The sequence below is a fragment of the Massilia sp. LXY-6 genome, from assembly GCF_051233485.1.
In the GTDB taxonomy this organism is placed as follows: Bacteria; Pseudomonadota; Gammaproteobacteria; order Burkholderiales; family Burkholderiaceae_D; genus Telluria.
This window is the reverse complement of record NZ_JBKFGF010000023.1, coordinates 1-56187: the sequence shown is the minus strand read 5'-3', so window position 1 is coordinate 56187 and position 56187 is coordinate 1. Positions and strand designations below refer to the sequence as shown.

Below are 56187 nucleotides of genomic sequence, written 5' to 3'. Positions count from 1 at the left end.
GGCAGGCCCTCGAATCGCTGGCGACTTCGCCCGGACAGTTGGTCGCGGCAGGTCCGCCTGCTGCCGAAGCATCGCGTCCAACGCTGTAAGTGGCGCCCACCGTCAAGCCCTTGAAGGTGCCCATGTAGGCGATGGCATTGTCGCTGCGGGCATTCGGGATGTAGAGGTCGATGCTGCTGATCGAGAAAAGATTCGGCCCGAGCACGTCGCTCTTGATCATGGAATAGAACGTCATGTTTGGCACGCGTCCCAGTTGCAGCGTGCCCCAGTCGCCCTTGAGGCCAACCCAAGCCTGGCGTCCGAACAGGCGTCCACCCTGGCTGGACGTACCGACGTCCACATTGATCCCATCCTCGAGCGCGAAGATCGCGGACAGGCCGTTCCCCAGGTCTTCAGACCCGCGGAAGCCTAGCCGCGACGGGACGCTGCCGGTCAGCGTCGGCATTTTCGTCATCGAATGGCCGGCTGCGTCGACGTTATTCGTATGGGCGAAAGCCGTATCGATGATGCCATACACGGTGACATTGGTTTGGGCGGATGCCGCGCCTGCGCAGAGGCCAGCCGCCAGGGCGGCAGCCGTCATCGCGCTGCGCCGTTTGGCTGCAACGTTGTTCATGTGTGTCTCCTGATTGTTATATGTTGTGCCCGCCACGATGGCGTGACGGGCGGGTGCTTTCGGATCCTTTGCCCCGTTCAGTCCACGTAGTCCGGCTGGTTCTGCGGCGCCGCCTGCACAAAGGCCGGCTGCTTCATGCAATGCTCGTGAACCGCCAGCACACGTGGGAAGCGCGACAGGTCACATCCCATGCGCATGGCGTTGGCCACCTGGGGTATCAGGCAGCAATCGGCCAGCGTCGGCGTATCGCCAACGCAGAAGGCCCCCGCTGGCAGCTTCTCCAGCAGGCGCTCGACCGCCCCCAGGCCCTCATCGACCCAGTGTTTGTACCAGGCCGACTTGTTCTCCTCGTTCACGCCCAGCTTTCCGGTCAGGTACTTCAGCACCCGGATGTTATTGATCGGGTGAATCTCGCAGGCGATGGTCTGGGCGATCTCCAGCACGCGGGCACGCAGCACAAGGTCCTCGGGAACCAGGCGTGGCTCAGGATGACAGTGGTCGAGGTAATCGATGATCGCCAGCGACTGCGTCAGGGTCACGTCGCCATCGACCAGCACCGGCACGATGCCGGCCGGGCTCAGCTCGCGGTAGGTTTCCTTCCCCTGTTCGCCGCCCCGCAGGTTGACGCCAACATAGTCGTAGGGAAGGCCCTTCAGCGCCAGCGCGATGCGGACGCGGAAGGAAGTGGAACTGTTGAAGAAGCTGTAGAGTTTCATGGTATCTCTAAAAGTTCAAAAGATCAGGTCGATGCCGGCGTGGACGCCGGGGCGGATCCGGCATCGCCCGCCGCCGACGCGTTACCGGAACCGGCGCGTGGATAACGGACGAACATCGCGAAGATCGAGATGGATGCCAGCAGCGCCGGGATGGCGAGCAGCAGGATGATGGCCGAGAAGCCCAGGCCAGCACCGAGTAACGCCCCGCCCATCAGCGAACCGAGGATCGCGCCGCAGCGGCCGATGCCCAGCGCCCAACTGACGCCGGTGACCCGATTGCTGGTCGGGTAGAACGCCGCTGCCAGGGCATTTGCGCCGATCTGGGAACCGCTGATGCAGAAGCCGACCCCGGTCACGCCAACAATCAAAAGAGTCAGGTCGGTGTACTGGAATCCGATCAGGGCGATGAAAGCGATGGCGCAAAGATAGGAAAGGCCGAGCACGCGGTAGGGATTGAACCGGTCCATCAGGCGGCCGATGACGATCGCGCCGACCGTACCGCCGACCTGGTACATCGCCGAGACTAGCGCCGCCTTGGCGATCGGGAAGCCGGCGTCCTTGAACAGGGTCGGCAGCCAGTTCGTCAGCAGGTAGACGATCAGGAGGCTCATGAAGAAAGCAGCCCACAGCGCCAGGGTCCCGAAGGCGAGCGGCGATGCGAACAGCTGGGCGACTGGAGAACGGCGCACGGCCGCAGGCGGTTCGGGGATGAAGAAGCTGGCACCGGCGAGTTGTGCGTGGGGCGCGACGCGGCGCAGGGTCGCCTCGATCTGTTTGCTGCCGGGCCTGCGCAGCACCAGGAAGCGCACCGACTCGGGCAGCAGGAAGTAGAACACCACAGCGCAGGCCATCGGCACATAACCGCCGAACAGGAGTACGCTGCGCCAGCCGTACTCCGGAATCATGTGCGCCGCCAGCACGCCGCCCAGGCCCGAGCCCAGGGTAAAGCCGCAGAACATGATGGTGACCACGGTCGACTTGCTGCGCTGGGGCGCATATTCGGAAGTCAGCGTTATCGCGTTCGGCATCGCCCCGCCCAGCCCGAGCCCGGTCAGGAAGCGGAAGATGGTCAGCGTGAGCAGCGAGTCGGTGTAGGCCGATGCCAGGCTCCAGATGCCGAAGAACAGCACCGAGACGACCAGGATCGTCTTCCTGCCGATGCGGTCGCCGAGCGGGCCGGCGAGGAAAGAGCCGAAGGCCAGACCGACGAGGCCGGCGGACAGCAGCGGCGCGAGCTGCTGCGGGCTCAGGTGCCACTCGCCTCGCAGCGAAGGGGCGATAAAGCCGATGATCGCCGTGTCGAATCCGTCGATGGCGATGATGATGAAACAGAGGAATGCGATCAGGAATTGGTAGCGCGTGAAGCGCCCCGAATCGATCAGCTGCTGTACGTCGACTTTCGCGGTACTTGACATGATGTCTCCTATTGATTGTTGTGGACGGCCACGGTCTTGCGCCGCGGTCCATATGCAGGAGTTGGCGGAGGGCCAGCTCCTTAGCCGAGGTCGACGAAGACCCGGCCGTTCTCGATCTTCACCGGATAGCTGCGCACCGCCTCAGTGACGGGTTGGCAGGTCGGGCGGCCATCGCGGATGTCGAATTTGCCTTGATGAAGCGGGCATTCAATTTCGAAACCCTCCAGGAAACCGTCGCACAGGCGGGCATGTCCGTGGGTGCAGATGTTGTCGGTCGCGTAGACCTGTCCTTCGACGTTGTACAGCGCGACGTCCTTACCTGCGGTTTCGACGCCCAGGACGTCTTCCTCAGGCACGTCGTCGAAGGCGCTGACGTCGGTCCAGTTATTTGCCATGTCGGTCACCTATTTATATTGGCTCAGTTCAAATTGGATAAATCAGCGAGTTCGGAATCATTTCGGTGTCGTACACGCACACCCGGGACTCGAACTTCAGTCCTGCCGGCGTGACGCGCACGCGGTCGATGTAACGGCCGACATTGAACACCGTGGTTTCCTGGCTCAGCTTGGTGCGGAACACCGCATAGTTGGCCTCGGCCTCGACCAGGTCGCCCTCGCGGCGCAGGATGCGCGGCAGGCCGACCGTGTGGCGCTGGTAGTACGGGTCGTGGAACAGGGTTTCGCGGATCCCGTAGACCCGGTCCCGCAGCATGCCCTTGCTCAGCAGCGCTAGCGTGGACAGCGGGAAGCCGCGCTCGAAGTTCTCGCGCGGCTGCACCTTGTACTCGCAGTCGTCGACGAAGAACTCCACCCAGCGGTCCCAGTCCGCCGCATCCACGGCGGCCGCGTAGTCCGCGTAGAGCTGGGCCAGGGCCAGATAGGTCTGAACATCATCTTGTGCGCTCATCGATCAGTCCTCCATTACCTTGCGCCAGTACTCGTACATCCCGCGGATCAGCGTTTCCGTGACCATGTGGTCGGTGTTCTCGGCGCCGTAGCCGCCAAGTTCCGCCACCGCGCGATGGAAGGGCTTCTGCTCGAAGCCTTGCTGCGACAGCTCGATCACTTCGCCGTCGTCCGCCGACACGAAGCCGGCCGGTCCGAACAGGTTGGCCTGGATCAGGCGGCGCTGGGTCATCTCCTCGGTGTCGTCCTCGAAGCCGAAGTGAGTCCAGACGAAGTCGAACGAGCCCGTGCCGTCCGGCTGGATGTGGCGCGTCGAGACGCTGTTCACCTGCTGCTGGAAGATCACGCTCGGGAAGATCGTCATCATCACCGCCGTCGGGCCGCCCCACCAGTCTTCGGGCACGATGTCGAGCAGGCGCTTGTCCTCGATCTGCATGCTCTCCTTGAAGCTGGTGACGCCGGCCGTGACTTCGGACTTGGTGCCGCCGGTGCCGCGGGTCGAGATCATCGCCGCATGGCGGTGCTGCTCGTCCATCACCAGCTGCGATTTGTTATCCGCGCGCCACAGGCCATAGGTGACGAACCAGGTGTGCAGCAGGCCCGGATGGTATGGGTCCTTGATGTTCTCCTGCATCAGCTTCCAGTTGCCCGGGATGCGCTGGCGGTTGTAGCCGAGGATCTTCAGCTGGCGGCCGTTGAAGAGGCGGTCGAAGTAGCGCGTGATCTCCGGGCCGAGGTAGTCCTCGAGCGATTCAACCTCGTGGTCGAAGGAGGCGAACACCACGCCACCGCGCGTCGCGACCTTCAGCTTGGTCAGGCCGTGTTCCTCCGGCTTGAATTCCTTGGGCATGCCGCCCTGAATTTTGCCTTCCTGCTTGACGCCGCGGCGGAAAGGCACACCTTGCAGGTCGCCGTTCAGCCGGTAGTTCCACTGGTGGTAGGGGCAGACGAGCTCTTTCTTGTTGCCGTGGCGCTCGCGGCAGAACTGCATGCCGCGGTGCGCGCACACGTTCTCCACCACGTTGACGGCGCCATCCTCGCCGCGGATCATAATCACCGAGCGTTCGCCGATCACGGTGCGCTTGAAGTCGCCCGCATTCGGGATCTCGGCTTCCAGGCCGACGTAGCACCAGTGCCCGCGATAGAAGAGCCGTTCCAGTTCGCGCTTGTAGATTTGCTCGTCGGTGTAGACCGAGAACGGGATCCGGCTGCTGCTCTCTTTCGATTCCCACACCGGACGGATGGGAAATACGACAGGGGTGTCTCCCATGTCTGTCTCCTGTTATTGAAGCTTGTGACTTGCGAATACTTCTTCAGTCAGCGACACGGACGCGGATCTCGCCCAGGCCGGCGATCGAACCGACCATCAGCTCGCCCTGCTTTACCGCGTTCACGCCCTCCGGGGTGCCGGTCATGATGATGTCGCCCGGCTCCAGGGTTTCGTACTCGGACAGGTAGGCGATCGATTCCGCCACCGACCAGATCAACTTGGAGATGTCCGAGCGCTGGCGCGATTCGCCATTCACCGTGACCGCGATCTCGCCTTCGCGCACATGACCGACCTCGCTGGCCTTGTGAATCGGGCCAATCGGCGCCGACTGAGCGAACGACTTGCCGAATTCCCACGGGCGGCCCTTGTCGCGTGCTTCCAGCTGCACGTCGCGGCGCGTCATGTCCAGGCCAACTGCGTAGCCGTAGACGTGTTCCAGTGCCTGTTCGACCTGGATATTCGCGCCACCCTTGGCGATCGCGACCACCAGCTCGATCTCGTGGTGGAAGTTGGCGGTCTTCGGCGGGTACGGGATCGTCACTTCATCGTTGCCGGCGACGACAGTCGCATTCGCGGGCTTCATGAAGAAGAATGGCGGCTCGCGGTCCGGGTCCTTGCCCATCTCGCGCGCGTGCGCCGCGTAGTTGCGGCCGACGCAGAATATGCGGTTGACGGGAAACTGTTCTTCGCTGCCGGCGATCGGCAGGCTGTAGACGGGGGCCGGCGATACTGCGTATTTCATGATGTTCTCCAGGTGATTACTGCATTTTTTCTTCGCGCCACAGGCCGATTGCCTGTTGCATCGGACGGTCCGAGAAGCTGAACAGGATGGTCTTCTCCCTGGCCTGCAGGCGCAGCGGGTGCCAGGACGGGACCACGAAGACATCGTTCGGACCGAAGGTGTAGGTTTCGTCACCGATCTGGGCGCTGCCCTCGCCCTCCAGGCAGACGTACACGGTTGCATCGGTGCTGCGATACGGTGCGGTGGCGAAGCCGGCCGGCAGCAACTGGGCGAAGGCACCGATAGTCGGCATCGGCGATGCCCCGGTGGCCGGGTTCACGTAGCGCAGCTTGTGGCCGAAGTGGGCGTCCGGCGCGGTGCGGGCGATGCCTTCCAGTGCTTCCTTGGTCTGGGCGAAGGGGTAGACGAAGACCTTGGTCGGGTCCGAGGTCTCCTGCTTCAGGTCCATCGGCAGCATGTTGTGGCCGTAGCGCGCCAGCGAATCACCTTCCGGGCGCGAGGTCTGCTGCGATGCCTCGCTGCCATGTTCGGCGAAGCCGGCGTCAAAGAAGCGCAGGGTCGGAATGTCGAGGCCATCGAGCCAGACCACCGGTTCGTTGCCCAGGTTGCCGTGGTCGTGCCAAGTCCAGGACGGGGTGATGATGAAGTCGCCGCGCCGCATCGTGGTGCGTTCACCGTCGACCGCCGTGTAGGCGCCCTCGCCGTCCAGCACCAGGCGCAGCGCCGACTGGCTGTGGCGGTGTGCGGGCGCCACCTCGCCCGGCATGATCAACTGCAGCCCTGCGTACAACGATTGCGTGATCGACGAATTCCCACGCAGAGCAGGGTTTTCCAGGATCAGCACGCGGCGCTCTGCCTCTTCAGCGGTGATCAGGCGGCCCGCTTCCATCACCTGCTCGCGCACCTCGGCGTAACGCCACAGCGCCGGCGCCACCGGGGTTTTCGGCGATTTCGGGACCAATGCACCAAGTACCTCCCACAACGGGGTCAGGTTATGGCCACCGATCCGGCGGTAGAACTCGGCGCGCTTTTCCTTCACGCCATCAGCAGACAGGGTGCCGCTTCCTTGCATGTCCATACGTTTCTCCTCGGGTCAGGCTGCTTTCGCGTAGAACGCGTCGGCGTAGATGTGTTCTGTCTCGATGCCGCGGTCGCGCGCCACCAGCGTTGCCGCGTCCACCATCGGTGGTGCGCCGCACAGATAGGCGCGCCATCCTTCCAGCGAACTCCAGTCCTGGGCCACCGCCTCGGTGACGATGCCGCTTCGCAGTAAGGGGTTATCGTTGCCTTCGGTGACCACGACGTGCACCTTCAGGTTCGGGTAGCACACCGCCAGGCGGGTCAGCACGTCGGTGCAATAGATGTCGCGGGGGCTGCGCACACCGAAGTACACATGGATGTCATTGCGCATCCCGGATTCGAGGGCGCCGCGCACGATCGACAGGACTGGCGCCAGGCCGGTGCCGCCGGCCACGCAAAGCATCGGGCCTTCATGTTTGACGCGCAGGTATGAAGTGCCGAGCGGGCCGCTGACGCGGACCGAGTCGCCGAGCTTCAGGTACCGATCGACGTAGCCGCTTACAAGGCCGTCCTTGACGATGCGGATGTGGAATTCCAGTTCGTCGTCGCCGGAAAGGCCGGCCATCGAGTATGGGCGCACATGCTGCGGTGTGAACTGCAGCGTCGCGTACTGGCCCGGCGAGTATTCGAGCGGCTTGGCGGCGCGTAGCCGCAGGCGCACGATGTCATGGGTCACTCGGTCAAGCGCGGTGACGGTGCCTTTCAGGATCTTGGCCGGGTGGTTGATGACTTCGTCCGGCTCAGGGATCTCGATGGTGCAGTCACCGGTCACGACACTGGTGCAGGCGAGGACGGTCTGGCCACCCTCGGCATCAATGATGTGGCCGGGATTGACCGTGTCGGCCACGTTCCCTTCGATCACCTTGCAGCGGCAGGTGCCGCAACGTCCGGCGGTGCAGCTGTAAGAGATCGGTATTTCGTGCTCGCGCAGGGCTGCCAGAAGGTTGGCGCCCGGGGTGACGTCGATCACCCGGTCGAGCGGCTGGATGCGCAGTTTCATGCTGTCTCCAAAAAACTTATATCTCGTTCTTGGATTTGATTATAGGAAGTCTAGTAAAATAAAAATACAAAATCCCGTGAATCCACACTATAGATTTGGTGAATATAAGATGCTCAACCTGCGTGATATCGACCTCAACCTTCTTGTTGTCTTTCAGCAGTTGTACAAGGAGAGACGAGTTTCGGTGGTGGCGGAGAACCTAGGCCTGACCCAGCCGGCGGTCAGCAATGCGCTCAGCCGGCTGCGCAAAATGATGGGAGACGAACTTTTCCTGCGCACCTCGCGTGGCATGGAGCCGACGCCGTATGCAGTCCAGCTGGCGGAGCCGATCGATTTCGCGCTAACGACGATCCGCGACACGCTCGAACGCCAGTTGGAATTCGATCCTGTGGCAAGCATGCGCAGGTTCACGATTGCCATGACTGACCTCGGCGAGATTCACTTCCTTCCCCGCCTGATGCGCCGGCTGGCCGATATCGCACCCGGCGTGACAATCAGTACTGTCCGAAACGCTGCGGTCAACCTGAGCGATGAACTGGAGGCCGGTCGCGTGGACATAGCGATCGGCCTGCTGCCGCAGCTGAAGGCGGGCTTTTTCCAGCGCCACCTGTTCCGGCAGCGCTATGTATGCATCTTCAGGGAGGGGCATACGCTGGACAAGGATGTCCTGTCGCTGCAGGATTTCGAGGAGGCCCAGCACATCGTCGTGGTGGCGGGGGGCACCGGCCACGCGATCGTCGACGAAATCATCGAGAAGCGCGGCATCAAGCGTAACGTCAAACTACGTGTTCCGCACTTCGTCGCGCTGGGCCACATCCTGTCGAACACGGATCTGATTGCCACTGTGCCCGAGCGCTACGTGCGCGAAGGTATGGCGCCATTCAAGTTGCGTTATCTACCACATCCAGTGCCGTTTCCCGAGTTCGACGTCAACTTGTTCTGGCATGCGAAGTTTCACAAGGAGCCGGGGAACCAGTGGCTCAGGGGTGTGCTCGGCGAGCTGTCGATCGACCAGGGGGGCAATCCAGATGAGGCTTGATGTCGGCGGATTGTTCCAGATTGCTCGACAATGTGTTCCTGGCGAGAGGCTTGATGTCGGTAGATCCAGGCGGCCACACTGCTGCGGCTCATGGTGCCCCATGCACGCATGAATCCGATCCTAGACTACGACAGCACCATGAAGATTTCCCAACTGCCGCCGGCGCAACAGCCTGATTACACCCGCACCCGTATCGCCTTCCGGGTGCTGGTCGCCGTCGCGACTTGTCTGCTGGTCGTGCTGGGCTCCGTCTCGATCCAAAATGGTACGGCTCCCAGCCCCTTGACCTCGGGTGGGGCGCTGCTGGCGGGCGGCTGCGTGTTCGTCCTAGCGGACATTCTGCGTGCATTTCTGGTCGTGGCGATTCCGCCGGGGCTGTTCATCCTTTCGCTGGCCGGCCTGCTGGCAAACTAGTAAACAAGCATGGGCCGCTCCGGTCGTGGACCCTGCTCTCCCGTCACATCGGCAGCTCGGGCGTGAGCTTTATCTTCTGCATCGAGAAATTGGTCTTCACCCTCTACACTCCCTCGGTTCTGGTGAGGTAGTCGATCTGGAACTGGCGATCGTCATCCCGCGCTGCTGGCTACCACGCGGATCAGGAAGTCGCAATTGCCCCAACTAATTGGTAGTCGACGATTTGGGGCGAGTGCCTGGTCGCATCAGTGAAGCGGTTGACCGGATAGCATCCTGCGCATCCCACGCGATTCGGTCGACCATCATTTAATCTGCTGCGCCTGACTTTTGCCGCACCTCCGTAATGGTGTGACGGGAAGCGCCACAACCAATCCAAAGCGATCAGCACCGAAAAGAGTCTTTTTTAAATTACACCCGTCGTTTCGGATCCGCGCGCCACAAGCGGGTGAGTTGCAGTGTAGTTCCATACATCTGTTCATCGTGTCGGTTCTTTTGCGCCATTGTCTGTTGCAGTAGCGATGGATCGATGAGCCCGGATAGTAGATACGTGTATATCGCGATCAGCGAGTCACGCAAATGGATGAAGTCATCGATCATCGCTGGCGCGTGTGGGAACAGACCAAAGCGGGACTCGGGATGCAGCGACTTGATTCGATTGTCATAAAATTCCTCGAAGTACCGCATTTCTGGTGTTTCCTCAAAAAAAGCATCTCGAACGAATTTCGCCGCGTTTTTCGATGTGGGGTTTTTAATCCCGCGTGCTTTCAGTGCCCGCATTATGAGGCTAAACGAAGCCTCCAGCGATATGTAAATCGTGTTGATGGCCTCTTCGGCAAACTGCGCATGTCGCCAGAGCATGATGGCGCGAAGTAACGTAGACAGTCCCCTCATCAGCAGATGGTCTTCGATGTCAATCTGCGAATATAGCACGCGTTGCCAGCTCGGACGGATCGCATTATTCCTGAAGTCATATGACCCGCCGCCAAAAGCTGGTGGGGCGCTCACCCCCCGAAACACGCCATGCTGCCATGAATATCGATCCATGTAATCGAAGATTGCCGCACGTATTTTCCGATGGGTATGCTGACGGTCTAAAGGTTCGGAAACGCGCAAATAGATGGGGTAACGATATGGATATACAGCAAGGTACGATCCCTCGTACCTAGTCGAAAGTAATACCGAAGCATACAAGCGGATTTCGCTTAGAGTAGCCCATTCCATCTCGGAATAAAATCCGAAACTAGCCCGCTCGTAAGGATTGAACGAAGCAACTGAAAAGCTGAGCGTTTTACTGAGGTATAGTAGGCTTTCAAGTCCGGCAATATTTTGCGCTGGGTAGATCCCACTCGGGGACATGATTCGCACAACGTGAGTAGGGTGTTTTCCTCGGGGTGTACGATACAGGGACGGCACAATACTGACTGTCATCTAAAAAAATATAGTTGAAGGGCAGCGAATTGAGAGCCGTGGTGATCGGGCAGATCAAACGGCCTCAAATTTTTATGGGAATGTGTAACGCTTTCAAGTTAAGGTTTCCTGGCACACATGGCGCCGGGGATAAACAAGGATTTATCCGACGAGCACTATGCAGTGCAGCGCAGCGCGTGGCATCCTCCAGCATCTCGCAGTAAATCATCACCGGCATCAGCATGGAGGAAATACCTTTTAGAGCTATTTTGCAAACTTAATTAACGCTAATTCAACCGCCGCAGCGCCAAGTGGACATAGGACCGGCAGTCGGCATTCTATTAATAACAGCGAAGCGCGATGCTCGCTCCACCTTGTCCAGTATAGCCGCAAGCTTCGCAGGGGCGGGCTAAATCGTCGCCCTGCCGGTTTGGCAAACTACATACATAATCATGTCGAACGGCTGTTCAAAATCGCTCGCGAAGGCACGCGTAGTCCAAGGCTCGCGCATCACCATATTCGAATATGCGCATCTAGAATTCGTCGCGTTGGAATCAGTCTTCACAACTGAAGCACATGGGTGCCAGCGCCGATCACTTTAGTACACGCTGCCCCACCATTACGACCGCGCCCACCAGACCGACGAGTCCAACCAGCCAAAAGTAATCCAACCCTGCCATCAATGTCGCTTGCTGACCCAGCGCCTGCGCCAGGCTCGCCAAGGCCACTGTGGCCGGCTGCGCAGCCCCATGCTGCGCCAGCGATTCGGTAAGCGTATGCAGGGCCTGACCATACGCCGGATCACCAGCCACGAAACGGCCATTCAACGCCGTATAGTGTGCCGCCATGCGCCCTTGCAGCCCGGCCGTCGCCAGCGCAATGCCCAGGCTGGATCCGAACTGGGCCAGCATGTTCTTGAGCTGCTGGGCATGCGAGAAGACCGTCTCGTGGTGCTGCACCTCACGGAAAGTGTGCATCGCGGTAGTCGCCAGCACCAGCATGACGAACACGCCGTAACAGGCCAGCGCCGGGACGAAGTCGGTCCAGAGGTCGGCTTGCGGGCTCAGGCTGCTGACGCGCCAGCCGAACACCGACAGCGCGAGGAATCCGACGAGGTAGTACTGCTTCGCCGCTGGACGCTTGGGCACGACAAAGGACATGACCGCCCAGGTGAGTACTGTCGCTGCCAAGCCTGCGGCTTGCACCGGGCCGATCGTCTCCCAGGCGAAGCCCAGCCCGCGCTGTAGCACCGCCGGCAGCATGTAATTGGTGGCCCCCATCAGCGCATAGCAGAAGGTGAACAGGCTGACGCCGGCCCAATAGCGCTTGTTGCACAGCTCGCGCAGGTGCAGCAGTGGCCGCTCGCCCGCATGCATGCCGCGCACGAAGTAGCCCAGCGCCAGTACGCCAAGGAGCCCCGCCGCAAGCAGCATCGGCAGGTCGCTGTAAAAATCGTAGTATGAGCGCTGGAAGGCGTACAGCATGAAGAACGTGCCGGCCACCAGCGCCATCAGCATGACCGGGTGCGACTGTGTGCGTAGTTCATGATGCGGTACCTCGCTCGGCAGGCAGATCAGCGCCAACACGCCGATAAGGATTGCGAGGCCGATCAGCAGCACGAAAATCCACTGCCAGCCGTCGTGTGACACCGCGACGGACGCCAGGAACGGCCCGCTGGAGCTGCCCACCGCCAGCGCGGTGGCGAAGAATTTGATGCCGGTGAAGCGCGAGGGACTGGGTGGGAACAAGTTGACCAGCAAGCGCGACGAGGTCATGAAGGTACCGCCACCCAATGCCATCACGATCCGGCCCGCCATGAACTGCGAGGTCGTGTCGCTGGTGGCGCAGAGCCCCGCGCCAAAGATGAAGATGGCCAGCGAGCACAGCACGAAACGGCGCCAGCCGAGCCGCTCGGCCAGCCAGCGCTGCTTGGCGATGACCGCCACCGCGACGCAGGCGTACATGGCGCTGATCAGGCTGAATTCTTCCGGCGCTGCGCCGATCTCGCCCATGATCGGCCCTGCGCCGAACGCGATCATCCCGCTTTGCAGGTATTCGGTCGCGGTAAGCAGGAAGATCGTCAGCAGCAGCAGGCGCGGGTGCCTCGGGGGAGCGATGTGCATGGCCCGGCCTACTTGCGCGCGAGCGTCTCGTTGCCGGCGCGCTTGGCAGCGGCGTTGGCGGCGATGATGCTCGCCACCAGCTTGTCCGCCGCCCTGCCCTCGTCGGCGAAGACCTCAGTGCGATATGACTGGCGTGTGGCCAAGCCAGAAGTCAGGCGAGGCCAGCCGCGCTTGTGCGTGTCCACGCTGGCCCGCATCGACAGGCCGAGCTGCAGCGGGTGGCGCGCGACTTCTCGCGGGTCGAGGGCAATCCGTACCGGCACCCGCTGCACCACCTTGATCCAGTTGCCGGTGGCGTTCTGTGCCGGCATCAGGGAAAACGCGCTACCGGTCCCGGCTTCTTCGCCGACCACTTTGCCGTGGTAGACGACGTCCTTGCCATAAGCATCCGCAGTGAGTTCGACCGGCTGGCCGCTGCGCAGGTGGCGCAGCTGGGATTCCTTGAAGTTGGCCGTGACCCAGACGGTATCGATAGGGACGACGGCCATCAGGGCCGTTCCCGCGGCGACGCGCTGCCCGACCTGGACATTGCGCCTGGCGACCATGCCTGCGATTGGCGCCGGCACCGAAGTCCTCGCCGTCGCGATGTAGGCATCCTTGAGCTGCGCCGCCGCACCCATCACGTCAGGATGCGTGGCGACCGCGGTGCTGTCGACGAGGGCATGGTTGGCCGCGAACTGCTGCTGGGCCGAGGCCAGCGCAGCCTGCGCGGTGCGTACTGCCTCCCGCGCGTGCTCGAGGTCTTCACCCGAGATTGCGCCGGACTTCACGAGCTGCGAGCGACGGTCGAAGTCGGCCTGCACCTTGCTCACCTCTGCGCGGCGCAGGTCGACGTTAGCCTCCATCTGGGATGCCGACGCGTACTGGGCCCGCACCTGTCGCACGGTCTTCGCCAGCATTGCCTCGCTGCGCTCTAGCGCGAGCCGGGCATCGACGTCGTTGAGGCGGACCAGTTCCTGGCCGGCGCCGACACGGTCCGTGTTATCGGCCGCGATGGCTGTCACGGTGCCGGCGATCTGGGTCGTCACCTGCACCAGATTGCCTTCCACATACGCGTCCTCCGTTACTTCGCGGAACTGCAATGTCGTTGTCCAGTAAACGCCGTAGCCGGCTGCGGCGAGCAGCACGCCGCCAGCGACACAGGCTGCGGCGAACTTGTTGTGGCGGGGCGCTGGGGCCGGTGCCGAAGCGGGCGCCGTATGCTTGGTGTCTTGTTGGGTCATGTAACTGATTCGGTTCAGGTTTGTGGCAGACCGCCGCCCAGTGCCCGGGCAAGGCCAACGTCCAGTTCGATGGCGCGCATGTCGAGGTCCGACGCCAAGCGCTGGTTCGCCAGCAGCTGGGACTGCGCGGCCAGCACTTGCAGGTAGTTGCCGACGCCGGCGCGGTAACGCTGCAGCGCCAGGTCGTAGGCCTGCTGCGAGGTCTGGAGGGCCTCACGCTGCTGCGTGCGCTCCTCTTCGATCCAGCGCAGCGAAACCAGTTGGCTGACGACGTCGCGTACCGCGTCTATGACGGTCGCGTTGTACTGTTCCACCGCGATGTCGTACTCGGCGTTGCGTGCGGCCAGGTTGCTGCGCAGCCGGCCCGAGTCGAAGATCGGCAGCGTCAGCGCCGGGCCGATGCCGGAGATCCGGCTGCCGGTCGTGAACCAGTCCGAGAATCCGAGCCGCTGTACGCCGAGCAGCGCGGTCAGGCTGATGTTCGGATAGAACTGGCCGCGCGATACCTCGGTCTCCTTGCCGGCGACTTCGGCACGCCAGCGCTGTGCGACCACGTCCGGCCTGTGCCCGATGAGTTCCGCCGGCAGGCTGCTCGGCAGCAGTGCCTTGCGTGTCTCCTTGAGCCGGGGGCGCGCGAGGGCGAGCCCGCGGTCGGGCCCCTGCCCCGCCAGCGCCGCCAGCTCATTGCGGGTCAGGGCGAGCGTCTCCTTGAGCTGCGCGATCTGCACCCTGGCAGCGGGCACCTGGGACTGGACCTGCTTGAGCTCCACGTCGGAGTCGATCCTGGCGGCCACGCGCTGGCGGGTCAGTTCAACCACCTGTTCGCGCTGTTTGAGGGTCGCTTCCGCAATGTCGAGCTGTTGACAGGCCTGCTGCAAGCGAATGTAGCTGCGCAAGATGCCGATCACCAGCACCAGCCGGGCGGCGTAGGCGTCCACTTCGCTCGCGCGTTGGCGCCCGATGGATGCCTGGATCGCCGCCTCGTGCTTGCCCCAGAAGTCGAACTCATAGCTGAAGTTGAGCGACGCCTCGTTCACCCACTTCCAGGTACCGGCGACCGGTGGTGGCGTGGTGCCGTGTTCGCTGAACTGCTGGCGATTGCTGCGCACGCTGGCGCCGGCCTGCGGCCCTGCGGCTGCTTCGGTGGCGCCGGCCAAGGCCGCCGCCTGGCGTACGCGTGCCTGGGCGACCTGCAAGTTCGGGCTCTGTTCGAATGCCTCGGCGATCAAGGCATCGAGCTGTGGGTCGCCATAACGGCGCCACCACTCCTGGGTCGGCCACGCAGCCGCGGACAGTTTGGCGGGGGCGAGACTCGCACTGGCCTGCAAGCTGGCGGCGTCCAGCTTCTTGGCGCTGGTGTGCAGGCCTTTGGAGCTGGCGCACGCCGCCAGGGCGGCAGCCAGGCATACCGCCGCCGTACTGTTCAGACAAGATCTCATGGTTGGCATTTAATTGCCTAGGCAAATACAACGAGAAAAAAATGCGGGCGCGAAGCCCGCTCCTCTAAGCTTGAGATATTAATTGCTCAGGCAAATGATTGCAACTGCGAAACTCAATGTATCGCAACCGTGTACATGCCCTCACTTCAGTGCAGCTTGACCAGCGCGGTATTCCGGCGGATCAGGGACCGAGCCATGGCCAAGCCGAAGGTGCGCACCCACCCGAGCACGGCGCGATGGTGCAGCAGGTGCAAGCTCACATACATCAGGCGAGCGACGCCGCCGCGTACGAACCAGGATCGGCCCTTCAGCGAACCCATCAGGGTCCCGACACTCGTCTGCGACCCGACCGACACCAGCGAACCGTAATCTCGATAGACGTAAGACTCGGACGGCGCCTGGCCGGTGCGCGACTGGCGCAGGAACGCCTGGTACAGGTAATCGGCCTGCTGGTGCGCAGCCTGCGCACGCGGAGGCACCCGTCGCCCGTCTTCCATCGTGCACGCGGCGCAGTCGCCGAATGCGTAGATATTGGCGCTGCCTTTCACGTTGAGGGTCGAGGTCACCTCCAGCTGGCCGGCGACGTTGGTCGGCAGGCCGAGCCTGGCCAGGAAAGCTGGCGCCTTGATGCCCGCAGCCCAGACGCACACGTTGTAGGCATAAGCATGACCGGTAGAATCCTCTACTTGGCCTGGCACGATCTGCGCGACCCGGCAGCCCGCCACAACCCGCACATGCCGCTCTTCCAGCAGCGCTGTGGCCGTAGCCGCGACCTTTTCGGGCAGCGGCGGCAGGATGCGCGGTGCGCCTTCCAACAGCGTGATGCGGATGTCCTTTGTGGCGTCCAGGCGACGAAAACCATAGTCGATGTATTTGTTGCTCGCCTCGCGCAGCTCCGCCGCCAGCTCCACTCCCGTAGCGCCGCCACCGATGATGATGATGTCGACGCCGGCGCTCGGATCCTGCTCCTTGCGGTTCTCCGCCCAAGTCATCTGCTTGATCATCTCGAGGCGGAAGCGCTCGGCGTCGCCCGGACCGTTCAGCGAGATCGTGTTTTCGGCCGCACCGGGCGTGTTGAAGTAGTGCGAGGTACTGCCCACGGCGATGCATAATTTCGTGTAGCCGAGCTTACGCTGCGGGATGATCACGTCGCCGGAATCTTCCTCGACCGCGGAAATGGTGATCTCGCTGTTTTCGGCATCCAGGCCCGCAAACGATCCGTACACGAAGGTGAAATCGTTATGGTGGGCCAGCATCGTGTAGGGCAAGCCCTCCTTGTGCATATCCATCGTGCCGGCCGCGACCTCGTGCAGCGACGGCTTCCAGATATGGTAGAAGGCGTGGTCGACCAGCGTGACGCGGTCGCGCCCGAGCTTGCGGCCCAGCTTGCACGCCAGTTCCAGGCCGCCCGCGCCGCCACCGACGATGATGATATTGTCCATCAGATGGGATACGGCTGGTTGGCCGGCTCGAGGGTGATCCACTTCAGCTCGGTGAACTCGTCGATGACCGCACGGCCGTCGAACTTGCCGTAGCCGCTCTGCTTGGTGCCCCCGTACGGCGACTGCGCTTCGTTCCCGACCGTTGCGCCATTCACGTGGCAGGCACCGGCGTCGATCTGCAGGGCTACCTGCAGGGCACGGTGCACGTCGCGTCCAAACACGGCCGAGGACAGTCCGTAGGCCGTATCGTTGGCCACTTCCACGGCCTGCTCGGTACCCTGCACGCGCACCACGGTCGTGATCGGACCGAAGGTTTCTTCGTCGTAGATATCCATGTCGGGCGTCACGCGGTCGAGGATCGTCGCCGGCATGACGGCGCCGTTGGCGTAACCACCCGCGACGATCTGGGCGCCCTTATTCACGGCATCCTCGATCAGGGCGTTCAGGCGCGCACCGTTGGCTGCGCTGACCATCGGACCGATCACGCATGCGGGATTCTCGGCCGGGTCGCCGGCCGGCAGGCCGCGCGCGCGCACGGCGAACTTGGCGACGAATTCGTCGGCCACCTTGCTGTCGACGACGATCCGCTCGGTCGACATGCAGATCTGGCCCTGGTACAGGAAGGATCCGAAGGTCGCCGCCTCCACTGCGGCATCGATATCGGCGTCGTCCAGCACGACCAGCGGCGCCTTGCCGCCCAGCTCCAGCAGGCAGCGCTTCAGCTGGGTCGCCGCCTTCTGGGCGATAATACGGCCGACGCGGGTCGAACCGGTGAAGTTAATGCGGCGGACCGCCGGGTGCGCGATCAGCGCGTCGATGACTTCCGGCGCGTCGCCCGGCGCATTGGTCACGAAGTTCAGCACGCCCGGCGGGAAACCTGCTTCCAGCACGGCTTCGGCGACCAGCAGATGGGTGCGCGGGCTGGCCTCGGACGCGCGGAAGATCACGGGGTTGCCGCAGGCGATAGGATAGGCGATGGCACGCGCGGCCAGCACGACCGGGCCATTCCAGGGCACCATGCTCAGCACCACGCCGGCCGCCTGGCGCACAGTCATCGAGATCGCACCCGGCTTGTCGCTCGGGATGGTCTCGCCCTGAATCTGGGTGACGAGGCCTGCCGCTTCGCGGAACAGGCCTGCGGCCAGCATCACGTTAAAGCCGCTCCAAACCTGGCCCGAGCCCACTTCCTGCGCCATCGCCTCGATGAATTCCGGGGCCCGCTTTTCGAGCGCATCGGCGGCCTTGAGCAGCAAGGCGCGGCGCTCGGTCGGGCTGGTCTTGGACCAGGTCTTGAATGCCCGGGCTGCGGAATCCGCCGCCTTGACCGCATCCTCCACGGTGCCGGCTGCGGCGGTCGTGACAACCTTGCCCGTCACCGGGTTTTCACGCGTGAAGGTCGCGCCATTGGAAGCCGGCACGTACTGGTTGTCGATGATGAGTTTGGTGTTCATGTGATTCTCCGTTCTGTTCGTGAGGAAGAGCGCCCGCGCCCGCTTTTCGGATACGCGATGTCGATCGGATCGCGTACAGCTGCGCCTTGCTTGTGGCAGGGCGCCCTGGGCAGGAAAGCTCGGCGCTGTACGAACAGCTTAGTCTGGGCGAATAAAGGCGTCCTGCGGATGCTGGACAGATGGGTGACGGATTCTTGTCAGAGTACTGGCCAGCCGCTTCAGCCGTCAAAGCGCCGAAACGTCAGGCTGATCCGCGGCGTGCTGACGGTGGCGGTCTTCGCCACCGCGTGCAGCCAGTGCCGCTGCGTCTGGCCGCGCATGACGATGAGCTGGCCATGCCGCAGCATCATGTCGCGCCGCTCGCGCGTACGCTTGTGCAAGAAGGCGAACTTGCGCGTGGCACCGAGGCTCAGCGATGCGATCGTCGTGTGCAGTCCGTAGGCAGCTTCGCTGTCGCTGTGCCACGCCATCCCCTCGCTGCCGTTGTGGTACAGGTTGAGGACGCAAGAATCGAAACGCACCTGCGCCAGGTCCTGGGCGAGGCGGCGTGCGTCGTCGAGCAGGTCGCCAGGCCAGGCCTCGGCCATGCGCGGGATACCCGAATGGACATAGCGGAAGGGCCGATCCGCGCACCAAAGGGCATGACGTGCCGTCTCGGCTGCCACGCCGTTCACCACCGCGACGTCGGGCCGCCAGGGCAAGCCTTTCAACAAGCGCTCATACAACGCGTCCGCCTCGACCGGCGGCAAGACGACACCGAAGTCGTTGACGATGCCATCGCAGGGTAACAAGTTGACGTCGGCCAGCGTGGCGCCGAAAAGATCGAGGGACATCGGTTCCATACCGTGAAGTTTACCAGCCGAGCGATCGCCTATTTGAAACGGATGTTTTCAAGTGTGCACTCTTGCAGAACATTTATCGCAAGCTTTTGTTGGTCTAGAGTAGTGCGATCCACCACAGCCGTTGGCGACCTGCCTCTCCAGGATGACCAAAACGACCATGTCCAAAGCACCTCCAGGCCCGGCCGAGCACAATGTGCACGCAGAACTGATTGCCGGCCTCAGAGCGCCTTCCCCCTACATCTCACCAAAGTTTCTGTACGACTCCTTGGGCAGCAAACTGTTCGAGGCGATCTGTGAACTGCCCGAATACTATCCGACACGCACCGAAGCCGAAATCTTTCGCCACCATGGCGAGCAGATCGCACAAGCCTGCGGCACGGGCGCGACCCTGGTCGATCTCGGCGCCGCCAACTGCGCCAAGGCGGCCAAGCTGTTTCCATTGCTGCGTCCGACGCAATATGTGGCGGTCGACATCTCGAGCGAATTTGTCCAGGGCGCCGTCGCGCAGCTTCGCCACCGTTTCAAGGGCGTCGACATGCAGGCCGTTGGCCAGGACTTTTCCGCAGGCTTCGCGCTGCCGGACACCGTCGGCGCACATCGGCGCTTGTTCTTCTACCCGGGCTCTTCCATCGGCAATTTCCGTCCGGATGAAGCAGTCGATTTCCTGACCCGCCTGCGCGCCCAGTGTGATGCGGACGGCGGGCTCCTGATCGGCATTGACCTGATCAAAGACCCCGCGGTACTGGCTGATGCCTATGACGACGCGCTTGGCGTGACAGCCGCTTTCAACCTGAACATCCTGCGCCACGTGAGCCGCCTGATCGGCGCGAACTTCGACGTCTCGGGATGGCGCCATCGCAGCTTCTACAATGCCCAGCGCCAGCGCGTCGAGATGCACTTGGAGGCGCGAGAGAACGTCAGCGTGCGCTGGCAGGGCGGCATGCGCTATTTCGTACGTGGCCAGTCCATCCATACCGAGAACAGCCACAAGTACACGCTCAGCATGATCACCAACATGCTGGAGCGCACCGGATGGCGCCTCGAGCACGTATGGACCGATCCCAAGGAATGGTTCGCGCTCGCCTACGCCCGCCCGGCCCAGCACTTTGCCGCCGGAGCACGATGAGGCTCGCATCCCGCTACGCATCCGTGCGCCTGCACACGCTGGCACTGGCTGAACCGCTGTCCGCCGAAGATTGCATGGCGCAGTCCATGCCGGATGCCAGTCCGGTCAAATGGCACCTGGCGCACACGACCTGGTTCTTCGAAACCTTCATCCTCGAGCACTTTGAGCCCGGCTTCGCGCCCTTTCACCAGGACTTTCGCTTCCTGTTCAATTCCTATTACAACGGTATCGGCGCACGCCACCCACGAGCCCAGCGCGGCCTGTTGACGCGGCCATCGCTGGCCGAGGTCCAGGCGTACCGTGGCAATGTGGACCACCGTATCCTGCGACTGCTTGCGCAACAGCTGAACGACAGCAAGCTCGCAGAACTCGTCACGCTCGGCCTGCATCACGAGCAGCAGCACCAGGAACTGATCCTCACCGACGTGAAGCACCTGCTGGCGCAGAACGCCCTGCATCCGGTCTACAGTCCGGATGCGCCGCAGGCCGGCAGTGCGACCGGGCCTGCGCGCTGGATCGACTTCGAGGGCGGGGTCAGCGCCCAGGGCTTCGATGGGGATGGGTTCTGCTTCGATAACGAGCTGCCGCGCCACCGCGTGTTCGTCGAACCGTTTACCATGTTCTCTCGCCTGGTGACGAACGGCGAGTACCTCGCGTTCGTGGAGGCCGGCGCTTACCGCGATCCGTCGCTGTGGCTGTCCGAAGGCTGGGACACCGTCCGAGCCCAGGGCTGGTCCCGTCCGATCTATTGGCAGCAGGACGAATACGGCGCCTGGCATGAATTCACGCTGCGCGGCCTTGCCCTGCTCGACCGCGACCTGCCGGTCACGCACCTGTCCATGTACGAGGCCGATGCCTACGCCCGCTGGGCCGGCGCGCGCCTACCGACCGAAGCGGAGTGGGAGCACGCGGTAGCCAGCGATGCCGTAGGCGTCGAACAGCTGTTCGGCCACTGCTGGCAGTGGACCAGTAGCAGCTATGCGCCCTACCCCGGCTATGCAGCCGCGGCGGGCGCGGTCGGCGAATACAACGGAAAGTTCATGGTGAACCAGTACGTGCTGCGCGGCTCCTCGGTCGCTACGCCAACCGGACACGCCCGCGCCAGCTACCGCAACTTCTTCCCGGCGCAGGCGCGCTGGCAGTTCGCCGGCCTGCGCCTGGCCAGGTAATATCAGGCCAGCGCCACAAAGGCGCCCTCGCGCGTCTGCGATGGCGTCTCGCCGAAGGCGGTGCGGTACTGGCGGTTGAATTCGCCGAGGTGGCGATATCCCCATTCGAAGGCGAGCTCGGCCACGGTCTTGCGCCCGGATGCCGGCGCCAGTAACTCCGCCCTGATTCTCTCTAGCCGCAGCTTGCGCACATACTGCATCGGCGCCGCCTCACCGGCATCCTTGAACGCCCGCGCCAGGGTACGCGGGCTGCAGTATGCGGCTTTCGCAATGTCGGCCAGGACGATGTCGCTTCCCAGATGCTGGTGGATGAAATCGTGCGCGCGTTCGAAGGGCGTCGATGCGGTGCCATGCGCCGCGCTGCCGCGCGCGATGGCGTAGTTGTGCGGCTGGCTGTTCAGCAGGGTCAGCATCAGCATCTGTTCGATGGACGCCAGTTCCAGCATCGTTCGCGCGTGCGCACCCGCACCGTTCAGGGTCAAGACCAGGAAGCGCAGCAATGATACCCAGCGCGCAGCAGTATGCGCATCGGACATCTCGGTGTCGAAGTGCAGGCGGCTGCGTGGCGCCCTGCCATAAGCCTGCATGAAGAACTGCTCCAGACGCGACCGGTGGAACCGCAGTTTGAGCACTTCGGTATCCGGCTCGTACATGAATACGGGGCGGTCTTCCTCGTGCGCGATGATAGTGTCGCCGGCATCGACATCGAAGGTGTTGCCGTCGATCGTGATGCCTGCCTTCCCCCTGATGGCCGTAGTCACCACCACTGCATCCTCCAGTCCAGTTGGCGTGATGTCGACCGCCCTGCCGAATGCGAATGTGGAGATCGAGACGTCTCCGAAGTGCGCGGCCCGGATCTGCATGTCGCGGCGCGAGGTCATGGTCCTGGGATGCGCGAGATAGGACCCCTGGAGCTGCTCGATGACGGGCCTGGCGACCAGCACGTCCGCCGTCGCCACCTTGCTGAAGCGGTCGGACAACAGCAGGTCCGTCTGGTCTTCCCGTCTCATTTCATCCTTCTGAACAACGACATTCAAGTATAGGATCGTTGCGCCATGCCCGCAGCAAACGCGATGAATGCTGCGGATAGATTCCATGAATGTCGCCGGATCAGTTCCAGCGCCCCGCCGTCCCGCCGATGCTGTAGCGGCCCGCACCCAGCAGGGCCACGACGATTGCGCCGCCCAGGTACATGCCCTGCAGCTCGAGGGCCCAGCCGCCCGTCTCGTTCAGGGTAAAGACCTGGCTCGTGTGCACCAGCAGCAAGGCGACGAGCATGTTGATGATCACGACCAGCGCCGCCGCCCGGGTGAAGACGCCGAACAGGATCAGCAGCGGCGCGACCACTTCGCCGATGTACACCAGGTAGCCGAATATGCCTGGCAGGCCAGCCTTCTCCAACATGCCGGTAATGAAACCGACTCCGCCAATGAGCTTGGAGACGCCGTGGAACAGCAGCAGGACGGCAAGGATGATGCGCAGGACCAGCTTGCCCTGGTCGTCATGCGGGTGCAGCGAGATGTTGGTATTTTCCATGACGGTTCCTTTTAACTAATGATGCGATTATTTACGTACGGTGGGTGGTTGGATCAGTGCTGGCAGCACCGGCGATGGCATTGCCGACATTTAGCTGAGCTCCCAGCCAGCGCTGGAAGTTGCCGATCATCGCCCCGTCCAGGGCGTGGCCCGCGACATACTCGGTGTAGGCCAGCGGGACCCCAAGCTCGGTCAGCACCTGTCGCGCGTAGTGCGCGAAATGGATGCCGAGCGTCTGGTCGTGCACGCCGTGGCTGACGAAAGCCTGGACCTTTCCGAGCGCGGGTCCGCGCTGAACCTGCGGCAGCACTTCGGGCAGTATCCGTCCGCTCAGCACGCCAAAGCCGGCAACGCTGTCGGGTGCCGTCAGCGCAACGCTGGCGCTCATGATCCCGCCTTGGCTGAAGCCGGCGATCCAGATTCGCTCGGGATCGACGCCGTGACTCGCCGGCAGCTGCTCGATGAAATCAAGCAGCGTGGCGCGGGACCGTTCGGCCTGCGCCGCGTCGATGGCAGGCCCCGACGGCGTGAAGCTCACCTGGAACCAGGCAAACCGGCCGGGCGCAAGTACCAGCGGGCCGCGAAGAAGGATCACGACAAGCCTCGGATCCATCTGGCGCGCCAGTTCAATGAAGCCGGTTTCGTTTGACCCGACGCCATGGAGGAGCAGCAGGCAAGGCGCTTTCGCCGTCGCCACTTGCGCCGGACGGACGCGGTATGCCAGGCCCGTCACCGGTTCGATCGTGACGTTGTTGAGTGCTTCGGTCATGCTATTCTCCTTATTGAAATGCGTAGGCGTCCATGGCGAGCACGCCATGTTCGAAACTTGCGTGCAACTGGGTCGCGCGGGCGTCTGGTCCCGCCGCGCCCATTGCCACGAACAAGGGCAGTAGGTGCTCCTCGGTCGGATGGTTTTGCGCGGCGAATGGCGCCGTACGGCGATAGTCCAGCAGTGCGGCACGCTCGCTGTTTTCCAGGCGCACCTTCATCCACGCTTCGAATTCGCTGACCCACTGCGGCACCGGGGCATCGATGCCCTGCCCCCTGAACTCGTACAGGTTGTGGGTCAGCGATCCCGAGCCGACGACCAGCACGCCTTCGTTGCGCAGCTCAGTCAGTGCGCGCCCTAGGCGTTCATGCTCGGCCGGGCTCGCGCCATGCACGACCGACAGTTGTGCGACAGGGATGTCGGCATCCGGATACATGAGACTCAGTGGCACCCAGGCGCCGTGATCGAGTCCACGCTGCGCGCCGTGGCCAACCGGCATTCCATGGGCTTCGAGCAGCGCGGCGGCGCGTTGGGCAGCCTCCGGTGCGCCCGGCGCGGGATACTGCATCTCGAACAGCGCACGCGGGAAGCCACCGAAGTCGTGGATGGTCTCGGGCTGCGGGGCCAGGCTCACGGCCGGGCCACCCCTGGTTTCCCAATGGGCAGACACGACGACGATGGCCTCCGGGCACTCGAGCGTCTTGCCGAGTCCTTGCAGGAAGCGGCGCGCCGGGCTGTCCTGGAGCGCCAGCATGGGCGAGCCATGAGACAGGAAGAGAGTAGGAAGTTGGGACATCGCGGATCCTCGTTCATTTGAGCGGCAAGCGCCGCATTCAGATGCCCCATCTTAATGATCTTTATTTCCGCGATAAATAGCCCTTTGGATTCCAAACTATCTCACTACAAGGAACAATATCGAGCAACTCGACTACTCCCACGCCGGGCGCGCAAACGCCTCGACCAGGAAATCGATCAGCAGGCGCACCTTGGGCGAGACGAACTTGCGCGATGGGTAGACGGCATTGATGCCCAGTTCGACCGACCGGTAGCCGGGCATGGTTTCCTTCAGTAGCCCCTGCGCCAGGTCCGGACCGACGATGAAGGTCGGCTGCAGGATCAAGCCCTGGTCGTGCAGCGCGGCCGCGCGGCAGGTATCGCCGCTGTTGGTGCGCATGCGCGGCGCCACCTTGACCGTGACCTCGCCACCCGGTCCGGTGAAATTCCAGTTCTCGCCGCTGGCAAACAGGCTGTACGAAATCACGTCGTGCTGCGTGAGGTCACCCGGCTGCGCCGGTTCGCCCCGGCGCAGTAGATAAGCTGGAGACGCGCACAACACCATGCGCGTGGAGGCCAGCTTTCGGCTGATGAGGGTGGACGCTGACAGCTGGCCGATGCGTACCGCCATGTCGAAGCCATCCTCGACCAGGTCGACCACGCGATCCAATAGCGTAACGTCGAGCGAGAGCTTGGGGTGCCGCGCCAGGAAGGCTGGCCAAAGCGGCGCAAGATGCATGAGGCCGAAGGTCACGGGGACGCTCACTTTCAGCAGGCCAGCCGCTTCACCAGTACGCGAGGTGATCTCGGCTTCCGCTTCGTCGAGGTTGCCGAGCAGTTCACGGCAGCGCGCATAGAAGATCTCGCCCTCAGTCGTGGGCGACAGCTTGCGCGTGGTCCGGTGCAGCAGGCGTACGCCGAGACGCTCCTCGAGTTCGGCCACGTAGCGTGAGACGGCAGCCTTGGACATGTCCAGCGCATCAGCAGCGCGGGTAAAGCTCCCGGATTCGACGACCGCCGAGAGAACTTTCATTTCGAGAAATTTATCCATTGTCTCAAAAGTAGGAATAGTTATTCCGATTTTATACGGTTTATCCCTGCAAGAGAGACTCTTATAGTGCAGGAGTGCCCATCCTGTCCGGGCGCCATCAACCGCTAACAAGGAAATTTCATGAAATCTAAGCACCTCGTCGCCCTGCTCGCCGCCACGATCGCCACATCCGCCTTCGCCGCCGACACCTACAACATCGAGCCGAACCACACCTACCCCAGCTTCGAAGCCGACCACTTCGGCGGTCTCTCGACCTGGCGCGGGAAGTTCACCAAGACCAGCGGCAGCATCACCCTTGACCGCGCCGCGAAGACCGGCAGTATCGATATCACGATCGACACCGACAGCATCGACTTCGGCCACGCGAAGCTGAATGAACACGTGATGAGCGAGGAGATGTTCGACGTCCTGAAGTACCCGAAGGCGGTCTACAAGTCGTCCTCGATCCAGTTCAAGGGCGACAAGCCCGCCGTTGTGAACGGCGAGCTGACGCTGCATGGCGTGACCAAGCCGGTCAAGCTCGTGATCGACCGCTTCAAGTGCATGCCGCACCCGATGTTCAAGCGCGAGGTATGCGGCGCCAACGCAGTCGCCACCTTCAACCGCAGCGACTTCGGCATCGGCTACGGCACCCAGATGGGCTTCAGCCCGGAGGTGAAGCTGGCTATTCAGGTAGAGGCGCTCAAACAGTGAGCTAGCGTACCACTCAAGACATGTCGGATTTGACCGGCTCCCTGGCTGCGCTTGTGTTCGCCTGGGTTTCCGGTCCCTGGAATGCCGGTTCCACGGTCGCAATAGCGACGATAGCCGTAATTGCGAGCACCACCATGAGTACATAGGTCTTCATTCTGCCCTCCCACTGGCTGGACTTCAAAAGCGCTGCATGGCGCGTGTGACGCCATGCTCTGTCCCGTTTGGATCAACGCTCCAGGAAGCTGCGCAGCTCGGTCGTGAACTTGATCGGGTTCTTGAAAGCCAGGAAGTGGTCACCCTGCTCTGCCGCCGAGTACACGTGCAGTTCGCTGTTCGGGATCACCGAATGGATCCAGCGCTGGCCCTGCAGCGAATCGCTGTAGACGCCGGTGAAGATCGCAGTCGGGACATTCACCTTGGTGCGGATGACGTCGCGCCAGTCGTTCATCGCATGGTCGAACAGCACCCGCTTGATGGCGTTCATGTCGTTCTTCACCGCCGCCTCGGCGAACGCCTCGGAGTTCGCGAAGTATGGCGAATCGCGCAACGTGAAGCGCTGGAACGCCTGGCTCTGGACGATGAACGAGCTGACCGGCTTGCCGGTCGTGAATGCCTCGACCATGCGTTCCGGCGAACTGGTCATGCCCCCTGCGTCCTGGCGCTCCTTTTCGGACCAGTCGGCGTGGCTGTAGATCGACGGCGGCTCATCGATGAATGCCACCTTGTTGATGCCCTTGGTGCCGAACAGGTCGATATAGCTCCACAACACGGCCGCGCCCATCGACCAGCCGCAGTAGTCGGCCTTCTTGAGGCCCAGGTGGTCGCCGAATTCCTTCAGGTCGGCACCGAAGCGTGCGACACGTGCCCCGCGCTCGCTGTGTTCGGACATACCCTGGTTGCGCGGATCGAGGACGTACACGTGGTAGTGCTTGCTGAGCAGGTACATCACGTTGACGTACTCCGCGCCATTCGCCGACCAGCCCGGAATGAAGACCAGCGGCTTGCCCTTGCCGGCTTCCCAATACGACAGCTTGACACCGTCGCTGGTGGTGAAGCTGTTGATCTGCAGGTCCTTGAAGTCCGACAGCTTGGCCGGCATGCCTTCGATCTTGTTCGGGAAGGTGAAGTCCTTGCCGATCACGTCGATCGCCGGAGCCGCCCACGCGCCGGCGGCGGCCAGTGCCAGCGTCAGGCCGGCTAGCGTATTGGAAATGAGGTTTCGCTTCATGTCTCTCGATCCTTGTATCTTGTCGCTGCCAAGCAGCTGATGACCGCCACTATACGACCTGAAACATAGTGCGATAAATAGGTGCTATGCTTTAACACCTGAAACGGATTATTTCAAATGGATCGCTTACTGAGCATGACGGTGTTCGCCAAGGCCGTCGAACTGGGATCATTTTCGGCTGCCGGCGAGGCCATGCACATGTCGTCCCAACTGGTCGGCAAGCATGTGCAGACCCTGGAGCACCACCTCGGCGTGCGCCTGCTGAACCGTACGACGCGGCGCCACCACCTGACGGAAGTCGGCGCCAGCTACTACGAGCGCGTGAAGGTGATCCTGGCCGAAGTCGAGTCGGCCGAGGGCCTCGCTGCGGAAACGCGTGCCGTCCCGCGCGGACGGCTGCGCGTCAATGCCCCCGTTACCTTCGGCGTCCATGCATTGGCGCCGCGGCTACCGGAATACCTCACCGCCAATCCGGAGGTCACGCTCGACCTCTCGCTATCCAACGGCTACGTGGATGCGATCGAGGAAGGCTTCGACGTTGTGTTCCGCATCGGCGAACTGGCCGACAGCAGCCTGATCGCACGGGAACTGGCGCCCTACCAGCTCCTACTGTGCGCGGCGCCGGCTTACCTGGAGCGCCACCCGGCGCTCCGTACCCTGGCCGATTTGTCGAAGCACGAATGCCTGGGTTTTTCCCACACCGAGTTGCGTACGCACTGGACGCTGGACGGTCCGGAAGGACGCGTGACGATACCGGTGTCGGGGCGCTTCATGGCAAATCACGGCGAAGCCATGCTCGCCATTGCGAAGGCTGCGATGGGGATCATGCTGCAGCCGCTGGAGCTGGTGCGGGCCGCGCTCGAATCCGGTAGCTTGGTCAGGGTACTGCCAGAGTACTCGGCGCCGGTGCGGCCGATGCATATCCTGTATGCGCCGGACCGGCGGTTGACGCCGAAGTTGCGTAGCTTTATTGATTTTGCTGTGGGGACGTTTGGGCGCGAGGCAACGCTCGCTGACGGTGTTGACTAACTACAGGTCGCGTTTCAAGTCGCTGCAGCGCACTAGTGTCCAGCCGTCATTCCTCTTTGGTGCCTCATGCACTTGTTGCTGGTTGCGGATAGATTGTTTAAATTGATCATCAGGGGCTCCGCAGCATAGCAGAGCTTCTCGCACATAGACTTGTGAACTCCGGATATCACGAATCGTTATTGGACGATTCTTGTGCGCTGCAGCATAATGGTCTCGTCTCCTCTATTCTCCTCCAATGAAAATAGATTCAGCCCGCTCCTTGCGGGCATTTTTTTGCCTGCTCGCTTTCTAGCGCAAATCCACAGGTGGTAGTGCCGGTTGAGCTTGCTCGTTAACATTTAGTCGCATCTCTTTCCGGCTCCGCTGGAAGCGGATTCCAAACATATTGTTTCGGGTCTCCAACCTGATCGGTTATTTATCCATCAACCTCCTCGTCCTATAGTACCGAGCGCGGGGGCACCAACCATCCGAGCTGGCGCCTCCCTACCAACAGGAGGATCCTGAAGTGACGAATAACGCAAACCCCCAACAGCGCCAGCCCATCCGTGCCGCCGTCGCCCGCGAAGCCGGTAAACCGCTGCAATTTGAAACCGCAACGCTCGAAGCACCGCGCGACAACGAAGTGCTCGTGCGCATGGTTGCCACTGGCGTGTGCCACACCGACATGGTCATCCGCGACCAACAGTTCAAAACGCCACTGCCGATGATCCTGGGCCACGAAGGCGCAGGCATTGTCGAACAGGTCGGCCGCAACGTGACCACCGTCGCGCCGGGCGACCACGTGGTCATGACCTACATGTATTGCGGCCTGTGCGCGCCCTGCGCCACCGGCCACCCGGCCCACTGCGCGAACATGGGCCCCCTCAACTTTGGTGGTGGCCGCCTGGATGGCAGTTCGTCCGCCTGCACCCATGACGGCGGCGAACTGCACGACCACTTTTTCGGCCAGTCATCCTTCGCCACCCATGCAATCGCCAGCGAGCTGAACGTCGTCAAGGTCGACAAGGACGTGCAGCTCGAGCTGCTCGGTCCCCTCGGCTGCGGCATCCAGACCGGCGCCGGCGCAGTGCTGAACGCGATGAAAGTCCGCGCCGGGTCCTCCTTCGCCGCCTTCGGCACCGGCGCCGTTGGCCTGGCGGCGATCATGGCCGCGCGCGTAGCCGGCGCGACGAAGATCATCGCTGTCGACGTGAATCCTGCCCGCCTTGAGCTTGCGCTTGAACTGGGCGCCACCCACGCCGTCAACAGCCGCGAAACCGATCCGGTCGCCGAGGTCAGGAAGCTGACCCGCGGCGGTGCCGACTTCACGCTGGAGTGCAGCGGCCGCGCCGCCGTCCTGCGCCAAGCCATCGACAGCGTCGGCCTGTTGGGCACCTGCGGCATCGTCGGCGCGACGCCGGAAGGCACCGAAGCCTCGTTCAACGTCAACGACGTCATGATCCCGGGCCGCCGCATCATGGGCATCGTGCAAGGCGACGTGGTGTCTCGCACCTTCATTCCCGAACTGATCGAGCTGTACCGCCAAGGCCGCTTCCCCTTCGATCGCTTGGTCAAGTTCTATCCGTTCGAAGAAGTCAACCAGTCGATGGCCGATAGCGAAAGCGGCATTACCATCAAGCCGATCCTGCGTATCGACAGCATCGCCGCGTAAGCCGCCTGCCCGGCTGCCGCTGCCAAGGGCAGCCGGCGTCTTGAAAGTATTTGCCCGTGCAATTACCATGGCCGCCTCAACGGAGGAATCGTGGCACAAGACGCAGGCGCGGAACTCGACTATCTCATCGGCGGCGGACTTGGCCACCTGGTCAATACCGTCCGCAATACTGTGTTCATGGCGCTCGAGCATGAACTGGCGCCTCTCGACCTGACCTCTTCCCAGTTCATCGTCGTGATCGGCGCGATGCGCGGGCGTGCCCGCACGGTCAACGAATTCTGCCAGTTCGCCGGGATCGACGCCGGTCCGATGTCGCGCCTGCTGGACCGCCTCGAAGTCAAAGGCATCATCCAGCGCCTACGCGACGACCTCGACCGCCGCCAGGTCAACGTCGAACTGACGCCGAAAGGCAGCGCCCTCTATCCGCAGATCATGGAGATCATCACGCGAGTCTACGGCCAGTTCCTGGATGGCTTCTCGCCCGCGGAAGCGGCGCAGTTGCAGGGGCTACTCCAGCGCCTGCTCGCCAACCGCAACGCCGCAGGCTGATTTACTGCCGGTGCAAGGCCGTCAGTACAGCACGACCGAGCGGATCGACTCGCCACTCTTCATCAGGTCGAAGCCCTCGTTGATCTGGTCGAGGCGCAGGTGGTGCGTGATCAGGTCGTCGATGTTGATCTTGTTCTCCATGTACCAGTCGACGATCTTCGGCACGTCGGTGCGGCCGCGCGCGCCGCCGAAGGCCGAGCCGCGCCAGACGCGGCCGGTGACCAGCTGGAACGGACGGGTCGAGATCTCCTTGCCGGCTTCGGCCACGCCGATGATGATCGACTGGCCCCAGCCCTTGTGGCAGCATTCCAGCGCCTGGCGCATCGTGGTCACGTTGCCGATGCACTCGAAGGAGTAATCGGCGCCGCCGTCGGTCAGCTGGACGATGGCGTCGACCACGTTCTCGACCTGGGTCGGATTGACGAAATGGGTCATGCCGAACTTGCGCGCCATCTCTTCACGTCCCGGATTGATGTCCACGCCGATGATCTTGTCGGCGCCGACCATCTTGGCCGCCTGGATCACATTCAGGCCGATCCCGCCCAGGCCGAACACGACCACGTTGGCGCCCGCCTCCACCTTGGCCGTGAAGATCACGGCGCCGATGCCGGTGGTGACGCCGCAGCCGATGTAGCAGACCTTGTCGAACGGCGCGTCCGAGCGGATCTTGGCCAGCGCGATCTCCGGCACCACGATGTAGTTCGAGAAGGTCGAGGTGCCCATGTAGTGGTAGATCGGCTTGCCGTCGAGCGAGAAGCGGCTGGTGGCGTCCGGCATCAGGCCGCGGCCCTGGGTGCTGCGGATGGCCTGGCACAGGTTGGTCTTCTGCGACAGGCAGAATTTGCACTGACGGCATTCCGGTGTGTACAGCGGAATGACGTGATCGTCCTTTTTCAGACTGCTCACGCCGGGGCCGACATCGACCACCACACCGGCGCCTTCGTGACCCAGGATGGCAGGGAACAGGCCTTCCGGATCGGCGCCGGACAAGGTGTAGTAGTCGGTATGGCAGATGCCGGTGGCCTTCAACTCGACCAGCACCTCGCCAGCGCGCGGCCCCTGGAGGTCGACGTCTTCGATGGTCAAGGGGGCGCCCGCTTGCCAGGCCACGGCTGCTTTGGTTTTCATAACTTTGCCTTCACGATGCTTACAGGATTGGATGCACGCATTGTGCTGGCGTTCTGAACCGAAATCCGACATGCCGTCTCACGATGGCAGGATGTGGTGCAATAATGGCCGGATTTTGACTGCCTTTCGGCGACACAAGTAATGAATCCAGCCCTCTCCCTCGTCGGCAAGACCATCGATATCGTCGTGTACCCTGGATTCAAGGCGATGGAAGCCGTTGGCCCCATGTCTGTGTTCGAGTACGCCAACCTGCACCTACAGCGCCGTGGCCAGCCGCCCGGGTACGACGTGCGCATTGCTTCCGATCGCATCGGCATGGTGCAGTCGGATACCCTGATGGCACTGCAGGCCACCAAAGCCCTGAATACGCTGTCGCTGCCCGACATCGCGGTGATCGTCGGCGCGCGCGATATCCACGGCGCCCTGTCCGAAAGTCCAGACATCGTCGAGTGGGTCGGCAGCGCCATGCCACGCATCGGCCGCTTGGCCGCGCTGTGCTCGGGCGCTTTTTTCCTGGCCGCCGCCGGAGTACTGGATGGGAAACGTGCCACCACCCACTGGAGCGTCGCGGAACGCCTGCAGGCTGACTTTCCTGCCGTGGACGTCGACGTGGATGCGATCTTCGTCCAGACCGGCAAGCTGTGGACCTCGGCGGGAGTAACGGCCGGGATCGACCTTGCCCTGGCGCTGGTCGAGGAAGACTTCGGACGCGAACTGGCACTCGAGGTCGCGACGGAAATGGTGGTCTACCTGAAGCGGCCGGGAGGTCAATCGCAATTCAGCACACACCTGCTCAGCGAGCGGACCACGCGGCCGTCGATTCGCGATATCCAGACCTGGATCATGGCGAACCTGGGCGCGCGGGTTTCGGTGAGCGAGCTTGCCCGGATGGCGAAGATGAGCGATCGCCACTTCGCCCGCATCTTTCAACAAGAGGTCCGCATGAGCGTGCAGGAGTTCGTCGAAGCCTGCCGCTTCGAGCGCGCGACACAGCTTCTGGCGGACTTGCGCCTGCCACTAAAGAGCGTGTCCGTACGCGCGGGCTTCAGCGACGAAGCGCACATGCGAAGGATATTCCAGAAAAGGCTGGGCATTACGCCTAGGCTGTATCGGGAGCGCTTCGCGACCACCGGCGTCGAGAGACTCGCAAAGGCCGACCAGCCCTAGGCGAAATCGGAATCGAGCTGTCCGCCGCGGCCGAGCTCCAGCAGCCGGTCGACGACATAACGGACCTTCGGTCTCAGATGGACCGCGCGCGGCCACACCGCGTGCACATCGATCCAGCGCTGGGTGCAGTCATCGAGCACGGTTACAAGCCGTCCGGCGTCGAGATGCCGGCGAAACAGCGCTTCCGGCATCTGGCACAGGCCAAACCCGGCCAGCGTCGCCTCGACCATCGCATCCGCATCGCCGATCTGATAGGTGGCCGGCGGCATGAAACGCAACGCGCCGCCATCCTCGTTGACATACCAGGACAGGGGCTGGCCGCGGCGGTGCCCCACGATGCAGCGATGTGACGCCACCTCGGCCAGGGTGCGCGGCGCACCGAAGCGCTTCAGATAGGCCGGGGTCGCGCAGATCACCCAGCGATGGCTGGTCAGCTTGCGGGCAACGAGGTCGCTCGAGTCTTCCAGTGGGCCGAAGCGGATCGACAGGTCCACGCCCTCCTCGACCAGATCGATCACGCGGTCGGTGAAGGTCAGCGTCAGTTCCAGCGCCGGATAGCGTTCTGCGATCTCCAGCAGCACCGGCAGCACGACGCGCCGCCCGAATGCGGCGGGCATGTCCACGCGCAGGCGCCCGGCCGGCTCGGTCAGCTGGCTGCCCAGGTTGCTCTCAGCTTCTCCGATCTCTTCCAGCGCGCCTGCACATACCGCGTAGTAGGCTTCGCCGTCTGCCGTCAGGCTCAGGCGGCGCGTGGTGCGATGGAACAGCTTGACGCCGAGCCGCTCCTCCATCCGTGCGATCGCCTTGCCGACCGCGGACTTCGAGATGCCCAGCAGTTCGCCCGCTTCCGTGAAGCTGCTCGAGCGCGCCACCGCGATGAAGGTGGGGATGCCACTGAGCGATTCAGCAGTCACCATGACTATATCCACTTAAAATCCCAATTGTAGACATAAAGTGGAGGACTGGTACCTGGAGGCCGCCGAATACCCCTTCAATGTCCACACGCGATGCATCCTGACGCAACGCAGGGGCAGCAGCTTGTTTCCCTACTGGCATGAGGCAGGCTGGTTGAAAAAAGCCATGTCGCGTGCAACGGCTTCCGGCAGTTTCCCCTTCAGGAGATCGATCCAGGCGCGGGTCTTTGCGTCCACAAATCGGGCGGAAGGCAGAATCGCAAAAATGCCGATCTCGGACGAACTCCAGGCTGGCAGGACCTGTATCAAGGATCCCTGTCGCAGATCGTCGACAACGCTGTAAGCCGGCAGCATGGCAATTCCAAGTCCTTGCAGCGCGCTTTCGCGCAACACCTCGGCACCGTTGCCGATCAGCGGCCCTTCGGGCGTCACGACCAGATGATGGTTACCACAATCAAGCTTCCAATCAGAGGAAAATGAGAATGCTACCAGCTGCAGGCAGGCGTGCCCTGCCAAGTCGTGCGGGTGCCCGGGGATACCGCGCCGGGCCAAGTAGGCGGGTGCCGCGCACAGCACCGAGAACATGGCCCCCAGCTTCACGGCAACCAGGGACGAGTCAGGCAGATACTGTGCAAGAAAGATGCTGACGTCGATACCCTCCGCCAGCAGATCGCGCGCTCTGCGACGAACTGTACTCGACGGTCACCTGAGGATTGGCCGTGCAGTAGCTCGCCACCATGGGCGTCACGTAGCGATTGCCGAATGTCGCCATGCTCATCACCCGCAGCCTGCCTGACAGCTGCTGGCGGCCGCCGCCAGCCTCCCCTTCCGCCTCGGCTACAAGGTCGAGAATCACCTTGCATCTTACGGCGTAGCGCTCGCCCGCGCCGGTCGGGGAAATACGGCGGGTCGAACGGTGCAGAAGCTTGGTCTGCAAGCGGTCTTCCAGCATGCTGACCAGGCGACACTTGGGCTTTGCTGATCCCCATATGTTCAGCGGCCGCGGTAAAGCTGCCGCCGTCGATGACGCGAACAAACGCGCTCATTGCGTGAAGCAGTCCGTAATCGAGTTCCTTACGCATGGTTGCCTATGTTACCCCATCATGGCGCCCGCGTTTTCAGGTGCTTTGGTACAGTGGGTTGTCGGACACATAGGCGGTGACAGGATGGCTCAACAATCCTTGCGGTGCAACCGCTCCCAGGTCAAAGGGAAGAACGTGCGCCGAACCGTTCTGAAAACTCCAGCTGAATGACCTGTCACCCACAACAAAGCGCACCGTCGAGCCGCCGACGACGTTCACATGGCGAGTCGCGTCGGTGACGATGATTACCTGGTCAACTGCGGCACCTGCTGGAGCCGCACTGCCGCGAAAGCTGGCGGGCTGCGTGGCCGCGTAAGCGAACACGGCGGTGCTGGAGAACGTGAAGATGGCGGTTGCCACCGCCGAAATAAGTAACTTGGCTTTCATGATGATCTGCTCCGAAATGCCGAAAGCTGGTGCATCCGGCGGTTCTGGTACGGGCGCCCGCTACGCCGCATTTGCCCTCTTCGTTGCCCTCACTGCAGCGCTCAACGTTGGCTGACAGACAAATCGTAGAGCCGATCGACAGATGGATAAATACTCCAAGGAAAGGAAGTTTGTTACGCATGACGTAACAATGCTCGATTGCGGACATAAGGTGGACAGAGCGGGGCATCGTAGACTGTTTATCGCAACGCAGCGCTACTCTAAGCTAGAGTCTTTCAACGCTGGAGAACATCATGGCAAACACCCAACAAGAACCGCGTACCGTCCTGCTGCTGGGCGCATCGCGCGGCATCGGCCTCGGCCTCGTCGAAGAGTACCTGGGCCGCGGCTGGCGCGTTATCGCGACCCAGCGCAGCCTGACGGTGGCGCCGGCGCTGTGCGAACTCTCGGCCAGGGCCGAGGGAGCACTGACGATCCTGACGGCGGACGTCAGCCGTCAGGACGACATCGCCGCCATCTCGCGCCGGCTGGAAGGCATCGCGCTGGACCTGCTGTTCGTGGTAGCCGGCGTCAGTGACGACCCGAACCAGACCATTGGCCAGATCAGTACCGAGGAATTCAATCACCTGATGGTGACCAATGCGCTGAGCCCCCTGCGGGCCATCGAGCAGCTGGCCCAGCACGTGCGTGCCGACGGCTCGATCGCCGTGATGACCTCCGCCCTCGGCAGCATTTCCGCGAACACCACCGGCGGTTATGAAACCTACCGCGCCAGCAAGGCGGCCCTCAACATGCTGCTGCGCAGCTATGCCGCGCGCGCCGGCGGCGAACGCTCGTTGCTCGCCCTGATGCCGGGCTGGGTCAAGACCGATATGGGCGGTCCGGACGCGTTGGTCGAAGTCAAGGACAGCACCGCCGGCCTGGCTAACACGATCGCAAAACATGCCGGCCAACCCGGCCTGGTGTTCGTCGACTACCAGGACAGTGCGATCCCCTGGTAACAAACAATTTTTATTCACTCGCCAGAAGGAGCATCACCATGCCAGTCGTTCGCGTTACCTGGTTTGAAGGCAAGGAAGCCAAGGCCAAGGAAGCAGTCGCCAAGGAAATCACCGAGAGCATCGTCAAGAATACCGGCACCGATGCCAGCTACATCTACGTCATCTTCGAAGACGTGAAACCATCGGACTGGGCCGGCGCCGGCAAGCTCTATGGCTGACGACCTGTACTGGGTGTTCACGTTGAACGTCAAGCCAGGCAAGTTTACCGAGTTTCGCTCGCTGGTGGCCGACATCGTCGCCGACAGCCGCGAGGAACCCGGTACGCTGGCTTACCAGTACAGCGTCAGCGCCGACGAGAAGACGGTCCACATCTTCGAGCGCTACCGCGACTCCGAGGCATTCGTCGCCCACGTCGAGCAGACCTTTGGCCGCTATGCCGAGCGTTTCCTGCAATTGGTGACGATCGCAACCCTGGTCGTGTACGGCACCCCGAACGCCGCGGCCCGCAAGGCGCTGGACAGCTTCAACGCGACCTACATGACGATCTTCGACGGCTTCGCCCGCTAAGCATCGTGCACAGGCATGCGCAGGCTTCTGATAGCCTGCGCTTTTCTATTTATCCAACCGGAGTTTCCATGAAAGCAGCGTGGTATGAACATCAGGGGCCAGCCCGCGACGTGCTCGTACTTGGCGAAATGGACACACCCATGCCAGGCAAAGGCGAGGTGCGGATCCGCATCGAGGCATCGGGCATCAACCCGGGCGACGTCAAGAAGCGCCAGGACGCGTTCGGGGTCGGCATGCCCTTCCCGCGCGTCGTGCCGCACAGCGATGGCGCGGGCACGGTCGACGCCGTCGGCGCTGGAGTTCCTGACAGCTGGATCGGCCAGCGCGTGTGGTGCTACGGCGCCCAGACCTACCGGCCGTTCGGCACGGCCGCCGAATACACCGTCGTGCCGCTACACCAAGCCGTGCGGCTGCCGGCTGGGGCATCGATGGAACAAGGCGCCTGCCTCGGCATTCCGGGCATCACCGCATACCGCGCGGTGCAGGTTGCGGGCGACCTCGCAGGCAAGACCGTACTGGTACAAGGCGGCGCCGGCGCGGTCGGCGCCTGTGCCGTCCAGCTTGCGCATCGCGCGGGTGCGCGGGTGATCGCTAGCTGCCGCGCAAAGCGCAACATGGACATCGCGGTCGAGAATGGTGCCGATCACGTCCTGCTGATGGACGGCGCCTTGGTACGCTCGGTCCGGGGCATTACACCGGATGGGGTCGACCATATCGTCGAGGTGGCATTTGGCGAGAACATTGGGCTCGATCTTGAGCTGCTTGCGGTGGGCGGCTCGATTGCAGCCTATGCGACGCATGCGGCCATGCCGCAGATTCCGTTCTGGGAACTGCTATTCAAGAACGTCAGCATTCACCTGGTGGGCAGTGACGACGTACCGGCCGATATCAAGGTCGACGCGGCGCATGCGCTGAACCGGGCGATCGAGAACGGCTGGACGGGCTTGCGTATTGCGGAACGGTTTGCACTGGACGATATCGCAGCCGCGCATGAGCGCGTGGAACACGGCGGGCAGGACGGCCGCATCGTGCTCATGGCCCCCCCATGAAAATCACGTTCTACACCACCACTCGCTGAACCCTCAAGATCCGCTAGACCCGCTCGATTACCATTGCAATTCCCTGCCCTACGCCAATGCACATCGTGCACAAGGCATAGCGCCCGCCAGTCCGGTGCAACTGATACGTCGCCGTAGTGACCAGGCGCGCCCCGCTCATGCCGAGTGGATGGCCCAGAGCGATCCCACCACCATAAGGGTTAACGCGCGGATCGTCGTCGCACAGGCCGAGTTCGCGCAACACCGCAAGCGCCTGCGAGGCAAAGGCCTCATTTAGCTCGATAATGTCTATCTGGTCGATACTCATCCCGAGCTGTTGCAGCAGCTTCTTGCTGGCCGGCGCCGGACCGATACCCATGACCCGCGGCGCCACGCCAGCAGTCGCCATGCCGAGGATGCGTGCTCGCGGCGTCAGCCCGTGTTGCTTCGCGGCCTCCGCGCTGGCGATCAGAAGCGCACAGGCGCCATCGTTCACCCCCGATGCGTTTCCAGCCGTAACGCTGCCTTCGGCGTGCACCACGCCCTTCAGTTTCGCCAGCGCTTCGATACTGGTTTCGCGTGGGTGCTCGTCGTGCTCGAAGCGAATGGTCTCACCCTTTTTTTGCGGAATCATGACCGGCACGATTTCGTCGGCGAACAATCCATCGCGTTGGGCGCGCGCCACCTTTTGCTGGCTGGCCAAGGCGAAGCGGTCCTGGTTTTCGCGCGACACCTCGTAGTCGACAGCGACGTTTTCAGCAGTCTCCGGCATCGAATCGGTCCCGTACATGTGCTTCATCTGCTTGTTGGGGAAACGCCAGCCAATCGTCGTGTCGTAAATCTCCGCCTTGCGCGAGAAGGCGCTGTCGGCCTTGCCCATCACAAACGGCGCGCGCGTCATCGACTCGACGCCACCGGCGATCATCAATCGGGTTTCGCCGGCACGAATGGCGCGAGCAGCGATGCCAACCGCGTCCATACCGGAGCCGCAAAGGCGATTGACGGTGGTGCCGGGCACTTCGGGAGGTAGGCCGGCCAGCAGAGCCGACATACGCGCCACGTTGCGGTTGTCCTCGCCGGCCTGGTTGGCACAGCCATAGATTACATCGTCAATCGCGCTCCAGTCCACCCCCGGGTTGCGCTTGACCAGCTCGCGCAACGGGATGGCACCGAGATCGTCTGCACGCAGGTCCTTCAAGGCGCCGCCATAGCGGCCGATCGGGGTGCGGATGGCATCACAGATATAAGCGTCGTTCATCGTATCCTCATTTTTGTTCAAGGCGCGAGTATTAGCGCCGGTAACAGCCTGTCTTCCAAACGCGGCGTCCTATACCGCGGCCGCAACGTCAATCAATGGGAATCGCGCTCCAGTAGCGGCGCCGTACCAGGGGGCTAACCCGATACCGCTCGCTCCTGTAGGCTTCGAACAAGTTGTCGAGCATGGTCACGACGTAATCGGTGCCGATCCGTGCGAGCCATTCGAATGGCCCCGCTGGATAATTTGTTCCCAGCTTCATCGCCGTGTCGGCATCAGACTCCTCGCAGACGCCTTGATGGACTGTATCGGCAGCTTCATTGATCAGCATGGAAATCGTCCGCCCAACGATCAGGCCGGGCACGTCATCGATCTCGACGGGTCGAAGCCGGCATGCCGCGAGGGTTTGCATGACGAGTTCGCGATGCCCGGGGGCTACACGGAACGAGAATGCAATGGCGATCGCGGTGTTTTCCTGTAGTAGAAGCGGCAGATCGATCACGCCGACGTTGCTGCTTTTCAGAACCGGCGCCAGTTGCTCCGCCGTTCGTCCATCAGTGACGTGAAGGCGAACCGGCCCGATCAGCAGGCCCTGCGATCGATCCGTCGTCTCGCGAGTATGGGACACACCAAACTCGGTTGCCCAGTGCGCCAGCGCATCCGCCATCCTGCCACTTCCGGTGATGACAATGGCGTTTCCACCGCCAGTCATTGCAGTATGAGAGGGGGCCGACGGTGCCGCGAAGGACGGGACGTCGTCATAGAACCCTTTTCCCGCCTTGCGTCCCAGACGCCCGCCGTCAACCAGGTCCTTCTGGACCAGAGAGGGGACATAGCGCCGGTCGCCATAGTTGGCTTCGAATACCGACATCGTGACTGAGTAGTTGACGTCATGCCCGATCAGATCCATTAGTTCACATGGTCCCATGCGGAATCCCGCTCCGCGCATGGCGTTATCGATTTGATGGGGCGTGCCCACCCGCTCTTGGAGTAGATTCAGGGCCTCGGCATAATAGGGACGCGCAATGCGATTGACGATGAAACCTGGCGTCGACCTGGCGTGCACCGGAGTTTTCCCCCACAACCTTGCGTTTTCGAAGATCAGCTGTGCGACGGCGGGAGCCGTCTCGGCGCCGGACACGACTTCCACCAGTTTCATTAGGGGCACCGGATTAAAAAAGTGCATGCCCACCACACGTTCGGGATGTCGCATCCCGTTTGCCAGGGCTGTGATCGAGATCGATGATGTGTTCGAGGCCAGAATGGCGCCGCGGCCCACGACGTCTTCCAGTTCGTGCAGGAGGCTTTGCTTGGCCTCGAGCCGCTCCAGAATGACCTCGATCACGAGTGCGGCGTCGCGCATCTCACCCAAGGATTCGATGGCATGGATCCGTGCCACCAATGCCGCACCCTCCGCTGCCTCCAGGCGCTCCTTTAAGACCAGCTTTTCGACAGCTTGTTCGATGGACACTTTCGCTTGTGCGGCCGCGCCGGGACGGACATCCAGCAGCAGCACCTGGTGCCCCGCTGCGGCAGCCACCTGCGCGATTCCCGCGCCCATCGTGCCCGCGCCGACGACGCCGACGATTTGTTCATCCGGATGTCCATGCTCCAGTAGCCATCGGCAATCACTGTTCATCTTGACGTTGACTCCTTCCATGGCACTCAGTGAATGTGGCTGCCGCCATTTACGTCGATCGTGGCGCCGGTGACATAGGCCGCAAGGTCGGACGCAAGGAACAAACAGGCGCCTGCGATGTCCCTTGCATGCCCCGCGCGCTGCAACGGGATGGCCGACACGATTTCCTGATACTTTTCGGCAGACATGTTCCCGTCCAGCATGCCGGTCTCGGTCATGGATGGGCTGACCACGTTCGCGCGGATTCCTCGCGGGCCGAATTCGCGGGCAATGGTGCGGGTCAGGCTGATTACGCCGCCTTTGGAGGCCGCATAATGCGCGCCACCGACCAGCCCGCCGCCGCGTTGCGCAGCGACCGAAGCGACGTTGACGATTACGCCGCTTTTCTGTTCGCTGAACACTTCGAGCGCGCTCTTGGACAAATTGAATGCGCCTTTGAGGTTGACGTTCACGATGCGGTCGAAGTCCGCTTCCTCGATCGCCAGCAGGGACTGCGACTTGACGATCGCGGCGCTGTTCACCAGGCAGTCGATCCTCCCGTGGCGGGCCAGCGTTTCGCCGACGAGCTTCCTGCAATCGGCGTAATTGCCGATGTCGCACTTCACCCCAACGACGTCGGCGTCGAGTCCCGTTTTCTGGTTGATCGAGGCCTTAATCTCAGCCGCAATCTCTTCATTCATCACGACGTCGACGGCGACGATCCTCGCCCCGTGTTCGGCGAAAAGTTCGGCGGTGGCGTATCCAATTCCCCTAAGGGAAGCCGCTCCGACGATGATGCAAACCTTATCTTTCAACAGCATGGTTGTTCTCCAATCTCGAACTATTCAGATTTCCCGGCGCACGCCGGCATTAGCGTTTGATATCGACGTGGCGCGTTTCTGGACTTGCGAGGATGGCGATCATCGAGCAAACGATGAAAGCGACGCAGAAGACTGTGATGGACCAGGTCTGCCCACCCGAATGCTGGAACAGCCAGGCCGCGATGAATGGCGTGGGTCCGCCGGCCACCAGATTCGAGCCGGTGTACGCGGCTGCGGAGCCCGAGTAACGGACTCGTGTCGGAAACGGCTCGGCGAAGAAAGCGGGCTGCACGCCGGACTGGATCTGCAGTGCACCGACGAAGGCCGCCATTGCAAAGAAGATGAGATACCAGTTCTTCGTGTCGAGCAGGCTGAAATACGACAGCGCGATCACCAGCGTGAGCACCGAAGCCATCAGCATCGTCGGCTTGCGTCCGAGCCGGTCGCTCACGGCACCGCCGAGGATCATCGTGAACACCGCCACTAAATTCGCGCCCATCAGGCAGAGAAATGCGGTCTGACTGGACAGCTCTAGTGTCTTCGTGATGTAGGTCAGCGAGAAGATATTGATCACATAGAAGCACGCAGTAGGCGCGCACCACACCACGAGCAAGCGCAGGATCGTGCCGGGGTACTGGCGGAAGGCCTCGATCACCGGCACTTTTGCCTCATGCTGTTGGGCCTTGGCCTGCTCGAAAGCAGGCGTTTCCGAGACTTTCATACGGATATACAGGCCAACGATAACCAAGAGAAAACTCATCAGGAAAGGAACGCGCCATCCCCACTCTTCGAACTTCTGTGCACCTAGGAGGCTCGTCAGGACAAACAGCATGCCATTGGCGACGGCAGCGCTGAACGAAGAGCCCAGATTGATGAAGGAGCCGAACAAACCCCGGCGCTCGGGCGGCGCATGTTCCATGGTCATCAGTTGGGCGCCAGTCGCTTCCCCGCCCAGCGCGAAACCCTGCAGGAAGCGAAGCACCACCAAGAACAACGGCGCGAGAATGCCAATGCTTTGGTATGTGGGAAGACAGCCGATCAGGAAGGACGCAACGCCCATCAACACCAGGGTATAGAGGAGCACATGCTTGCGCCCTAGCCGGTCACCCAGCATGCCAAAGAACAGTCCACCGAGCGGGCGGGCGAAGAACCCGACGCCGAATGTGACGAATGCTGCCAGGATCCCCATCTTGGGGTCCATTGCACTGAAAAAAATTTTCGGAAAAATGGTCGCCGCTACCGCGCCGTAGGCAGCAAAGTCAATCCATTCCAGTGCCGCGCCGAAGGTACTGGCAATGGTTGCGCGCTTTGCCATCGCATTCATCGTAACGGCCCGCATCTCCATCGTATCCGCAGGCGCCGCTGGCGTTGCGCTATTGATTGTCTGCCTCATTGATTGTCTCCTGTTAGATAGTTATGAATACAGTGATGAAACTGGCTTCACCGGATGCGTTGGTCGACGTGCCAACTTTTGCTCCGGAATGTCGAGGCCCCGAGGCCCGCTTGCGCCGCTAGGGCGCGCTTGCGATTACTGCGCCGTCCGCTAGCAAGTCCTTTATCTCAGCGGCGGAATACCCGAGTTCCTCGAGGAGTTTCCCGGTCTCCCAACCACGCGGTTGCGCGCAGGACTGCAGCGGCGGGTAGCGCTCGTCAAAGCTGATGGTCGACCGGATTGCAATCGTCTTGCCCTCGGTAGGGTGATCTTCGTGCTGCAGCAAGCCGACCGCTTGCAAATGCGGGTCACGCGGTAGCGAGTCGAGCGTATGGCATGGCTTCGCGGCGATATCGGCGCCGTTGAGTATTTCGAGCCATTCCCGGGTTGTCCTGCTGGTGAGCGGCGCCCCCCTGACCGCGAACCATTCCTTCACGTTTTTCGCGCGCGCCGCTACGGTCGTGAAGCGCGGATCGTCAAGCACTTCGTGGCGGCCTACCGCCTTCAAGAAGGCCCGGACCTGCTGGTCGGTGTTGACCGTGAACGATATCCAGCCGTCCGCCGTTTGCACGGGCTTGTTGTGGGGGCTGAGCAGGCGCTGGTCGCCGGCAGGACCGACTGGTGGATCGAAACTTTGCTGGGCCAGGTGCTCCTGCAATACGAACGCCGACATAGTTTCGAACATCGGGACCTCGATATTGCATCCCTTGCCGGTCACTTGACGCTGCATGAGAGCTGCCAGAATGGATCCCGCGGCGATCTCCCCCACCACATGATCGCAAATCAGCATCGGTACATAAGCCGGCGCACCGTCGCGCGCCAGCGTCAGCCCCGTCATTCCCGTGGCAGCCTGCACGACGCTGTCGTAGGTCGGCTGGCCCGCATAAGGGCCGTCCGTACCATAGCCGGTAATCAGGCAACAAATCTTGTCGGGGTGCTTTGCGCGAATGCTGCCGGCGTCTAGTCCGAGGCGCTTGAGCGCCTGCGGACGCATGTTGGCGATGATGACGTCCGCCGATGCCACCAGTCTCTCCATGATCGAACGGGCGGCAGGCTTCTTCAGGTCGCAGCAGATATTCCGCTTGCCCCGATTCAGATGCAGGTAGGCGCCCGAATGCTGGCCGGTCGGCGAAAGACCGCCCAGTCCACGCATCAGGTCGCCATCTGGGCTTTCAACCTTGATGACTTCGGCGCCGTACTGCGCGAGCCGGGCTGTCGACACCGGCCCTACCACGACGCTCGTCAAGTCGAGCACACGGATGCTCTTCAGGGGTTCGAAATTCATTTGATGTTTACCTCCATCTCGGCTGCAATTTTCCCGGTGTCGTCGTGTGCTCGCAGGCGCCACCAGTCGCCGTCGTGTTCTGCCGTAAGCGTGATGGCATGCCCGCAGAAAAGAGGCGAGGTATTCTTCATCCGGATGGCGCGAGCGTTTATTCCGATATCCCTGCGTGCGAATTCCATCAGCAGGAGCGTCGTCAGTCCTCCATTGACCACCAGGTCGGGAAAGCCCTCGACATCCCGGGCATAGGACTTGTCGATGTGGATCTTGTGCGAGTTGAAGCCAAGCGCCGAATACTGAAACAGCAAAGTTTCATCCGGAACGATTTCCTTCATGTGCTCTGCGGTGACGCGGCAAGCGGTGGCCTCGGCTGTCCTGGCGCCCCCCTGTGCAGGCAGTAGCACATAAGTTTGCGTCTCAACGATGGCAGGCGCAAAAGCTTCGTCAACCCGGAGCCGGTGTTCGATGGTGACGACGACCATCGGTCCCGATGCATTACTTTTATGGACTAAATCCTTGACCGTGCTGGTGCGCTCCACCGTGGCACCGATCGGAATCGGATGGTGGTACTCGACGGCTCTCCCGCCGAGCAGCAGGCGCGGAAGCCCGAGTTCGGGCATGGGCACCCCCAGCCCGGGGAAGCCATCGGCACGGAGCTCGGAGCGGCGGGTATCCGCGCCCAGCAGTATGAAATGCCAGCCTTTGGGAAGCGCGTCGCCCTCGACGATATCGTCCGGATCGAGGTCCAGCATGGATGCCACCCGGCGGACTGCCGCCAGAGTGCACGTCTCGCTGCGAACGACGGACGTGTACTTGTCTTGTTCGAACATATGTCTCGCTCCTAGTTTGCTTCTCGCTGGAACCGGTAGCGGTTTCCGTTTCGCAACCGCGGGTTCAGCATACTTTTTTATATATGAATGATCTTATTTATGTATGAATTATATTGATCGTGCAGCGGAAGTAAAGTGATTTTTTGACCTATTCGAAACGGGTTATTTACTGATGAAATATAATTCGTGTTCAACACTGGAAGATGAGCCGCAGCCGGGATGGATCAGTCCGTTTTGCCCCGACGGCGGAGATTCGATCCTGGCCTGCGTACATGCGATACCACGTTAAGATACGAACAGAGTGTGACCGAATGGGTGAGTACGTCCCGAGCTGCACGTGACGTATACTCTCGAGGCAACCCGGCGCCCCATGGCGCCAATCTTGAATAGGCTGTGAAATGAAGAGCGATGCAACTGAAGCAACGAACTTGAAGGAGACGGAAGGCCGCAGCTACTCCGCGCCGGCGCTCGAGAAAGGTCTCGACATCTTGGAGTTGCTATGTCACGCGGAGATGCCGCTTTCGCAAAAAGACATCGCGCAGCAACTTGGTCGCAGCGTGGGCGAGATCTACCGGATGATGACCTGCCTGCTCAATCGCAATTACGTCGCGCAAATCGACGATAGTTACCACGTCACGACCAAGCTGTTCGAGTTGGCCCATGCAAATCCTCCGACCCATCGCCTGCTGATCGAAGCTCGGCCGATCATGCAAAAACTGTCGAGCGCTCTCGACCAATCCTGTCACCTTACCGTCTACGGCCAAGGCAAGCAGATCGTCATCGCCAAGATTGACCCACCTAGCAGCATGGGATTCAGCGTACGCGTGGGTTCCGAGCTTGAGGTTCTGATTTCCGCTTCCGGCCGGGTGCTTCTGGCGTTCCAGGATCCGGAAACCCGAAATTTCCGCATGGAAGAGGCGTTGCAGCGTCGGCCCAACCATGTAGATCCGCAATTGGAGAACGTCCTCGATTTCATTAAAGAACGCGGTTATGAGTCCGCGCCGAGCGTACAGGTGCGTGGTCTTTATGCATTGAGTTTCCCAATCCTGGACTCACAGGGCCACGCCATCGCCGCTCTTACCGTGCCTTATGCGGAACGCATCGACCAGGTGCAGCGCAAGTCGATTCCCGAAGTTCAGGAAGAACTCGGGGAGGCTGCCAGACTTCTTTCCGCACGCATAGGTGGAAAGAAGTCTGGCTAGCCGCCACACGCAGCCCTGCTCAAGACGACCTCAAAACGCGTAGCGCATGCCAAGGTTGACGGCCCGGTCGCCGGTGCCACCTTCGCTTGCGTTACCGAGCGTGTAGCTGGCGCGATTCTTGTTGAGCATGCGAGCGTAGACCGCGTACACATCGGTACGCAACGACAGGTTGTAGCGGTAGCCCAAGCCGAACTGGTCCGCATCCTGGTTGGCGCCCGTCTTGTCGTTCTTGTGGATCCACGACGCCAGAAGCGTATGTGGGCCCAGCGGCACGGTTAGGCCCGCCAGCGTATCCGTACTGTCCCGCGTGGCAGTGCTACTGGTTGGCGGGACTGCAAAACCGTAGGGATTGGTCTCGTTGCGCAGCGTCGAGCTGAACGGTCCCTTGTTCATCTCGTACGCCAGGTGGAGCTTGGCGAACGAGAAGGCATAGGTCGCGGCGAGCAGGGTATTGCGCGCGCTGCCGATGCTGCTCGTGGCGGTATCGTTGCTCTTGTCATGATAGGCCAGACGCAGTTCCAGCGGCCCGTTGCCGTAGCCGATGGCGAACCCGAGCGCGCGTCCGGCCTGAGCATGGCCAGCGATCTCTCCAGCGGCGTACGCCAGCTCGCCACTGAAACCCTGCCATCGCGGCGTCGCGTACTTGATGCTGTTGTCCATTCGGCCACCGGTGGACACCGGATTCATCAGGTTCTTCTCGTCGGCCGACGTGCCGCTGGAGAAAGGATCGACGAATGCTGCCACGAGGTATTCCGGGGCATACTGACGACCAAGGGTCAGGGTGCCGATACGCTTGTTGCCGAGGCCAACGAAGGCCTGGCGCCCGAACAGGACACCACCCTGCCCCGACGCGCCGGTATCTACTTGGACGCCGCTCTCGAGGACAAACAGTGCTGTGCTGCCCCCACCCAGGTCTTCGGTCCCTTTGAAACCTAGACGGGAGCCGGATTCGATCCCGCTGGTGACCTTCGTGATGGAACCGGCCTTGTTCCCGCTTTCATAGGACAGACCCGCGTCGATCAGTCCGTAGATTGTCACATTGGTTTGCGACCATGCCGGCTGGACGAGCGTCGCCAGCGTGGCGGCGGTGGCCACGAGTGTTTTCTTCATTGTTGTCTCCGTATTTTTATGGGCCGGCTGGCAAGGCCGTCGCAATTGTCTGCCCTGCCGCACGGCTGCCCGGCGTGACGTGACGCGCCGGAGCGGTATCACATGTTCGGCTGATGCACTTCGATGATGTTGCCATCCGGGTCTTGCAGGAATACCTGATACCAGCCAGCGATTGCCCACTTCCCGTAGTCCGAATAACGAATGCCTCGCTCATCGCATCGACGCATGAACCGTTTGATGTCGTCGGTGCGGAAGCAGAAGTGGCCGCGCGCCATTGGGTTGACGATCTGATTCATCTTGAATCCGGTGTCGAGATCCCGTTCCGCCCAGTGGAATTCGATGTCGCCATCGGTCAGGAAGTCGACTTTGCCGTTGTATCCGGTGGTAGTGCTTTCGGCGTTCACGCGCGAGTGCTCCTCGTCGTTGATAGTGCCTAGATCGAACAACGTTTTGTAGAACTGGGTGAGCCGCGACAAATTGTCGGTGCATAGATTCATATGGTGAAACTTGAAGTTCATGGCTAGTCCTTTTGCAATTTACGGGAGCGAACACGGCGAGCAGGCGTGGCAGGCCGTAGCTGGTGGCTACCACCGCAGGCGAAGATACTTGCCAAGTGCCAGCGTAGAGCTCGGCGGTCACAAGCTTGCTCGATGACCACGCATGAATACTATCAGCGTTCATAGGTGAATACAATAATTCACACGTAAAAAAATCGAACGGAGAACCAGAACAGATTCCGATGGTCCATCAAATGTTCGATCCTGTACTGTCACTACTCGATCCACGTGAGTCATCGAAGGCGAAGCCGGAACAAGGCGATGACAGCATCTGGACCTAACTGGGAACACTTCACCGAACGTCCAATCATCAAATCGCCTACTACACCCGAATTTGATAGCGCAGTGGCCGGAACCGCTATCACTGGGGTTACGGAGCGTGTAGCCGGCACTGTTCTTGTTGATCATCCATAAATAGACGCGTCAGGGTGGTATGGAGCGACAGGCAGACGTGGTATGCCTGTCGCTCAGAAGGCGTGATGTAGCCCGGTCACAAGCGATTCGACCGGCCGGCCTCCAGGCCTGCGGTCGTGCGGAGCAGGCCATCGCCCAGCGGGCGCACCATTAGCCAGTTGGCATCGAAGCCCTGAAAGTCGCGGTCGAAGTCGACCACGCCGCCCGAGTGTGTGGCCAGGGCCTGGACGCCCTTCGAGAAGGACTGGTACTGAATCACGCGGCGGTTACCGCCATACACCGTTACATGTAACCGGTCGCTGCCGAAGCGCTGGTCCCAGCTCAGGCCAATCTGCTGGTGGGCTATGCTTTTGCGGGTGTCGTAGCGGTCGGCCAGTGTGCGCTGCGGGCTTCGGGAGTCGGTCGTGTCGATCTCGCCGGCACGGGGGGTGCGCTGCCAGGTGGCCCAGCTCACGCCCAGCGGATCCTGGGTGTCATCCTGGCGCAGGCCACTAGCCGTGACAGTCAGCCGGCTCGTAGCCGAGGCATCGAAAGTGAGCTTCGCATAGGCCTGGTCGCGCGTTGCGGCGCTGTGCGCGCGGTAGCCATCGGTCTCGAACCGCGAGCCATCCAGCAGCCAGCCCAAGCGCCCCTGCTTGCCGCCCGCATTCAGATCCGTCTTACGCATGCCGTCGCCGTCGCCGACCACGCTCAACTCGACGCTGGGCGCACCTTTCGGATCGCCCGTGAACAGATGGACCACGCCGCCGGCATGGTTCCCGTACAAGGTAGAGAAAGGACCGCGCAGCACTTCGATACGCTCGGCCAGGTCAAGGTTGAAGGTGGCTGCCTGGCCCTGGCCATCGGGCATGGTGGCCGGGATACCATCCGCGATCAGCTTCACGCCTCGTACGCCAAAGGCCGAGCGGGCGCCGAAGCCGCGCGAAGAAATCTGCAGGTCTTGGGCATAGTTCTGGCGGTTCTGTACCACCAGCCCAGGTACAGCGGCAAGCGCCTCCGAAGCGTTCACGCGGGGCTGGGCTGCCCCGATCTGTGCGGCAGTCACGACGTCAATCGCAGCCAGCAAATCGAAGCTCAGGCGCTCGCTGCGGCTGGCCGTCACAACCACCGCACTCATCGGCATGTCAGGCGCTTCGGACTTGGCGCCGGCAGACGCCAGCAAGGGTACGGCTGCAGACAGCGCCGCGACGGCGTTCAAACGGAACCGGCGCGGCTTCAGGCACTGTTCATCCATCAGAACGCGTGCTGCATGCCCAGGTTGACAGCACGGTCGCCGCTGCCGCCATCGCTGGCGTTACCAAGCGTGTAGCTGGCGCCATTCTTGTTGACCATGCGCGCATAGACCGCGTACAGGTCGGTACGGAGCGACAGGTTGTAGCGGTAGCCCAGGCCGAATTGGTCAGCATCGCGGTTGGCGGCAGTCTTGTCGTTCTTGTGGATCCACGATGCCAGCAGCGCATGCGCACCCAGCGGCACGGTCAGACCGGCCAGTGCGTCGGTGCTGTCGTCGGTGAGCGATGCGGCGGTGGGCACCTCGGCATAGCCATAGGGATTGCCTGTGTTGCGCAGGGTCGAGCTGAACGGACCCTTGTTCACGCCATAGGCCAGGTGGAGCTTGGCAAAGCGGAAGGCGTAAGTCGCGGCGACGAAGGTATTGCGCGCGTTGTCCATTTTCACTGTGCCGGTGTCGTTGTTCTTGTCGTGGTAGGCCACGCGAATCGCCACCGGTGCCGCGTCATATGCGATGGCGAAGCCGACCGCGCGTCCGGCGGTGTTGTCGCCGGCGGTCTCGCCGGCCGAATACGCGATTTCTCCGCTGAAGCCCTTCCACTGCGGACTCGCGTACTTGATGCTGTTGCTCATGCGCCCACCGTCCGACACGGCGTTCATCAGGTTCTTCTCGTCCGCCGAGGTGCCGCTGGCAAAAGGGTCGGCAAAGACGGTCGCAAGATAATGCGGCGCATACTGACGGCCAAGGGTCAGCGTGCCGGCCCGCTCGTTACCAAGGCCGACGAAGACTTGGCGCCCGAACGGCAGGCCACCCTGCCCCAAGGCGCCGGTGTCGACCTGGATGCCACTTTCGATCACGAACAGCGCCTTGGTGCCGCCGCCGAGGTTTTCGGTACCCTTGAAGCCGAGGCGCGAGCCACCGGCAATACCACTGGTGACCTTGGTCATGGAGCCGGCCTTGTTGTCGCTTTCGTAGGACAGGCCGGCGTCGATCATGCCGTAGACCGTCACATTGGTTTGCGCCCAGGCGTGCTGGCTTAGCGCCACCAGCACGGCGGCTGCCATGAATTTCTTCCTCATTGATTCTCCTTGTTGGATATTCGGGACGGCGGTTCCGCCAGCGGTCAGGGACCGCGCAGCAGGACGGCTCTGGTGGCGCCCGGATCAAGAGCGGACGCGCCCGCACGTCCATGGCGTGGTATAGGGCTAAGTGCAATCGTGTTCACGTCTGATGCCTGCTGTGCAGAGACCGCAAAACGCGACAGTATATGAGCCGCCCTGCTGTGCAATTAAGACCACATTCCGCTCAACACTTAAAACGTGGTATTTCTAATCGGACCAGATTCCGGCAGCATGAGTGGTAACGGACGTAAAGGTGCTTAATTCCAAACGCAGTGTTTCAACTGTCGAAGCATAACTATTGTTTATCAGCAACGGCTCCTTGGCATAAAGTACCGGCGCGCGACGGCATTGACCTTTAGGACCCGCATTCCGTCGCGGTCAATCCGGACACCGCTATCGATGCCGATACGTGCCGCTCTGGATGCACCACCAGTCTTGCCGACATGCGGATCATTCCGACCTGACGAGCCACTATCCACTGCAGTGCCGTCGGGCTCTGCTGCCGGCATTCTAAAAAAAGGAAAATATCTTGTTACCTGTTTCTGATATCAGTAGCACCAAGGTGCCTACCAGGGTCAGGCTTTACGCGACTCTGCTTGCCTTGATCCTGCTGCTCGTCGGCGCCTATCTCATCTACGGCGGCTTTCAGCTGATCGTCCTTGGCGGCTCGATCTACTACCTCCTGGCTGGCCTCGCCCTCATCGCCGCCGCCATTCTGCTGTTCCGCGCCGACGTGCGCGTCGGCCACCTCTACCTTGCGTTCTTCGTCGTCACCCTTGTCTGGGCACTGTGGGAGACCGGGCTGAAGTTCTGGCCGCTCACCGCGCGCCTCGGTATGTTTGCAGTGTTCGGCCTGCTGATCGCGCTGTGCCTGCCCAAGCTGCGCGGTGCGGCCGGCATCAAGCGCATCGGCCCCGTATCTTACGGCGTGTCGGCAGTACTGGGGATCGGCCTGGTAGCAACGTTCATCGGCGCCTTCAGCCCGGTCTGGCTGGTGAAGCCGGACCATGTGCCCGCCGCCGCAAGCGATTACAAACCGGCCAAGGAACCGAGCCAGTGGGTCGGATTCGGCCGCACGCCCTCGGGTGAACAGTTCGCGCCCGACAGCCAGATCAACCGCAGCAATGTCGACAAGCTCGAAGTGGCCTGGACCTTCCACACCGGAGACATGTCGGGCAATGGCCGCGAAAACCAGAATACCCCGCTCAAGATCGGCAATACACTCTACCCTTGCACACCGACCAACCAGGTCTTCGCGGTCCGCGGGGACACGGGCGAAAAACTGTGGCACTTCGATCCGCACGTTAATCCCGGCTCTACGGCGGGCTGGATGCGCTGCCGGTCGCTGGCCTACTACGAAGTGCCGGGACTGGCCGATAACGCGCCCGGAAAGCGCCGCCTGTATGTGACGACCGGCGACATGCGCCTGATTGCCCTCGACGCCACGAACGGCAAGCCGGTCCCCGGCTTCGGCAAGGATGGCACGGTGTTCCTCGCCGACGGTATGGGCGCCGTCATCCCCGGCTTCTACAACCCGACCTCCGGCCCGCTGCTGGCCGGGAAGAACCTCATCGTGGGCGGCTGGGTAATGGATAACCAGTCTGCCGATGAGCCGTCGGGCGTCGTGCGTGCTTTCGACGCCGTGACCGGTGACCTGGCCTGGGCCTGGGACGTGGGCCGTCCAGGCCAGCCCAACCCGCCGCCGGCGGGCCAGAGCTATACCCGCAGTACTCCGAACATGTGGGCGACCCCGAGTTATGACCCCGAGCTCAACATGGTTTACCTCCCGACCGGCAACGGCACGCCGGACCTCTTCGGCGGCCAGCGCTCGGCAGCTACCGACCGCGTCGGCGCGGCTGTCGTCGCAGTCGATGCGACCACGGGCCACGAGCGCTGGACCTTCCAGCTCGTTCATCATGACGTGTGGGATTACGACATGCCCTCCAAGCCGGTCCTGTATGACATGCCTGACGGGAAAGGTGGACGTATTCCCGCCCTCGTCCAGGCCAGCAAGAATGGCGAAATCTTCGTTCTCGACCGCCGCACCGGCAAGCCCATCACCAAGGTGGAGGAGCGTCCTGTCCCAACCAATGGCGTACCAGGCGAAAAGCTTTCTCCGACACAGCCCTATTCGGTAGGCATGCCGTCCATGCGTGACCCTGTGCTGAACGAAAAAATGATGTGGGGTATCACGCCGATCGACCAGCTGAACTGCCGTATCCAGTTCAAGAGCCTGTACTACGTGGGCGACTACACGCCGCCGCAGCTGAAGTGGTATCTCCAGAGCCCCTCATGGTACGGAACGACCAACTGGGGCGGCCAGGCAATCGACAAGCAGCACGACATCATGATCGTCAACGACATGCGAGTCATGATGAAAGGCCGCCTGCTAAGCCGTGAAGACGAGATCGCGCAGGCCAAGAAAACCGGTAAGGGATCGCACAGCACCGGCGGCGTCGTACCGATGAGTGGCACTCCCTACGGCGGCGAACGAGGGATGGTCATGTCCTTCCTCGGCGTGCCATGCACGAACCCGCCTTTCGGCACCATGGGCGCGATCGACATGCGGACCCAAAAGATGCTGTGGCACCGCTCGCTCGGTACGCCCTCGGAGTTCGGTCCGCTCGGCATCAAGACTCATCTGCCGATCGAACTGGGCATGCCGACGCTCGGCGGCGCCGTGCCGACCGGCTCGGGCCTGGTGTTCTTCTCGGCGACCTCCGACTACTTCCTGCGCGCGCTCGACGTCATGACCGGAGAAACGCTCTGGAAGAGCAAGCTGCCGGTTGGCGCAGGCTCTACGCCCCTGGTCTTCACCTCCCCGCAGGATGGCAGACAGTATGTGGTCGTCACCGCACATGGCTCGCGTGCGGCGCCCGACTATGGAGACTACATCATTGCCTATGCTTTGCCAAAGTCGATAGCGGTGAAGCCACAGGCAGCAGGAAACTAACGTGCAATAATGACTTCGAAAAGCTCCTGTCTTCAGGAGCTTTTTTCACTAGGCGTGGCGTCTCGAGCAGAGCCAGTTCGTTCCACTGGACGCGCAGGGTGTCGATCAGCGGCGCCGGCAAGCGCCCAGCCAGCCGCTCAAGCGCTGCTTTCATGCCGGCATCGAAGGCTTTCCTGCCCCTGCCGAACACTTCGCCGTACTCACCCAACAGACCTCGCAATTCGTTGATCTGCGCTGTCCTTACCTTCACTAACTGCTGGCGGATCCGGTGCATTGCCAGCACCGCCTGCTGGCCCTTGCTCTTGACGGCGATCGGCTTCAACTCCGGCTGCCGCGCCGCCATGTAAATTGCACGCGCATCGGCCGCGTCGTTCTTGTTGCCGCAGTCGAAAGCCTTGACCATCTTCCCACTCATCAGCTTGACCTCATGCCCGAGTTCATGAAGCTTGCGCGCCCAATGCTGCGAACCGCCGCACGCTTCCATGCCGACCAGACAAGGCGAGCGATTGGCAAACCACTGCAGAAATTGCGCGCGCTTGATGGGTTTATTGATCACTTCGCCGGTATCCTGCTCGACGGCGTACACCTGGAACACACTTTTGGCCGTATCCAGTGGTTGGCGCAGCCAGCCAGGTATTTGTCCCAGGCCCACTTGTACTTGAACGGCACCAGCTGGTTGACCTCGATTTTTGCGTTAATGATGCGCTTGTCGTCCGCGTTCACGCGCTTGGTGACGTCGGCGGCATTCGACTCAGGATTCTGTGCTCCTGCCGGCTCTTCAGCCCATAACAACATGATGTCCTCCTGAACATTGATCGCTGCAATCAGGCGAAAACATGACGGACAGGCGGTCACCTCGTAGCTCGAGCACCTACCCCGCACTTGTGAAGGTCCTGCCCGCTACACCTTTCGGGATCGACCTCCCCTCCTTTTCATTAACGCTGGTTCGCCAAGCCGACTATTCAACCTGGGTCAATACTAGCTGAGCTCGCGGCGGAACTTTATCAATGTTTCATACCCAGCGGGCATCAGAATGTGATTACAAATCGAAGCCCCAAAATTCGCACTAATCATGTGAGGTTGATATGGAAACTCAGTCATCCATTGCAGACCGCTTGATCAGGATTGACGAAGTGCTTCACATCTGCGGTCTCTCGCGCAGTTCACTTTACGCAAGTATTCAAAGAGGAGAGTTTCCAGTTCAAGTCAAGCTCTCGAAGAAATCGTCGGCTTGGCTCTACAGCGAAGTGCAAGCTTGGGTAAATGCTCGAGCTGCAAACCGGCACGTCGTGACCAAATCTTTCATGTAGTTTGCTTCGCATGGGCCGTGTCATAGACGCGTTTAGATGGACGAAGCAACTGGTGTCCCGAAAGCCGACCAGCATGCGGCGGATTCGGACGTTTTCAACGAGTCGTAACACTTCATTCACGAGGTAAAGCCATGAAAAACATTCTTCCGGTCCTGCTCTGCGTGTTGTTTGCCGCCGCTCCCGAAATTGCCCTTGCTGGCGGCCTCGATTCAGGCACCCAAGCTGCAGACCAGTTCAAGACCTGGTTCTTCGGTTTCCTCGCCATCGTCGCTGCTATCTATCTCGCTTGGCAAGGAGTCATGCTATTCGGTCACAAAATCCAATGGATCGATTTCGGTGAGGCGGTCGGCAAGGTTGCGGTAGTCGGGTCGGTAATCGGGCTCGCCACCTGGGCCTGGAGCGTCTTCGCCTGATCATGAGCGACCAGGCGAAGTACCCCTCGTACAACGCCCTCGGGCGCGTCGCCATGCTTGGCGGCGCCCCACTGGTGGCCGTCATATTGATCGCGCTTGCGAGCCTGATTATCGGCGTGCTGGGTGCGGCTTTGCTCGGCGTGGGTGGAATGCTATTAGGCGCAGTCGGTCTCCCGTTCTACCTCTACTGCAAGCATGTTTGCGAAACCGACGACCAAGCGTTGCGAATCACGGCCTTGGAACTGTGGTGTTGGCTGAGTAGGCGAAATACCAAGCATTTCGGTAACACCTATACCTTGGCACCAACGAAATACGGACGGGACCATCATGTCTATCAGCGCTATTTTGCGGAACCAACCGGCAAGTGAAGAGAAGCTGCCGAGGATCGGTCGGCACATTACGGAACGTGTGGTGAACTACGAGGATGGCCGCGCCCTCCTGGTCATCAAGTTGGCCGGGATGCCTTTCGAGTCGCTGCCCGATACTGACATCAAAATGCGGTTCGACTCGCTCAACCGGGTCATCGCTGCGTTAGGCAAATTGAACCGCCCCGGATTTGATGGAGGCTCCAACTCTTGAGAGAATGGAGCTATGAACAAGAAGCCAAGCAAATTTTCGCCGGAAGTCCGGGAGCGCGCAGTCCGTCTAGTACGTGA

General features: G+C 61.8%; 57 protein-coding genes and 2 pseudogenes (1 of these 59 only partly in view). 19 read left to right on the top strand and 40 right to left on the bottom strand.

All coding sequences use genetic code 11. The features are described from left to right. From ACI48D_RS11905 to ACI48D_RS11865, 9 genes are all read right to left on the bottom strand, one after another. Nucleotides 1–616, bottom strand: partial view of a porin gene (locus ACI48D_RS11905; RefSeq protein WP_435571431.1) — the 5' portion only. 494 nt of this gene lie to the left of the window's left edge; only the first 616 of its 1110 coding nucleotides appear in the window; its start codon is at nt 614–616; its stop codon lies off the left edge, out of view. A gap of 77 nt (nt 617–693) precedes the next feature. Beyond that, the gene (gene maiA / locus ACI48D_RS11900; RefSeq protein ID WP_435571430.1) at nt 694–1332 is read right to left on the bottom strand and encodes a maleylacetoacetate isomerase; all 639 of its coding nucleotides are present in this window, start codon (nt 1330–1332) and stop codon (nt 694–696) included. Between the two features lie 23 nt (nt 1333–1355). Further along, nucleotides 1356–2747 (bottom strand): MFS transporter, encoded by a 1392-nt coding sequence (locus ACI48D_RS11895; protein ID WP_435571429.1) that lies wholly within the window; start codon nt 2745–2747, stop codon nt 1356–1358. 80 nt (nt 2748–2827) lie between these two features. Further along, nucleotides 2828–3142 (bottom strand): non-heme iron oxygenase ferredoxin subunit, encoded by a 315-nt coding sequence (locus ACI48D_RS11890; protein ID WP_435571428.1) that lies wholly within the window; start codon nt 3140–3142, stop codon nt 2828–2830. Between the two features lie 28 nt (nt 3143–3170). Beyond that, on the bottom strand, nt 3171–3653 hold the full coding sequence (locus ACI48D_RS11885) for an aromatic-ring-hydroxylating dioxygenase subunit beta (RefSeq protein ID WP_435571427.1): 483 nt from the start codon (nt 3651–3653) through the stop codon (nt 3171–3173). Nucleotides 3654–3656: 3 nt separating this feature from the next. Further along, nucleotides 3657–4922, bottom strand: coding sequence for an aromatic ring-hydroxylating dioxygenase subunit alpha (locus ACI48D_RS11880; RefSeq protein WP_435571426.1), 1266 nt, complete (start codon nt 4920–4922; stop codon nt 3657–3659). Between the two features lie 43 nt (nt 4923–4965). Then, complete coding sequence (locus ACI48D_RS11875; RefSeq protein WP_435571425.1) at nt 4966–5664, bottom strand: fumarylacetoacetate hydrolase family protein; 699 nt, start codon at nt 5662–5664, stop codon at nt 4966–4968. 16 nt (nt 5665–5680) lie between these two features. Beyond that, nucleotides 5681–6736, bottom strand: coding sequence for a gentisate 1,2-dioxygenase (gene gtdA, locus ACI48D_RS11870; protein ID WP_435571593.1), 1056 nt, complete (start codon nt 6734–6736; stop codon nt 5681–5683). Nucleotides 6737–6757: 21 nt separating this feature from the next. Further along, entirely contained in the window at nt 6758–7744 is a 987-nt protein-coding gene (locus ACI48D_RS11865) for a 2Fe-2S iron-sulfur cluster-binding protein (RefSeq protein WP_435571424.1), read from the bottom strand. A gap of 109 nt (nt 7745–7853) precedes the next feature. Here ACI48D_RS11865 and ACI48D_RS11860 point away from each other — a divergent pair, with 109 nt between their 5' ends. Further along, a complete protein-coding gene (locus ACI48D_RS11860; protein ID WP_435571423.1) occupies nt 7854–8783 on the top strand; it encodes a LysR family transcriptional regulator in 930 nt (309 codons plus the stop codon). Nucleotides 8784–8891: 108 nt separating this feature from the next. Then, complete coding sequence (locus ACI48D_RS11855) at nt 8892–9197, top strand: hypothetical protein (RefSeq protein WP_435571422.1); 306 nt, start codon at nt 8892–8894, stop codon at nt 9195–9197. A 408-nt stretch (nt 9198–9605) separates the two neighbouring features. On the opposite strand, the gene ACI48D_RS11850 is transcribed toward ACI48D_RS11855, so the two are convergent. From ACI48D_RS11850 to ACI48D_RS11820, 7 genes are all read right to left on the bottom strand, one after another. Continuing rightward, nucleotides 9606–10553: a hypothetical protein gene (locus ACI48D_RS11850; RefSeq protein ID WP_435571421.1), complete on the bottom strand. Its 948-nt coding sequence runs from the start codon at nt 10551–10553 to the stop codon at nt 9606–9608. 644 nt (nt 10554–11197) lie between these two features. Continuing rightward, nucleotides 11198–12727, bottom strand: coding sequence for an MFS transporter (locus ACI48D_RS11845; protein WP_435571420.1), 1530 nt, complete (start codon nt 12725–12727; stop codon nt 11198–11200). An 8-nt stretch (nt 12728–12735) separates the two neighbouring features. After that, a complete protein-coding gene (locus tag ACI48D_RS11840; RefSeq protein ID WP_435571419.1) occupies nt 12736–13950 on the bottom strand; it encodes an efflux RND transporter periplasmic adaptor subunit in 1215 nt (404 codons plus the stop codon). A gap of 14 nt (nt 13951–13964) precedes the next feature. After that, a complete protein-coding gene (locus ACI48D_RS11835) occupies nt 13965–15398 on the bottom strand; it encodes an efflux transporter outer membrane subunit (RefSeq protein WP_435571418.1) in 1434 nt (477 codons plus the stop codon). Between the two features lie 137 nt (nt 15399–15535). Beyond that, on the bottom strand, nt 15536–16831 hold the full coding sequence (locus ACI48D_RS11830; RefSeq protein WP_435571417.1) for an NAD(P)/FAD-dependent oxidoreductase: 1296 nt from the start codon (nt 16829–16831) through the stop codon (nt 15536–15538). Beyond that, nucleotides 16831–18282, bottom strand: coding sequence for an aldehyde dehydrogenase (locus tag ACI48D_RS11825; protein WP_435571416.1), 1452 nt, complete (start codon nt 18280–18282; stop codon nt 16831–16833). Before ACI48D_RS11825 ends, ACI48D_RS11830 begins: the two co-directional genes overlap by 1 nt. Before the next feature lie 218 nt (nt 18283–18500). Then, nucleotides 18501–19115, bottom strand: coding sequence for an alpha-ketoglutarate-dependent dioxygenase AlkB family protein (locus tag ACI48D_RS11820; protein ID WP_435571415.1), 615 nt, complete (start codon nt 19113–19115; stop codon nt 18501–18503). Between the two features lie 166 nt (nt 19116–19281). Here ACI48D_RS11820 and egtD point away from each other — a divergent pair, with 166 nt between their 5' ends. Further along, the gene (gene egtD / locus ACI48D_RS11815; protein ID WP_435571414.1) at nt 19282–20250 is read left to right on the top strand and encodes an L-histidine N(alpha)-methyltransferase; all 969 of its coding nucleotides are present in this window, start codon (nt 19282–19284) and stop codon (nt 20248–20250) included. Continuing rightward, nucleotides 20247–21419 carry an ergothioneine biosynthesis protein EgtB gene (egtB, locus tag ACI48D_RS11810; protein ID WP_435571413.1) on the top strand — a complete coding sequence of 391 codons (1173 nt, stop codon included), beginning with the start codon at nt 20247–20249 and terminating at the stop codon, nt 21417–21419. Before egtD ends, egtB begins: the two co-directional genes overlap by 4 nt. A 2-nt stretch (nt 21420–21421) precedes the next feature. Here egtB and ACI48D_RS11805 read toward each other — a convergent pair whose 3' ends face one another. From ACI48D_RS11805 to ACI48D_RS11785, 5 genes are all read right to left on the bottom strand, one after another. Beyond that, complete coding sequence (locus tag ACI48D_RS11805; protein WP_435571412.1) at nt 21422–22429, bottom strand: AraC family transcriptional regulator; 1008 nt, start codon at nt 22427–22429, stop codon at nt 21422–21424. Between the two features lie 100 nt (nt 22430–22529). Continuing rightward, nucleotides 22530–22955: a DoxX family protein gene (locus ACI48D_RS11800; RefSeq protein ID WP_435571411.1), complete on the bottom strand. Its 426-nt coding sequence runs from the start codon at nt 22953–22955 to the stop codon at nt 22530–22532. Nucleotides 22956–22986: 31 nt separating this feature from the next. Further along, complete coding sequence (locus ACI48D_RS11795) at nt 22987–23724, bottom strand: alpha/beta hydrolase (protein WP_435571410.1); 738 nt, start codon at nt 23722–23724, stop codon at nt 22987–22989. 10 nt (nt 23725–23734) lie between these two features. Then, on the bottom strand, nt 23735–24520 hold the full coding sequence (locus tag ACI48D_RS11790; RefSeq protein ID WP_435571409.1) for a dioxygenase family protein: 786 nt from the start codon (nt 24518–24520) through the stop codon (nt 23735–23737). Between the two features lie 132 nt (nt 24521–24652). Continuing rightward, a complete protein-coding gene (locus ACI48D_RS11785; RefSeq protein WP_435571408.1) occupies nt 24653–25531 on the bottom strand; it encodes a LysR family transcriptional regulator in 879 nt (292 codons plus the stop codon). A gap of 138 nt (nt 25532–25669) precedes the next feature. On the opposite strand from ACI48D_RS11785, the gene ACI48D_RS11780 reads away from it, so the two are divergent. Next, nucleotides 25670–26242 carry a YceI family protein gene (locus ACI48D_RS11780; protein ID WP_435571407.1) on the top strand — a complete coding sequence of 191 codons (573 nt, stop codon included), beginning with the start codon at nt 25670–25672 and terminating at the stop codon, nt 26240–26242. Between the two features lie 13 nt (nt 26243–26255). Here the strand turns inward: ACI48D_RS11780 and ACI48D_RS11775 are convergent, their stop codons facing one another. Together ACI48D_RS11775 and ACI48D_RS11770 are read right to left on the bottom strand one after the other, a co-directional pair. Continuing rightward, nucleotides 26256–26396: a hypothetical protein gene (locus tag ACI48D_RS11775; protein WP_435571406.1), complete on the bottom strand. Its 141-nt coding sequence runs from the start codon at nt 26394–26396 to the stop codon at nt 26256–26258. A gap of 72 nt (nt 26397–26468) precedes the next feature. Further along, a complete protein-coding gene (locus ACI48D_RS11770) occupies nt 26469–27470 on the bottom strand; it encodes an alpha/beta fold hydrolase (protein ID WP_435571405.1) in 1002 nt (333 codons plus the stop codon). A gap of 117 nt (nt 27471–27587) precedes the next feature. Between ACI48D_RS11770 and ACI48D_RS11765 the strand changes: the two genes are divergently transcribed. From ACI48D_RS11765 to ACI48D_RS11755, 3 genes are all read left to right on the top strand, one after another. Further along, on the top strand, nt 27588–28499 hold the full coding sequence (locus ACI48D_RS11765) for a LysR family transcriptional regulator (protein WP_435571404.1): 912 nt from the start codon (nt 27588–27590) through the stop codon (nt 28497–28499). Nucleotides 28500–29004: 505 nt separating this feature from the next. Next, a complete protein-coding gene (locus tag ACI48D_RS11760) occupies nt 29005–30150 on the top strand; it encodes an NAD(P)-dependent alcohol dehydrogenase (protein ID WP_435571403.1) in 1146 nt (381 codons plus the stop codon). Between the two features lie 90 nt (nt 30151–30240). Next, a complete protein-coding gene (locus ACI48D_RS11755) occupies nt 30241–30699 on the top strand; it encodes a MarR family winged helix-turn-helix transcriptional regulator (protein WP_435571402.1) in 459 nt (152 codons plus the stop codon). Between the two features lie 21 nt (nt 30700–30720). On the opposite strand, the gene ACI48D_RS11750 is transcribed toward ACI48D_RS11755, so the two are convergent. Next, nucleotides 30721–31827: an S-(hydroxymethyl)glutathione dehydrogenase/class III alcohol dehydrogenase gene (locus tag ACI48D_RS11750; RefSeq protein ID WP_435571401.1), complete on the bottom strand. Its 1107-nt coding sequence runs from the start codon at nt 31825–31827 to the stop codon at nt 30721–30723. A 141-nt stretch (nt 31828–31968) separates the two neighbouring features. Between ACI48D_RS11750 and ACI48D_RS11745 the strand changes: the two genes are divergently transcribed. Then, nucleotides 31969–32994, top strand: coding sequence for a GlxA family transcriptional regulator (locus ACI48D_RS11745; protein WP_435571400.1), 1026 nt, complete (start codon nt 31969–31971; stop codon nt 32992–32994). Here the strand turns inward: ACI48D_RS11745 and ACI48D_RS11740 are convergent. The 4 genes from ACI48D_RS11740 to ACI48D_RS11725 all read right to left on the bottom strand — a co-directional run bounded on the left by ACI48D_RS11740 (nt 32991) and on the right by ACI48D_RS11725 (nt 35377). Beyond that, entirely contained in the window at nt 32991–33911 is a 921-nt protein-coding gene (locus ACI48D_RS11740) for a LysR substrate-binding domain-containing protein (RefSeq protein ID WP_435571399.1), read from the bottom strand. The two genes, ACI48D_RS11745 and ACI48D_RS11740, sit on opposite strands and share 4 nt — an antisense overlap. A gap of 129 nt (nt 33912–34040) precedes the next feature. After that, entirely contained in the window at nt 34041–34532 is a 492-nt protein-coding gene (locus ACI48D_RS11735) for a substrate binding domain-containing protein (RefSeq protein WP_435571592.1), read from the bottom strand. Beyond that, a complete protein-coding gene (locus ACI48D_RS11730) occupies nt 34525–34845 on the bottom strand; it encodes a hypothetical protein (protein WP_435571398.1) in 321 nt (106 codons plus the stop codon). Before ACI48D_RS11730 ends, ACI48D_RS11735 begins: the two co-directional genes overlap by 8 nt. Nucleotides 34846–35026: 181 nt before the next feature. After that, complete coding sequence (locus ACI48D_RS11725) at nt 35027–35377, bottom strand: CzcE family metal-binding protein (RefSeq protein ID WP_435571397.1); 351 nt, start codon at nt 35375–35377, stop codon at nt 35027–35029. Nucleotides 35378–35670: 293 nt separating this feature from the next. Here ACI48D_RS11725 and ACI48D_RS11720 point away from each other — a divergent pair, with 293 nt between their 5' ends. From ACI48D_RS11720 to ACI48D_RS11705, 4 genes are all read left to right on the top strand, one after another. Further along, a complete protein-coding gene (locus tag ACI48D_RS11720; RefSeq protein ID WP_435571396.1) occupies nt 35671–36378 on the top strand; it encodes an SDR family NAD(P)-dependent oxidoreductase in 708 nt (235 codons plus the stop codon). 38 nt (nt 36379–36416) lie between these two features. Then, nucleotides 36417–36596, top strand: a complete 180-nt coding sequence (locus ACI48D_RS11715) for a tautomerase family protein (protein ID WP_435571395.1) — start codon at nt 36417–36419, stop codon at nt 36594–36596. Beyond that, nucleotides 36589–36945 carry a putative quinol monooxygenase gene (locus ACI48D_RS11710; RefSeq protein WP_435571394.1) on the top strand — a complete coding sequence of 119 codons (357 nt, stop codon included), beginning with the start codon at nt 36589–36591 and terminating at the stop codon, nt 36943–36945. Before ACI48D_RS11715 ends, ACI48D_RS11710 begins: the two co-directional genes overlap by 8 nt. Nucleotides 36946–37013: 68 nt before the next feature. Next, nucleotides 37014–37994 carry an NADPH:quinone reductase gene (locus ACI48D_RS11705; RefSeq protein ID WP_435571393.1) on the top strand — a complete coding sequence of 327 codons (981 nt, stop codon included), beginning with the start codon at nt 37014–37016 and terminating at the stop codon, nt 37992–37994. Between the two features lie 43 nt (nt 37995–38037). On the opposite strand, the gene pcaF is transcribed toward ACI48D_RS11705, so the two are convergent. From pcaF to ACI48D_RS11675, 6 genes are all read right to left on the bottom strand, one after another. After that, entirely contained in the window at nt 38038–39240 is a 1203-nt protein-coding gene (gene pcaF / locus ACI48D_RS11700) for a 3-oxoadipyl-CoA thiolase (protein WP_435571392.1), read from the bottom strand. Nucleotides 39241–39328: 88 nt separating this feature from the next. Continuing rightward, nucleotides 39329–40897 (bottom strand): 3-hydroxyacyl-CoA dehydrogenase, encoded by a 1569-nt coding sequence (locus tag ACI48D_RS11695; protein WP_435571391.1) that lies wholly within the window; start codon nt 40895–40897, stop codon nt 39329–39331. A 5-nt stretch (nt 40898–40902) separates the two neighbouring features. Next, nucleotides 40903–41676 carry an SDR family NAD(P)-dependent oxidoreductase gene (locus ACI48D_RS11690; protein ID WP_435571390.1) on the bottom strand — a complete coding sequence of 258 codons (774 nt, stop codon included), beginning with the start codon at nt 41674–41676 and terminating at the stop codon, nt 40903–40905. A gap of 49 nt (nt 41677–41725) precedes the next feature. Then, nucleotides 41726–43069, bottom strand: coding sequence for an MFS transporter (locus ACI48D_RS11685; RefSeq protein WP_435571389.1), 1344 nt, complete (start codon nt 43067–43069; stop codon nt 41726–41728). Nucleotides 43070–43187: 118 nt separating this feature from the next. Next, entirely contained in the window at nt 43188–44393 is a 1206-nt protein-coding gene (locus ACI48D_RS11680; RefSeq protein ID WP_435571388.1) for a CaiB/BaiF CoA transferase family protein, read from the bottom strand. Further along, a complete protein-coding gene (locus ACI48D_RS11675; protein WP_435571387.1) occupies nt 44390–45220 on the bottom strand; it encodes an FAS1-like dehydratase domain-containing protein in 831 nt (276 codons plus the stop codon). The genes ACI48D_RS11680 and ACI48D_RS11675 overlap by 4 nt, the downstream gene beginning before the upstream one ends. Before the next feature lie 398 nt (nt 45221–45618). On the opposite strand from ACI48D_RS11675, the gene ACI48D_RS11670 reads away from it, so the two are divergent. After that, entirely contained in the window at nt 45619–46422 is an 804-nt protein-coding gene (locus ACI48D_RS11670; RefSeq protein ID WP_435571386.1) for an IclR family transcriptional regulator, read from the top strand. 30 nt (nt 46423–46452) lie between these two features. On the opposite strand, the gene ACI48D_RS11665 is transcribed toward ACI48D_RS11670, so the two are convergent. From ACI48D_RS11665 to ACI48D_RS11650, 4 genes are all read right to left on the bottom strand, one after another. Then, nucleotides 46453–47532: a porin gene (locus tag ACI48D_RS11665; RefSeq protein WP_435571385.1), complete on the bottom strand. Its 1080-nt coding sequence runs from the start codon at nt 47530–47532 to the stop codon at nt 46453–46455. 98 nt (nt 47533–47630) lie between these two features. Continuing rightward, complete coding sequence (locus ACI48D_RS11660) at nt 47631–48050, bottom strand: VOC family protein (protein ID WP_435571384.1); 420 nt, start codon at nt 48048–48050, stop codon at nt 47631–47633. A gap of 529 nt (nt 48051–48579) precedes the next feature. Next, the gene (locus ACI48D_RS11655; RefSeq protein WP_435571383.1) at nt 48580–49737 is read right to left on the bottom strand and encodes a TonB-dependent receptor plug domain-containing protein; all 1158 of its coding nucleotides are present in this window, start codon (nt 49735–49737) and stop codon (nt 48580–48582) included. Beyond that, complete coding sequence (locus tag ACI48D_RS11650) at nt 49737–50813, bottom strand: porin (RefSeq protein ID WP_435571382.1); 1077 nt, start codon at nt 50811–50813, stop codon at nt 49737–49739. Before ACI48D_RS11650 ends, ACI48D_RS11655 begins: the two co-directional genes overlap by 1 nt. 643 nt (nt 50814–51456) lie before the next feature. On the opposite strand from ACI48D_RS11650, the gene ACI48D_RS11645 reads away from it, so the two are divergent. Continuing rightward, nucleotides 51457–53808: a membrane-bound PQQ-dependent dehydrogenase, glucose/quinate/shikimate family gene (locus tag ACI48D_RS11645; RefSeq protein ID WP_435571381.1), complete on the top strand. Its 2352-nt coding sequence runs from the start codon at nt 51457–51459 to the stop codon at nt 53806–53808. Nucleotides 53809–53869: 61 nt separating this feature from the next. On the opposite strand, the pseudogene ACI48D_RS11640 reads toward ACI48D_RS11645, so the two are convergent. Both ACI48D_RS11640 and ACI48D_RS11635 read right to left on the bottom strand, forming a co-directional pair. After that, nucleotides 53870–54433 (bottom strand): annotated as a pseudogene (locus tag ACI48D_RS11640) (IS110 family transposase); the annotation flags it as partial. After that, nucleotides 54403–54603, bottom strand: a pseudogene (locus ACI48D_RS11635) (ribonucleotide-diphosphate reductase subunit beta); the annotation flags it as partial. The pseudogenes ACI48D_RS11640 and ACI48D_RS11635, both read right to left, overlap by 31 nt. A gap of 290 nt (nt 54604–54893) precedes the next feature. Between ACI48D_RS11635 and ACI48D_RS11630 the strand changes: the two are divergent. From ACI48D_RS11630 to ACI48D_RS11615, 4 genes are all read left to right on the top strand, one after another. Further along, on the top strand, nt 54894–55118 hold the full coding sequence (locus ACI48D_RS11630) for a helix-turn-helix transcriptional regulator (RefSeq protein WP_435571380.1): 225 nt from the start codon (nt 54894–54896) through the stop codon (nt 55116–55118). A 131-nt stretch (nt 55119–55249) separates the two neighbouring features. Next, nucleotides 55250–55531, top strand: coding sequence for a hypothetical protein (locus ACI48D_RS11625; protein ID WP_435571379.1), 282 nt, complete (start codon nt 55250–55252; stop codon nt 55529–55531). A gap of 2 nt (nt 55532–55533) precedes the next feature. Beyond that, nucleotides 55534–55899, top strand: coding sequence for a VirB3 family type IV secretion system protein (locus ACI48D_RS11620; protein ID WP_435571378.1), 366 nt, complete (start codon nt 55534–55536; stop codon nt 55897–55899). A gap of 43 nt (nt 55900–55942) precedes the next feature. Beyond that, nucleotides 55943–56110, top strand: coding sequence for a hypothetical protein (locus ACI48D_RS11615; RefSeq protein WP_435571377.1), 168 nt, complete (start codon nt 55943–55945; stop codon nt 56108–56110). The last annotated feature ends 77 nt before the right edge of the window (nt 56111–56187 follow it).

Coding starts and splice junctions, on each gene's coding strand:
- ACI48D_RS11800 (WP_435571411.1), bottom strand. CDS start 22,955: ATGGAAAATACCAACATCTCGCTGCACCCGCATGACGACCAGGGCAAG.
- ACI48D_RS11740 (WP_435571399.1), bottom strand. CDS start 33,911: ATGGTGACTGCTGAATCGCTCAGTGGCATCCCCACCTTCATCGCGGTG.
- ACI48D_RS11845 (WP_435571420.1), bottom strand. CDS start 12,727: ATGCACATCGCTCCCCCGAGGCACCCGCGCCTGCTGCTGCTGACGATC.
- ACI48D_RS11865 (WP_435571424.1), bottom strand. CDS start 7,744: ATGAAACTGCGCATCCAGCCGCTCGACCGGGTGATCGACGTCACCCCG.
- ACI48D_RS11690 (WP_435571390.1), bottom strand. CDS start 41,676: ATGCTGTTGAAAGATAAGGTTTGCATCATCGTCGGAGCGGCTTCCCTT.
- ACI48D_RS11715 (WP_435571395.1), top strand. CDS start 36,417: ATGCCAGTCGTTCGCGTTACCTGGTTTGAAGGCAAGGAAGCCAAGGCC.
- ACI48D_RS11775 (WP_435571406.1), bottom strand. CDS start 26,396: ATGAAGACCTATGTACTCATGGTGGTGCTCGCAATTACGGCTATCGTC.
- gtdA (WP_435571593.1), bottom strand. CDS start 6,736: ATGCAAGGAAGCGGCACCCTGTCTGCTGATGGCGTGAAGGAAAAGCGC.
- ACI48D_RS11840 (WP_435571419.1), bottom strand. CDS start 13,950: ATGACCCAACAAGACACCAAGCATACGGCGCCCGCTTCGGCACCGGCC.
- ACI48D_RS11790 (WP_435571409.1), bottom strand. CDS start 24,520: ATGTCCCAACTTCCTACTCTCTTCCTGTCTCATGGCTCGCCCATGCTG.
- ACI48D_RS11770 (WP_435571405.1), bottom strand. CDS start 27,470: ATGAAGCGAAACCTCATTTCCAATACGCTAGCCGGCCTGACGCTGGCA.
- ACI48D_RS11830 (WP_435571417.1), bottom strand. CDS start 16,831: ATGGACAATATCATCATCGTCGGTGGCGGCGCGGGCGGCCTGGAACTG.
- maiA (WP_435571430.1), bottom strand. CDS start 1,332: ATGAAACTCTACAGCTTCTTCAACAGTTCCACTTCCTTCCGCGTCCGC.
- ACI48D_RS11720 (WP_435571396.1), top strand. CDS start 35,671: ATGGCAAACACCCAACAAGAACCGCGTACCGTCCTGCTGCTGGGCGCA.
- ACI48D_RS11655 (WP_435571383.1), bottom strand. CDS start 49,737: ATGGATGAACAGTGCCTGAAGCCGCGCCGGTTCCGTTTGAACGCCGTC.
- ACI48D_RS11680 (WP_435571388.1), bottom strand. CDS start 44,393: ATGAATTTCGAACCCCTGAAGAGCATCCGTGTGCTCGACTTGACGAGC.
- ACI48D_RS11710 (WP_435571394.1), top strand. CDS start 36,589: ATGGCTGACGACCTGTACTGGGTGTTCACGTTGAACGTCAAGCCAGGC.
- ACI48D_RS11780 (WP_435571407.1), top strand. CDS start 25,670: ATGAAATCTAAGCACCTCGTCGCCCTGCTCGCCGCCACGATCGCCACA.
- ACI48D_RS11795 (WP_435571410.1), bottom strand. CDS start 23,724: ATGACCGAAGCACTCAACAACGTCACGATCGAACCGGTGACGGGCCTG.
- ACI48D_RS11745 (WP_435571400.1), top strand. CDS start 31,969: ATGAATCCAGCCCTCTCCCTCGTCGGCAAGACCATCGATATCGTCGTG.
- ACI48D_RS11855 (WP_435571422.1), top strand. CDS start 8,892: ATGAATCCGATCCTAGACTACGACAGCACCATGAAGATTTCCCAACTG.
- ACI48D_RS11835 (WP_435571418.1), bottom strand. CDS start 15,398: ATGCCAACCATGAGATCTTGTCTGAACAGTACGGCGGCGGTATGCCTG.
- ACI48D_RS11850 (WP_435571421.1), bottom strand. CDS start 10,553: ATGTCCCCGAGTGGGATCTACCCAGCGCAAAATATTGCCGGACTTGAA.
- ACI48D_RS11785 (WP_435571408.1), bottom strand. CDS start 25,531: ATGAAAGTTCTCTCGGCGGTCGTCGAATCCGGGAGCTTTACCCGCGCT.
- ACI48D_RS11695 (WP_435571391.1), bottom strand. CDS start 40,897: ATGGAAGGAGTCAACGTCAAGATGAACAGTGATTGCCGATGGCTACTG.
- ACI48D_RS11825 (WP_435571416.1), bottom strand. CDS start 18,282: ATGAACACCAAACTCATCATCGACAACCAGTACGTGCCGGCTTCCAAT.
- ACI48D_RS11750 (WP_435571401.1), bottom strand. CDS start 31,827: ATGAAAACCAAAGCAGCCGTGGCCTGGCAAGCGGGCGCCCCCTTGACC.
- ACI48D_RS11860 (WP_435571423.1), top strand. CDS start 7,854: ATGCTCAACCTGCGTGATATCGACCTCAACCTTCTTGTTGTCTTTCAG.
- ACI48D_RS11670 (WP_435571386.1), top strand. CDS start 45,619: ATGAAGAGCGATGCAACTGAAGCAACGAACTTGAAGGAGACGGAAGGC.
- ACI48D_RS11650 (WP_435571382.1), bottom strand. CDS start 50,813: ATGAGGAAGAAATTCATGGCAGCCGCCGTGCTGGTGGCGCTAAGCCAG.
- ACI48D_RS11875 (WP_435571425.1), bottom strand. CDS start 5,664: ATGAAATACGCAGTATCGCCGGCCCCCGTCTACAGCCTGCCGATCGCC.
- ACI48D_RS11620 (WP_435571378.1), top strand. CDS start 55,534: ATGAGCGACCAGGCGAAGTACCCCTCGTACAACGCCCTCGGGCGCGTC.
- ACI48D_RS11660 (WP_435571384.1), bottom strand. CDS start 48,050: ATGAACTTCAAGTTTCACCATATGAATCTATGCACCGACAATTTGTCG.
- ACI48D_RS11685 (WP_435571389.1), bottom strand. CDS start 43,069: ATGAGGCAGACAATCAATAGCGCAACGCCAGCGGCGCCTGCGGATACG.
- egtB (WP_435571413.1), top strand. CDS start 20,247: ATGAGGCTCGCATCCCGCTACGCATCCGTGCGCCTGCACACGCTGGCA.
- ACI48D_RS11895 (WP_435571429.1), bottom strand. CDS start 2,747: ATGTCAAGTACCGCGAAAGTCGACGTACAGCAGCTGATCGATTCGGGG.
- ACI48D_RS11675 (WP_435571387.1), bottom strand. CDS start 45,220: ATGTTCGAACAAGACAAGTACACGTCCGTCGTTCGCAGCGAGACGTGC.
- ACI48D_RS11630 (WP_435571380.1), top strand. CDS start 54,894: ATGGAAACTCAGTCATCCATTGCAGACCGCTTGATCAGGATTGACGAA.
- ACI48D_RS11805 (WP_435571412.1), bottom strand. CDS start 22,429: ATGAGACGGGAAGACCAGACGGACCTGCTGTTGTCCGACCGCTTCAGC.
- pcaF (WP_435571392.1), bottom strand. CDS start 39,240: ATGAACGACGCTTATATCTGTGATGCCATCCGCACCCCGATCGGCCGC.
- ACI48D_RS11880 (WP_435571426.1), bottom strand. CDS start 4,922: ATGGGAGACACCCCTGTCGTATTTCCCATCCGTCCGGTGTGGGAATCG.
- ACI48D_RS11625 (WP_435571379.1), top strand. CDS start 55,250: ATGAAAAACATTCTTCCGGTCCTGCTCTGCGTGTTGTTTGCCGCCGCT.
- ACI48D_RS11705 (WP_435571393.1), top strand. CDS start 37,014: ATGAAAGCAGCGTGGTATGAACATCAGGGGCCAGCCCGCGACGTGCTC.
- ACI48D_RS11890 (WP_435571428.1), bottom strand. CDS start 3,142: ATGGCAAATAACTGGACCGACGTCAGCGCCTTCGACGACGTGCCTGAG.
- egtD (WP_435571414.1), top strand. CDS start 19,282: ATGTCCAAAGCACCTCCAGGCCCGGCCGAGCACAATGTGCACGCAGAA.
- ACI48D_RS11885 (WP_435571427.1), bottom strand. CDS start 3,653: ATGAGCGCACAAGATGATGTTCAGACCTATCTGGCCCTGGCCCAGCTC.
- ACI48D_RS11820 (WP_435571415.1), bottom strand. CDS start 19,115: ATGTCCCTCGATCTTTTCGGCGCCACGCTGGCCGACGTCAACTTGTTA.
- ACI48D_RS11765 (WP_435571404.1), top strand. CDS start 27,588: ATGGATCGCTTACTGAGCATGACGGTGTTCGCCAAGGCCGTCGAACTG.
- ACI48D_RS11725 (WP_435571397.1), bottom strand. CDS start 35,377: ATGAAAGCCAAGTTACTTATTTCGGCGGTGGCAACCGCCATCTTCACG.
- ACI48D_RS11665 (WP_435571385.1), bottom strand. CDS start 47,532: ATGAAGAAAACACTCGTGGCCACCGCCGCCACGCTGGCGACGCTCGTC.